The 57,282-nt window shown below is 56.0% G+C and carries 53 protein-coding genes (2 of these 53 running past the window's edge); 31 read left to right on the top strand and 22 right to left on the bottom strand.

The window, feature by feature from the left end; all coding sequences use genetic code 11:
• Window positions 1–531 carry the 5' portion of an exonuclease subunit SbcD gene (gene sbcD, locus HMPREF3143_RS01635; protein WP_039023723.1) on the bottom strand. Its footprint begins 675 nt before the window's first position, so 531 of the gene's 1,206 nt are visible here — the first part of the coding sequence; it begins with the start codon at window positions 529–531; its stop codon lies off the left edge, out of view.
• Between the two features lie 187 nt (window positions 532–718).
• Between sbcD and phoB the strand changes: the two genes are divergently transcribed.
• The 7 genes from phoB to HMPREF3143_RS01600 all read left to right on the top strand — a co-directional run bounded on the left by phoB (window position 719) and on the right by HMPREF3143_RS01600 (window position 11,979).
• Window positions 719–1,408, top strand: a complete 690-nt coding sequence (gene phoB / locus HMPREF3143_RS01630; protein ID WP_008503265.1) for a phosphate response regulator transcription factor PhoB — start codon at window positions 719–721, stop codon at window positions 1,406–1,408.
• 21 nt (window positions 1,409–1,429) lie between these two features.
• Entirely contained in the window at window positions 1,430–2,725 is a 1,296-nt protein-coding gene (gene phoR / locus HMPREF3143_RS01625) for a phosphate regulon sensor histidine kinase PhoR (RefSeq protein ID WP_008503264.1), read from the top strand.
• A 409-nt stretch (window positions 2,726–3,134) separates the two neighbouring features.
• Entirely contained in the window at window positions 3,135–4,454 is a 1,320-nt protein-coding gene (brnQ, locus tag HMPREF3143_RS01620) for a branched-chain amino acid transporter carrier protein BrnQ (RefSeq protein WP_008503262.1), read from the top strand.
• Between the two features lie 81 nt (window positions 4,455–4,535).
• Complete coding sequence (gene proY / locus HMPREF3143_RS01615) at window positions 4,536–5,909, top strand: proline-specific permease ProY (RefSeq protein WP_032656531.1); 1,374 nt, start codon at window positions 4,536–4,538, stop codon at window positions 5,907–5,909.
• Window positions 5,910–6,071: 162 nt separating this feature from the next.
• Window positions 6,072–7,889: a maltodextrin glucosidase gene (malZ, locus tag HMPREF3143_RS01610; RefSeq protein WP_032656533.1), complete on the top strand. Its 1,818-nt coding sequence runs from the start codon at window positions 6,072–6,074 to the stop codon at window positions 7,887–7,889.
• 86 nt (window positions 7,890–7,975) lie between these two features.
• Window positions 7,976–10,597 (top strand): DUF2339 domain-containing protein, encoded by a 2,622-nt coding sequence (locus tag HMPREF3143_RS01605; protein ID WP_070531519.1) that lies wholly within the window; start codon window positions 7,976–7,978, stop codon window positions 10,595–10,597.
• The gene (locus tag HMPREF3143_RS01600) at window positions 10,594–11,979 is read left to right on the top strand and encodes a DUF3999 domain-containing protein (protein WP_070531515.1); all 1,386 of its coding nucleotides are present in this window, start codon (window positions 10,594–10,596) and stop codon (window positions 11,977–11,979) included. The genes HMPREF3143_RS01605 and HMPREF3143_RS01600 overlap by 4 nt, the downstream gene beginning before the upstream one ends.
• A gap of 43 nt (window positions 11,980–12,022) precedes the next feature.
• On the opposite strand, the gene HMPREF3143_RS01595 is transcribed toward HMPREF3143_RS01600, so the two are convergent.
• Window positions 12,023–12,625, bottom strand: a complete 603-nt coding sequence (locus HMPREF3143_RS01595) for a peroxiredoxin (protein WP_008503347.1) — start codon at window positions 12,623–12,625, stop codon at window positions 12,023–12,025.
• Window positions 12,626–12,752: 127 nt separating this feature from the next.
• Window positions 12,753–13,334 carry an ACP phosphodiesterase gene (gene acpH / locus HMPREF3143_RS01590; RefSeq protein WP_021241667.1) on the bottom strand — a complete coding sequence of 194 codons (582 nt, stop codon included), beginning with the start codon at window positions 13,332–13,334 and terminating at the stop codon, window positions 12,753–12,755.
• 91 nt (window positions 13,335–13,425) lie between these two features.
• Here acpH and queA point away from each other — a divergent pair, with 91 nt between their 5' ends.
• From queA to HMPREF3143_RS01555, 7 genes are all read left to right on the top strand, one after another.
• Entirely contained in the window at window positions 13,426–14,496 is a 1,071-nt protein-coding gene (queA, locus tag HMPREF3143_RS01585; protein WP_070531511.1) for a tRNA preQ1(34) S-adenosylmethionine ribosyltransferase-isomerase QueA, read from the top strand.
• Window positions 14,497–14,549: 53 nt separating this feature from the next.
• Complete coding sequence (gene tgt / locus HMPREF3143_RS01580; RefSeq protein WP_003859110.1) at window positions 14,550–15,677, top strand: tRNA guanosine(34) transglycosylase Tgt; 1,128 nt, start codon at window positions 14,550–14,552, stop codon at window positions 15,675–15,677.
• 22 nt (window positions 15,678–15,699) lie between these two features.
• Window positions 15,700–16,032, top strand: coding sequence for a preprotein translocase subunit YajC (gene yajC, locus HMPREF3143_RS01575; protein ID WP_000007630.1), 333 nt, complete (start codon window positions 15,700–15,702; stop codon window positions 16,030–16,032).
• Between the two features lie 27 nt (window positions 16,033–16,059).
• On the top strand, window positions 16,060–17,907 hold the full coding sequence (gene secD / locus HMPREF3143_RS01570; RefSeq protein WP_021241665.1) for a protein translocase subunit SecD: 1,848 nt from the start codon (window positions 16,060–16,062) through the stop codon (window positions 17,905–17,907).
• A gap of 10 nt (window positions 17,908–17,917) precedes the next feature.
• Window positions 17,918–18,889 carry a protein translocase subunit SecF gene (gene secF / locus HMPREF3143_RS01565; RefSeq protein ID WP_008503342.1) on the top strand — a complete coding sequence of 324 codons (972 nt, stop codon included), beginning with the start codon at window positions 17,918–17,920 and terminating at the stop codon, window positions 18,887–18,889.
• A gap of 142 nt (window positions 18,890–19,031) precedes the next feature.
• Window positions 19,032–19,397, top strand: coding sequence for a VOC family protein (locus HMPREF3143_RS01560; protein ID WP_008503341.1), 366 nt, complete (start codon window positions 19,032–19,034; stop codon window positions 19,395–19,397).
• Between the two features lie 14 nt (window positions 19,398–19,411).
• A complete protein-coding gene (locus tag HMPREF3143_RS01555) occupies window positions 19,412–20,092 on the top strand; it encodes a helix-turn-helix transcriptional regulator (protein ID WP_023616119.1) in 681 nt (226 codons plus the stop codon).
• A gap of 87 nt (window positions 20,093–20,179) precedes the next feature.
• Here the strand turns inward: HMPREF3143_RS01555 and HMPREF3143_RS01550 are convergent, their stop codons facing one another.
• Window positions 20,180–21,064, bottom strand: coding sequence for a nucleoside-specific channel-forming protein Tsx (locus HMPREF3143_RS01550; RefSeq protein WP_031275068.1), 885 nt, complete (start codon window positions 21,062–21,064; stop codon window positions 20,180–20,182).
• Between the two features lie 270 nt (window positions 21,065–21,334).
• Window positions 21,335–21,874 (bottom strand): SadB/YajI family lipoprotein, encoded by a 540-nt coding sequence (locus tag HMPREF3143_RS01545; RefSeq protein WP_008503338.1) that lies wholly within the window; start codon window positions 21,872–21,874, stop codon window positions 21,335–21,337.
• Window positions 21,875–22,026: 152 nt separating this feature from the next.
• On the opposite strand from HMPREF3143_RS01545, the gene nrdR reads away from it, so the two are divergent.
• The 5 genes from nrdR to thiL all read left to right on the top strand — a co-directional run bounded on the left by nrdR (window position 22,027) and on the right by thiL (window position 25,632).
• Window positions 22,027–22,476 carry a transcriptional regulator NrdR gene (nrdR, locus tag HMPREF3143_RS01540; RefSeq protein ID WP_008503337.1) on the top strand — a complete coding sequence of 150 codons (450 nt, stop codon included), beginning with the start codon at window positions 22,027–22,029 and terminating at the stop codon, window positions 22,474–22,476.
• Window positions 22,477–22,480: 4 nt separating this feature from the next.
• Entirely contained in the window at window positions 22,481–23,584 is a 1,104-nt protein-coding gene (gene ribD / locus HMPREF3143_RS01535) for a bifunctional diaminohydroxyphosphoribosylaminopyrimidine deaminase/5-amino-6-(5-phosphoribosylamino)uracil reductase RibD (RefSeq protein WP_070531506.1), read from the top strand.
• Window positions 23,585–23,671: 87 nt separating this feature from the next.
• A complete protein-coding gene (gene ribE, locus HMPREF3143_RS01530) occupies window positions 23,672–24,142 on the top strand; it encodes a 6,7-dimethyl-8-ribityllumazine synthase (RefSeq protein WP_003859098.1) in 471 nt (156 codons plus the stop codon).
• Window positions 24,143–24,163: 21 nt separating this feature from the next.
• Complete coding sequence (nusB, locus tag HMPREF3143_RS01525; RefSeq protein ID WP_006809908.1) at window positions 24,164–24,583, top strand: transcription antitermination factor NusB; 420 nt, start codon at window positions 24,164–24,166, stop codon at window positions 24,581–24,583.
• A 77-nt stretch (window positions 24,584–24,660) separates the two neighbouring features.
• Entirely contained in the window at window positions 24,661–25,632 is a 972-nt protein-coding gene (thiL, locus tag HMPREF3143_RS01520; protein ID WP_069720229.1) for a thiamine-phosphate kinase, read from the top strand.
• A 61-nt stretch (window positions 25,633–25,693) separates the two neighbouring features.
• Here the strand turns inward: thiL and HMPREF3143_RS01515 are convergent, their stop codons facing one another.
• The 4 genes from HMPREF3143_RS01515 to xseB all read right to left on the bottom strand — a co-directional run bounded on the left by HMPREF3143_RS01515 (window position 25,694) and on the right by xseB (window position 29,762).
• The gene (locus tag HMPREF3143_RS01515; protein ID WP_023343484.1) at window positions 25,694–26,668 is read right to left on the bottom strand and encodes an aldo/keto reductase; all 975 of its coding nucleotides are present in this window, start codon (window positions 26,666–26,668) and stop codon (window positions 25,694–25,696) included.
• Between the two features lie 64 nt (window positions 26,669–26,732).
• A complete protein-coding gene (dxs, locus tag HMPREF3143_RS01510; RefSeq protein WP_070531503.1) occupies window positions 26,733–28,595 on the bottom strand; it encodes a 1-deoxy-D-xylulose-5-phosphate synthase in 1,863 nt (620 codons plus the stop codon).
• Window positions 28,596–28,619: 24 nt separating this feature from the next.
• A complete protein-coding gene (ispA, locus tag HMPREF3143_RS01505; protein ID WP_070531499.1) occupies window positions 28,620–29,519 on the bottom strand; it encodes a (2E,6E)-farnesyl diphosphate synthase in 900 nt (299 codons plus the stop codon).
• Window positions 29,520–29,762, bottom strand: a complete 243-nt coding sequence (xseB, locus tag HMPREF3143_RS01500; protein WP_008503331.1) for an exodeoxyribonuclease VII small subunit — start codon at window positions 29,760–29,762, stop codon at window positions 29,520–29,522.
• A 191-nt stretch (window positions 29,763–29,953) separates the two neighbouring features.
• Here xseB and thiI point away from each other — a divergent pair, with 191 nt between their 5' ends.
• Complete coding sequence (thiI, locus tag HMPREF3143_RS01495; RefSeq protein WP_021241661.1) at window positions 29,954–31,402, top strand: tRNA uracil 4-sulfurtransferase ThiI; 1,449 nt, start codon at window positions 29,954–29,956, stop codon at window positions 31,400–31,402.
• Between the two features lie 94 nt (window positions 31,403–31,496).
• Here thiI and yajL read toward each other — a convergent pair whose 3' ends face one another.
• Both yajL and panE read right to left on the bottom strand, forming a co-directional pair.
• Window positions 31,497–32,090: a protein deglycase YajL gene (yajL, locus tag HMPREF3143_RS01490; protein WP_070531496.1), complete on the bottom strand. Its 594-nt coding sequence runs from the start codon at window positions 32,088–32,090 to the stop codon at window positions 31,497–31,499.
• On the bottom strand, window positions 32,053–32,964 hold the full coding sequence (gene panE / locus HMPREF3143_RS01485; protein ID WP_070531493.1) for a 2-dehydropantoate 2-reductase: 912 nt from the start codon (window positions 32,962–32,964) through the stop codon (window positions 32,053–32,055). Before panE ends, yajL begins: the two co-directional genes overlap by 38 nt.
• Window positions 32,965–33,085: 121 nt before the next feature.
• On the opposite strand from panE, the gene HMPREF3143_RS01480 reads away from it, so the two are divergent.
• The gene (locus HMPREF3143_RS01480) at window positions 33,086–33,577 is read left to right on the top strand and encodes a YajQ family cyclic di-GMP-binding protein (RefSeq protein WP_008503327.1); all 492 of its coding nucleotides are present in this window, start codon (window positions 33,086–33,088) and stop codon (window positions 33,575–33,577) included.
• Between the two features lie 31 nt (window positions 33,578–33,608).
• Here HMPREF3143_RS01480 and HMPREF3143_RS01475 read toward each other — a convergent pair whose 3' ends face one another.
• The 8 genes from HMPREF3143_RS01475 to HMPREF3143_RS01440 form a co-directional block, all read right to left on the bottom strand.
• Window positions 33,609–34,970 (bottom strand): MFS transporter, encoded by a 1,362-nt coding sequence (locus HMPREF3143_RS01475; RefSeq protein WP_008503326.1) that lies wholly within the window; start codon window positions 34,968–34,970, stop codon window positions 33,609–33,611.
• Between the two features lie 149 nt (window positions 34,971–35,119).
• Window positions 35,120–36,007 (bottom strand): heme o synthase, encoded by an 888-nt coding sequence (gene cyoE, locus HMPREF3143_RS01470; protein ID WP_008503325.1) that lies wholly within the window; start codon window positions 36,005–36,007, stop codon window positions 35,120–35,122.
• An 11-nt stretch (window positions 36,008–36,018) separates the two neighbouring features.
• Window positions 36,019–36,345 (bottom strand): cytochrome o ubiquinol oxidase subunit IV, encoded by a 327-nt coding sequence (locus HMPREF3143_RS01465; RefSeq protein WP_006176899.1) that lies wholly within the window; start codon window positions 36,343–36,345, stop codon window positions 36,019–36,021.
• Complete coding sequence (locus HMPREF3143_RS01460) at window positions 36,345–36,959, bottom strand: cytochrome o ubiquinol oxidase subunit III (protein WP_008503324.1); 615 nt, start codon at window positions 36,957–36,959, stop codon at window positions 36,345–36,347. The genes HMPREF3143_RS01465 and HMPREF3143_RS01460 overlap by 1 nt, the downstream gene beginning before the upstream one ends.
• Window positions 36,949–38,940, bottom strand: a complete 1,992-nt coding sequence (gene cyoB / locus HMPREF3143_RS01455) for a cytochrome o ubiquinol oxidase subunit I (protein WP_008503323.1) — start codon at window positions 38,938–38,940, stop codon at window positions 36,949–36,951. The genes HMPREF3143_RS01460 and cyoB overlap by 11 nt, the downstream gene beginning before the upstream one ends.
• Before the next feature lie 16 nt (window positions 38,941–38,956).
• Window positions 38,957–39,904 carry a cytochrome o ubiquinol oxidase subunit II gene (cyoA, locus tag HMPREF3143_RS01450; protein WP_070531491.1) on the bottom strand — a complete coding sequence of 316 codons (948 nt, stop codon included), beginning with the start codon at window positions 39,902–39,904 and terminating at the stop codon, window positions 38,957–38,959.
• Between the two features lie 479 nt (window positions 39,905–40,383).
• Window positions 40,384–41,859, bottom strand: coding sequence for a muropeptide MFS transporter AmpG (ampG, locus tag HMPREF3143_RS01445; RefSeq protein ID WP_023343488.1), 1,476 nt, complete (start codon window positions 41,857–41,859; stop codon window positions 40,384–40,386).
• 46 nt (window positions 41,860–41,905) lie between these two features.
• On the bottom strand, window positions 41,906–42,484 hold the full coding sequence (locus HMPREF3143_RS01440) for a lipoprotein (protein ID WP_023310568.1): 579 nt from the start codon (window positions 42,482–42,484) through the stop codon (window positions 41,906–41,908).
• A gap of 305 nt (window positions 42,485–42,789) precedes the next feature.
• On the opposite strand from HMPREF3143_RS01440, the gene bolA reads away from it, so the two are divergent.
• From bolA to HMPREF3143_RS01395, 9 genes are all read left to right on the top strand, one after another.
• The gene (gene bolA / locus HMPREF3143_RS01435) at window positions 42,790–43,107 is read left to right on the top strand and encodes a transcriptional regulator BolA (RefSeq protein WP_021241655.1); all 318 of its coding nucleotides are present in this window, start codon (window positions 42,790–42,792) and stop codon (window positions 43,105–43,107) included.
• Window positions 43,108–43,437: 330 nt separating this feature from the next.
• Window positions 43,438–44,736, top strand: a complete 1,299-nt coding sequence (tig, locus tag HMPREF3143_RS01430; RefSeq protein ID WP_008503318.1) for a trigger factor — start codon at window positions 43,438–43,440, stop codon at window positions 44,734–44,736.
• Window positions 44,737–44,996: 260 nt separating this feature from the next.
• Window positions 44,997–45,620, top strand: a complete 624-nt coding sequence (gene clpP, locus HMPREF3143_RS01425) for an ATP-dependent Clp endopeptidase proteolytic subunit ClpP (RefSeq protein ID WP_008503317.1) — start codon at window positions 44,997–44,999, stop codon at window positions 45,618–45,620.
• A 126-nt stretch (window positions 45,621–45,746) separates the two neighbouring features.
• Window positions 45,747–47,021: an ATP-dependent protease ATP-binding subunit ClpX gene (gene clpX, locus HMPREF3143_RS01420; RefSeq protein WP_008503316.1), complete on the top strand. Its 1,275-nt coding sequence runs from the start codon at window positions 45,747–45,749 to the stop codon at window positions 47,019–47,021.
• Window positions 47,022–47,203: 182 nt separating this feature from the next.
• On the top strand, window positions 47,204–49,558 hold the full coding sequence (gene lon / locus HMPREF3143_RS01415; protein ID WP_008503315.1) for an endopeptidase La: 2,355 nt from the start codon (window positions 47,204–47,206) through the stop codon (window positions 49,556–49,558).
• A gap of 210 nt (window positions 49,559–49,768) precedes the next feature.
• Window positions 49,769–50,041, top strand: a complete 273-nt coding sequence (gene hupB / locus HMPREF3143_RS01410) for a nucleoid-associated protein HU-beta (RefSeq protein ID WP_002444653.1) — start codon at window positions 49,769–49,771, stop codon at window positions 50,039–50,041.
• Between the two features lie 212 nt (window positions 50,042–50,253).
• Window positions 50,254–52,125: a peptidylprolyl isomerase gene (gene ppiD / locus HMPREF3143_RS01405; RefSeq protein WP_070531488.1), complete on the top strand. Its 1,872-nt coding sequence runs from the start codon at window positions 50,254–50,256 to the stop codon at window positions 52,123–52,125.
• 148 nt (window positions 52,126–52,273) lie between these two features.
• The gene (locus HMPREF3143_RS01400; RefSeq protein ID WP_025912626.1) at window positions 52,274–52,654 is read left to right on the top strand and encodes a helix-hairpin-helix domain-containing protein; all 381 of its coding nucleotides are present in this window, start codon (window positions 52,274–52,276) and stop codon (window positions 52,652–52,654) included.
• A gap of 99 nt (window positions 52,655–52,753) precedes the next feature.
• Complete coding sequence (locus tag HMPREF3143_RS01395; protein WP_021241651.1) at window positions 52,754–53,152, top strand: YbgC/FadM family acyl-CoA thioesterase; 399 nt, start codon at window positions 52,754–52,756, stop codon at window positions 53,150–53,152.
• Window positions 53,153–53,213: 61 nt separating this feature from the next.
• On the opposite strand, the gene queC is transcribed toward HMPREF3143_RS01395, so the two are convergent.
• Both queC and HMPREF3143_RS01385 read right to left on the bottom strand, forming a co-directional pair.
• On the bottom strand, window positions 53,214–53,909 hold the full coding sequence (queC, locus tag HMPREF3143_RS01390; RefSeq protein ID WP_008503311.1) for a 7-cyano-7-deazaguanine synthase QueC: 696 nt from the start codon (window positions 53,907–53,909) through the stop codon (window positions 53,214–53,216).
• Between the two features lie 66 nt (window positions 53,910–53,975).
• A complete protein-coding gene (locus tag HMPREF3143_RS01385; RefSeq protein WP_070531486.1) occupies window positions 53,976–55,676 on the bottom strand; it encodes an SgrR family transcriptional regulator in 1,701 nt (566 codons plus the stop codon).
• 101 nt (window positions 55,677–55,777) lie between these two features.
• Here HMPREF3143_RS01385 and cof point away from each other — a divergent pair, with 101 nt between their 5' ends.
• Window positions 55,778–56,596: an HMP-PP phosphatase gene (gene cof, locus HMPREF3143_RS01380; protein ID WP_008503309.1), complete on the top strand. Its 819-nt coding sequence runs from the start codon at window positions 55,778–55,780 to the stop codon at window positions 56,594–56,596.
• A 40-nt stretch (window positions 56,597–56,636) separates the two neighbouring features.
• Here cof and HMPREF3143_RS01375 read toward each other — a convergent pair whose 3' ends face one another.
• On the bottom strand, window positions 56,637–57,282 hold the 3' portion of the coding sequence (locus HMPREF3143_RS01375; protein WP_008503308.1) for a PLP-dependent cysteine synthase family protein. 401 nt of this gene lie beyond the right edge of the window; only the last 646 of its 1,047 coding nucleotides appear in the window; its start codon lies off the right edge, out of view; the stop codon is at window positions 56,637–56,639.

The following is a 57,282-nucleotide window of genomic DNA, read 5'->3' as shown; positions in this document are numbered from 1 at the left end:
AATCGGCTGGTCACCGCGCAGGGCACAGGCTTCGGCGTGCTGCTGGCGGTAATAATCGGCGATCGCCTGTAACAAATGCTGCTGCTTTTCCGCGCCCGACAGCCCCGCCTGGCTTTGCACGATGTCGCGCGGACGCAAAAAGGGAATCGGACACAGTACCGCCCCGGGCGACCCGTCGCGCTTTTTCAGGATCTGCGGGGCGTGCCCGGCGCTGGCGACGACGGTGGTATTGAGAAACGCCAGGATGTCGCGGGATTCGTTAAGCGTCGCGACGGAATCATGGTTGCCGGCGACAATCACCAGATGACAGCCGGTTTGCTGCAGATTCACCACGAAGCGGTTGTACAGCTCACGGGCATAGCTCGGCGGCGAGCCGGTATCAAAAATATCTCCCGCCACGATAATCGCGTCCACCTCATGCGTCCGGGCCGTTTCCAGCAGCCAGTTCAGGAACGCTTCATGTTCAGCCGCACGGCTTTTGCTGTAAAAATTTTGACCCAGATGCCAGTCCGAGGTGTGAAGTATGCGCATAGCTGATCCGTGGCAAAAAAGAGAAAGCAGGATTATAAACGTTCAGAGAAGGGAAAATAACCGCTGTAATAAAACAACAGTTTGCCATTTATAGTGGTACTGTTTTTCATAAATCTGTCATAAATCTGACGCATAATGGCGCCGAATTACAAACTTGTAACGTAAATAAGATAAGACAGGGCAAAGTATGGCGAGACGTATTCTGGTCGTAGAAGATGAAGCTCCAATTCGTGAAATGGTGTGCTTCGTGCTCGAGCAAAACGGCTTCCAGCCGGTTGAAGCGGAAGATTATGACAGCGCAGTGAACCAGCTGAATGAACCCTGGCCCGATCTGATTCTGCTGGACTGGATGCTGCCCGGCGGCTCCGGACTGCAGTTTATCAAACACCTGAAGCGTGAAGCGCTGACCCGCGACATCCCGGTTGTGATGCTTACGGCGCGCGGAGAAGAAGAGGATCGTGTGCGCGGTCTGGAGACCGGCGCGGACGATTACATTACCAAACCGTTCTCCCCCAAAGAGCTGGTGGCCCGCATTAAAGCCGTGATGCGCCGTATTTCGCCGATGGCGGTGGAAGAGGTGATTGAGATGCAGGGGCTGAGCCTTGATCCGACTTCTCACCGCGTGATGACCGGTGAAAATCCCCTCGACATGGGGCCTACCGAATTTAAACTTCTGCACTTCTTTATGACCCACCCGGAACGCGTGTACAGCCGCGAGCAGTTGCTGAATAACGTCTGGGGAACTAACGTGTATGTCGAAGACCGGACGGTTGACGTACATATCCGCCGCCTGCGAAAAGCGCTGGAACTGAGCGGCCACGATCGCATGGTGCAGACGGTCCGCGGCACGGGTTATCGTTTTTCTACCCGTTTCTGAACAATGACAGGAGTGTGACGCGTGCTGGAACGTCTGTCATGGAAAAGGCTCGTCTTTGAACTGATCTTATGCTGTATTCCGGCCTTCATTCTGGGGGCCTTTCTTGGACATCTGCCGTGGTTTCTGCTGGCGTCGGTCACCGGGCTGCTGATCTGGCATTTCTGGAACCTGCTGCGCCTCTCCTGGTGGCTGTGGGTTGACCGAAGCATGACGCCGCCGCCCGGAAGCGGCAGCTGGGAGCCGCTGCTGTACGGTCTGCACCAGATGCAGATGCGAAATAAAAAGCGCCGCCGCGAGCTGGGAAGCCTGATTAAGCGTTTTCGCAGCGGTGCGGAGTCGCTACCGGATGCGGTCATTCTGACCACCGAAGAAGGGACGATCTTCTGGTGTAACGGCCTGGCGCAGCAGCTGCTGGGCCTGCGCTGGCCGGACGATAATGGCCAGAATATCCTCAACCTTCTGCGTTATCCTGAGTTTACGCTGTACCTGAAAAAGCGTGATTTTACCCGTCCGCACAATCTCAAGCTCAATAACGGTCGCCATCTGGAGATCCGCGTGATGCCCTACAGCGATAAGCAGTGGCTGATGGTGGCGCGCGATGTCACCCAGATGCACCAGCTGGAAGGGGCGCGCCGCAACTTCTTCGCCAACGTCAGTCACGAATTGCGTACCCCGCTGACCGTGCTGCAGGGCTACCTGGAGATGATGCAGGAGCAAACGCTGGAAGGTGCGCCGCGTGAAAAAGCGCTGCACACCATGCGCGAGCAAACGCACCGGATGGAAGGCCTGGTGAAGCAGCTGCTGACGCTCTCGAAGATTGAAGCAGCACCCACGCTCGCGCTGAATGACACCATTGATGTGCCAATGATGCTGCGGGTCGTGGAGCGTGAAGCGCAGACGTTAAGCCACAAAAAGCACCACCTGACCTTTGAGGTCGACAACACGCTAAAGGTGCTGGGCAGTGAAGATGAGCTGCGCAGCGCTATCTCCAACCTGGTGTATAACGCGGTAAACCATACGCCGGAAGGGACGGAGATCGTGGTGCGCTGGCAGCATACTCCAACGGGGGCCGAGTTTAGCGTGGAAGACAACGGGCCGGGGATCGCGCCGGAGCATATTCCGCGTCTGACCGAGCGCTTCTATCGCGTGGATAAAGCGCGATCGCGGCAGACGGGCGGAAGCGGCCTGGGGCTGGCGATTGTGAAACACGCGGTGAATCACCATGAAAGCCGTCTCGATATTCAGAGTACCCTGGGTAAAGGAACCCGCTTCAGCTTCGTGATCCCGGAACGATTAATTGCCAAAAAGATCGCCTGACGGCAGGCGTGTCATTTTACCTTTCCACGGGTCAGCCATCGCTGGCCCGTTTGCTTTGCAGTCAAGCGAAACGCGTGTGAATTTTATACGGCTGGCTGTTTTTTGTTCGCATGATTAGCCATGGGTTTTTCTTATAATTAGCGTATTGTGCTGGAGTGTATTTTCATGCTGGCATATTGTTCTGGTTTTACGATCCCACCTTGCCTTTAAACGTTATAAGCGTTTAAATTGCCCCCCAGATACTGTCAGACCGACTGTATTTGCGTGGTAAATCGAAAAACTATTCTTCTCCACGCCAGGACGGGAGCATATCCCGCTAAAATTGAGCAAATTTTCGGCTGTATCGTCCCGTCAGGGGCAGCGAAAATCTCAATGTTTTCAACACCACATCCACAGGCAGTAAGGTTTTATGACCCATCACTTAAAATCGCGTGACATCATCGCGCTGGGCTTTATGACATTTGCGCTGTTCGTTGGCGCAGGCAACATCATTTTCCCTCCAATGGTTGGCTTACAGGCGGGTGAACACGTCTGGACCGCCGCGTTTGGTTTCCTGATTACTGCCGTGGGTCTGCCGGTGCTGACCGTCATCGCGCTGGCGAAAGTCGGCGGCGGTGTGGATAGCCTCAGCACCCCGATTGGCAAAGTGGCGGGCGTTCTGCTGGCTACCGTCTGCTACCTGGCCGTGGGTCCGCTGTTTGCCACCCCGCGTACCGCGACCGTTTCCTTCGAAGTGGGTATTGCTCCGCTGACCGGTGACGGCGCGATGCCGCTGTTCATCTACAGCCTGATCTATTTCGCTATCGTGATTCTGGTTTCCCTCTATCCGGGCAAGCTGCTGGATACCGTGGGTAACTTCCTGGCTCCGCTGAAAATTGTGGCGCTGATTGTTCTGGCGGTGGCGGCTATCGTCTGGCCTGCAGGCCCGATTAGCGACGCGATGGACGCCTATAAAAACGCCGCGTTCTCTAACGGCTTTGTGAACGGCTACCTGACGATGGATACGCTGGGCGCGATGGTGTTTGGTATCGTTATCGTTAACGCCGCGCGTTCCCGCGGGGTGACCGAAGCGCGTCTGCTGACCCGCTACACCATCTGGGCTGGCCTGATGGCCGGTGTAGGCCTGACGCTGCTGTATCTGGCGCTGTTCCGCCTGGGCTCCGATAGCGCGATGCTGGTCGACCAGAACGCCAACGGTGCGGCTATCCTGCACGCCTACGTCCAGCACACCTTCGGTGGTGCAGGCAGTATGCTGCTGGCGGCGCTCATCTTCCTGGCCTGCCTGGTTACCGCGGTTGGCCTGACCTGCGCCTGTGCTGAGTTCTTTGCGCAGTACCTGCCGCTCTCTTACCGTACCCTGGTGTTTATCCTTGGTATCTTCTCCATGGCGGTATCCAACCTCGGTCTGAGCCACCTGATTCAGGTCTCTATTCCGGTACTGACGGCGATCTATCCGCCGTGCATCGTGCTGGTGGTGCTGAGCTTCACCCGCCCGTGGTGGAACAACTCCTCACGAATTATTGCGCCAGCCATGTTTATCAGCCTGATTTTTGGTATCCTTGACGGGATTAAAGCATCAGCGTTCGCTGAAATTCTGCCAGCCTGGACACAGCGTCTGCCGCTGTCCGAGCAGGGTCTGGCCTGGCTGATGCCTACCGTTGTTGCACTGGTTCTGGCGGTTATCTGGGATCGTGCTGCAGGGCGTCAGGTCGCATCGAACGCCCATTAATCAACGGCAACAAACTGTTTAACCACGGGGCTTAAGGCCCCGTGGTTTTTTGTTTTTTTCGTGTTGAATGGCAAGATTTAAATGGAAAGCACTAACAAACTTAAACGTGGATTGAGCACGCGCCACATCCGCTTTATGGCGCTGGGCTCTGCTATTGGCACCGGTCTTTTTTATGGCTCGGCAGATGCCATCAAAATGGCCGGTCCAAGCGTGCTGCTGGCGTACATCATCGGCGGCGTGGCGGCGTATATCATCATGCGCGCCCTCGGCGAAATGTCGGTTCATAACCCCTCCGCCAGCTCCTTCTCCCGCTACGCGCAGGAAAACCTCGGCCCGCTGGCCGGGTTTATCACCGGCTGGACCTACTGCTTCGAAATCCTGATTGTGGCAATAGCCGACGTAACGGCGTTTGGCATCTACATGGGCGTCTGGTTCCCGGCGGTGCCGCACTGGATCTGGGTGCTGAGCGTGGTGTTGCTCATTTGCGCCGTCAATCTGATGAGCGTGAAGGTGTTCGGCGAGCTGGAGTTCTGGTTCTCCTTCTTCAAGGTCGCCACCATTATCATCATGATTGTGGCCGGTTTCGGGATCATCATTTGGGGGATTGGCAACGGCGGGCAGCCGACCGGGATCCATAACCTCTGGAGCAACGGCGGCTTCTTCAGCAACGGCTGGCTCGGCATGGTGATGTCGCTGCAGATGGTGATGTTCGCCTACGGCGGTATCGAGATTATCGGTATTACTGCCGGGGAAGCGAAAGACCCGGAGAAATCCATTCCGCGCGCCATCAACTCGGTGCCGATGCGTATTCTGGTGTTTTATGTGGGTACGCTGTTTGTGATCATGTCCATCTACCCGTGGAATCAGGTGGGTACCAACGGTAGCCCGTTTGTCCTGACTTTCCAGCATATGGGCATTGCCTTTGCGGCTAGCATTCTGAACTTTGTGGTGCTGACCGCGTCGCTTTCGGCGATCAACAGTGACGTCTTTGGCGTGGGGCGTATGCTGCACGGCATGGCGGAGCAGGGCAGCGCGCCGAAGGTGTTCGCCAAAACCTCGCGCCGCGGCACGCCGTGGGTGACCGTTGTGGTGATGACCGTGGCGCTGCTGTTCTCGGTTTATCTGAACTACATCATGCCGGAGAACGTCTTCCTGGTGATTGCATCCCTGGCGACCTTCGCGACGGTGTGGGTGTGGATCATGATCCTGCTGTCGCAGATTGCCTTCCGCCGTCGCCTGTCGCCGGATGAGGCGAAAGCGCTGAAGTTCAAAGTACCGGGCGGGGTGGCGACGACCGTCGTCGGGCTGATCTTCCTGGTGTTTATCATTGGCCTGATTGGCTACCATCCGGATACCCGCATTTCGCTCTACGTGGGCTGCGCGTGGATCGTGCTGCTGCTGGTGGGCTGGGTGTTCAAATGCCGCCGCGACCGTCAGCTGGCGGAAGCGCAGTAACATCCTTTTCCCCTCTCCCTGTGGGAGAGGGTTAGGGTGAGGGCATCAGGCCGCACTGATGCCTCCTCCCCCGTCCTCCTCCCCCAATAAATCCCATCATGGTGAGCTATCCTTAACCACCCTGTGGCAAGGTGACGTCAATTTCATCAGAGGGGATTCGTGATGTTAAACGCCTGGCACCTTCCGGTTGCCCCATTTGTTAAGCAAAACAAAGACAACCTTGTGATTACGCTCTGGCTGGCGGGGGAAAACCAGCCCGATCGCGTGACGCTCCGCGCCGAAATCGATAACGAAGAGACCGGGTTGAAAATGCACAAGCTGCGCAGCCAGCCGCAGCCGGGTATTACCGCCTGGCGGGCGAATATCGATCTGAACAGCGGACAGCCGCGCCGCCGCTACAGCTTTAAGCTTTTGTGGAACAACCGCCAGCTGTGGTTTACCCCGCAGGGGTTTAGCCGTTTCCCGCCTGCACGGCTGGAGCAGTTTGCGGTCGATTATCCGGATAACGGCCCGCAGTGGGTTAACGATCAGGTCTTTTACCAGATTTTTCCGGACCGTTTTGCGCGCAGCGAAAAGCGCACTGCCGACCAGGATAAGATCTATTACCACCATGCCGCGGGCCACGACATTATCCTGAAAGCGTGGGATGAGCCGTTAACCGCGCAGGCGGGCGGCTCGACCTTCTACGGCGGCGATCTCGACGGTATCAGCGAAAAGCTGCCGTACCTGAAAAAACTGGGCGTGACGGCGCTGTACCTCAACCCGGTGTTTAAAGCCCCGAGCGTACACAAATACGATACCGAAGATTATCGCCACGTTGACGCGCAGTTTGGCGGCGACGAGGCGCTGCTGCGCTTGCGTAAGAATACGCAAAAAGAGGGGATGCGCCTGATCCTGGACGGCGTGTTCAACCACAGCGGCGATTCGCATGCGTGGTTTGATCGGCATAACCAGTCGATGGGCGGGGCATGTCATAACCCGGATTCGCCGCAGCGCGACTGGTACAGTTTTAACGAGGAGGGCCGCGCGCTGGACTGGCTGGGCTACCCGAGCCTGCCGAAGCTGGATTTCCAGTCGCCAACGCTCGTTAATGAAATCTACGGCGGCGAAGACAGCATCGTCCGACACTGGCTGAAGGCGCCGTGGAATATGGACGGCTGGCGTCTGGACGTGGTGCATATGCTCGGCGAAGCGGGCGGGGCGCGGAACAATCTTCAGCACGTCGCCGGCATAACGCGCTCGGCAAAAGCCGCACAGCCGGAAGCGTTCGTTTTTGGCGAGCACTTTGGTGACGCGCGCCAGTGGCTGCAGAATGATGCGGAAGATGCGGCGATGAACTATCGCGGCTTTACCTTCCCGCTGTGGGGATTCCTCGCCAACACCGATATCTCCTACGATCCAAATCATATCGACGCGGAAACCTGCATGGCGTGGATGGAGAACTACCGCGCCGGGCTGTCGCATCAGCAGCAGCTGCGGATGTTTAACCAGCTCGATAGCCACGATACCGCGCGTTTTAAATCCCTGCTGGGCAAGGATGTCGCGCGTCTGCCGCTGGCGGTGACCTGGCTCTTCACCTGGCCGGGCGTGCCGTGCATCTACTACGGAGACGAGGTGGGGCTGGACGGCAACAACGATCCGTTCTGCCGCAAAACCTTCCCGTGGGCACCAGAGAAACAGGACAAAGTGCTGTTCAGCCTGTATCAGCGGCTGGCGAAGCTGCGTAAGCAGAGTCTTGCCCTGCGCTACGGCGGCTGCCAGGTGGTATACGCTCATGATAACGTCGTGGTCTTTGCCCGCGTTTATAACCAGCAGCGCGTGCTGGTGGCGATTAACCGGGGCGAGGCCTGCGAAGTGGTGCTGGATGATTCACCGCTGCTGAATGTCGCTGCGTGGAAGAGCAAAGAGGGCAAGGCGACAATACAGGACGGCGTGCTGGCGCTGCCTGCAATATCCGCGACGATCTGGTTCGGCAGCTAATACGCTATTGTTTCCACCTTTTAAGATGGCGCAAATGCAACGATTTGTGTCAATCTTAACGGATCGTTTACGGTGAAGGTGGAAACATGGACGAGCTTTACATCCTTGGCTGTTTATTCCTGGTTTTTGCGCTGCTGGTTGCGCCCGTGCTTGCGGTTATCGGGTTTAACCGAAGTACGGCAGCGCGGCAGGAGATTGCCCGGCTGCGCCAGCGCATAGAGGCGCTTGAGCAGCGCGGCGTGCCTGAGAACGCGCCGGAACCGGTGCAGACCGCCGCGCCGGAGGCAATTACCGCGCCAGTGGTGGAGGACGCTCTCGCGCCTGTCGACCCCTGGCGACCCGATATTCCCGCAGCGGTGGCAGAACCCGCTTCTTCTCAGGCCCCGCCCCCTGCGGCAAAACAGCCTTCAGCCTTTGGCGGCATCCTGACGTCGCTGGCGCGCTGGTTCATGCAGGGCAATCCGCTGGCGAAGCTGGGCATTCTGCTGCTCTTCCTCGGCCTCTCTTTCCTGCTGCGCTATACCGTCGAACATTCCCTGTTCCCGCTTGAGCTGCGCCTCGTGGCAGCGGCGCTGTTTGCCGTTGTTCTGCTGGCGATTGGGTGGCGGCTGCGGCACAGGCAGCGCGTCTATGCGTTGATCCTCCAGGGCGGGGCGACCGGCGTGCTCTACCTGACGGTGTTTGGCGCCTTCCGTCTCTGGCAAATGCTGCCGATGACGCTGGCCTTTGCGCTGCTGGTGGTGATCTGCGCGGCGAGCGTCGGGCTGGCGGTGCTGCAGAAGGCCCTGAGCCTTGCCATGCTGGCGAGCCTCGGCGGCTACCTTGCGCCGCTGCTGTTGTCTACCGGGGGCGGCAGCTTTGTCGCGCTGTTCTCTTTCTATCTCCTGCTGTCCATCGGCATTCTTGCTATCAGCATCTGGCAGCACTGGCGCGAGCTGAACCTGCTCGGGCTGTTGTTCACGTTCGGCGTGGGCGGCCTGTGGGGGCTGAGTGATTACCAGCCTGAAGACTATTGGATCTGCCAGCTGTTCCTGATTGCCAATACGCTGATCTTCGGCGTGCTGAGCGTGGCGCTGTCGCTGCGGGCGCAGGAGAAAGGGAAGCAGATCGTTGACGGCGTGCTGCTGTTTGCCCCGCCGCTGATCGGCTTCGGGATGCAGTACGGCATGACCCGACACTGGGAATATGGCCCGGCGCTGAGCGCGCTGGGATACGGCGCATTTTATCTCACCCTCGCGTACCTCGCGCTGCGGCGCTATCCCTCCCTCGGACGGCCGCTGGTCATGGCAGCGCTGGCGATCGGCGGCGGGTTTGCCACGCTCGCCATTCCGCTGGCGCTGTCGGCGCGCTGGACGGCAATGGCCTGGGCGCTGGAGGGGCTGGGTATTCTCTGGCTGGGCGTGCAGCAGCACCAGCGGCGCATGAGCTATAGCGGGACGGCGCTGCTGGTGCTGGCCCTCGGCAGCGCGCTGTGGGCGCAAACGGACGGCGTTACGTCGCTGAGCCTGCTCCTTATCTTCGCCATCCTCAGCCTTTGCTGGCTGGCAGCGGCCTGGCTGTGGCGGACTCTTTTTCTGCCGGTCAGCTGGGCGCTGCTGGCAGGCGGGCTGCTGTTCTGGCTGGTAGCGCAGCTGGGTGCGTCGCAGCTTGTACTCACGAAAGAATTACCGGTTCTGGCGGGCGTGCTGGCGCTGACGGCGGCGTCAGCCTGGTGCTGGCGGCAGGTGGCCGCTCGTCTGGCGTGGCGAGAGCTGGACGCCAGCAAATGGCTGCTGTGGCCGGTTATGCTGCTGATGGTGGGGTATCAGATCTGGCATCAGCAGATCGTTGCCGCCGGCTGGTCAAACCTGGCCTGGTGCGTTGCACTTCCTGCCGCGCTGATGCTGCTGCGGCGCGATGGTGAAAGGGTTCTGCCGCGTATCGCGATGGGGCTACACCTGTCGCTGTGCTGGATGATTTTACTGGCGCTGGCCGCCGAGCTTTACTTGTTTGCCCGGTCTCTGCCGTGGGGCATGGCGGCCTGGGGCAGCGGATTAGCGATGGCCGCAGGCGGCGGGGTGATTATGGCGCTCTCTGCTGCGGTACGGCGTCGCGCGTGGCCGTTCCGGGAATGGCCTGCGCTCTATGCGTGTCTGGCACCGATCCCTGCCGTCGTGGCGCTGCTGGTATTGCTGGTGGTGACCAATTTCCAGGACGGCGTGGTCTATCGTCAAACCTGGCTCCCGCTGGTAAACCCGCTTGAGGAAGGCGCAGCGTTCGCGTTGCTGGGGCTGGTGGTCTTTTATCGGGCGGTGGATCGCTACTACCCGGCATTGCTTGCGCAAGCGCGTCCGTGGCCTGGCGTCGCGCTCATGGCGTTTGGCTTCTGGTGGCTGAACGGTGCGCTGATGCGCGCCCTGGCCTGGTACGGCGACGTGGCCTGGAATATGGCATCGCTGTGGGATTCGCGGCTTATCCAGACCAGCTTTGCCCTGTTCTGGATGCTGAGTGCGCTGGTGGTCATGATCCATGCCACCCGTCGGGCTTCCCGGCAGGAGTGGCTCTGCGGGGCCGCGCTGCTGGGTGTGGTGATGGTTAAGCTGATGCTGGTGGACAGCGCGGGCGGAGGCGGTCTGGCGCGCGCGGTGGCGTTTATCGGCGTGGCGATACTGGTGCTGATCGTGGGCTATTTCTCACCGCTACCGCCAAAAACAGGAGATAAAAAATGAAATGGATGAAAGCGGTAGCGTGTACCGCGCTGCTGGCGCTTTCCGGCCCGGCGTTCTGCGACGAGGTACCGGCGGAATCGCCACGGGACTACGCCTTTGGTCGTTCACTCGACACGTCCGTTCCTTCCCGGTGGTATCGAGTGATGCTGCCGCTTGCCGTCTATGAGCAGAGCACATCCGCGGATCTGCATGATGTTCGCGTCTTTAACCAGTCGGGTGAGCCGGTTCCCTTTAGCCTGATCGCCGCGACGCGCCCGCAGGCCACAGCGCAATCCACGGCGCTGCGCCTCTTTCCGCTGGATGCCTCGCCGCTCGCGGCTGCCTCAGACGCCGGTGACAGCGATAAGATCCGGCTCCGTTCCCGAAACGGCGTTGAGATTGTGCTGGAGGGGCAAAAAGCCGCCGCAGCCGGGCAACATTACCTGCTGAGCTTGCCGGAGCAGACGTCGGGTGAGCTGGCCATATCCCAGCTGCAGCTGCTCTGGAATACCCCGCAGACGCCGTGGCAGGGAACGGCGTCGGTCTATTACAGCGAGGATCTTAAGCGCTGGTATACCCTTCGCGAAGATATGCCGCTGCTGGACGTCGCCAGCGGCCAGGATCGCCTTAAGCTCGATCGGATCGATACCGACACGGTTTTATCTCCCGAGGCGAATCGCTATCTCATGGTGGTGCTGAATACGCAGAGCCAGGGGGTAACGTTGACCGGCGTAAACGCAATCAGCGCACCTGCGCAGGCGGCCCCGGAAGAGATCAATCTTGAGGGGAAAGGGGAGCAGCTATCGACAACCGAAGCGCAGTGGCGCTGGACGCGTCCGCAGCCGCTGAGCGCTGTCAGCATCTCGCTGAACGGCGATGGCGTCCTTCCCGTGGAGATCGCATGGCGGCGTACGGAAAAAGACACATGGCATCCCCTGAAAAAAGAGGTGATTTACCGCCTGGAGGGGAAAACATCCGGATCGGTTTCGCTTAACGGGGACCTGGTGCAGGCCGTGAAAATCACCACGCTGAATGCGCGTCTGCCAGAATACCTGCCGAGCGTCACGGGGCATCGCGACCGCTATGACCTGGTGTTCAACGCGCAGGGTAAAGCGCCGTACGTGCTCGCCTGGGGCAACGGCGCCGCAAAGCCTGCACAGGTGGAACCTGACATGCTGATCCCAGCCGATCTGCGCAAGACCTATGATATGGCGAACCTGCCGCAGGCCGATATTCTGGATGATGTCGCGTTGGGCGGTGAGGGGCGGCTAAACGCCACCTCTGCAGGCGAGCGGGCGAGCTGGATGAACGCCCTGCTGGTGTGGGGCGTGCTGATCGCGGGCGTGCTCCTGCTGACGGGCATGGCCTGGCGCATCTGGCGGGAAACGCAGCGCAAGGCATAAAAAAAGGCCCGCATAAGCGGGCCTTTCTCGTAAACCGTGCCGATTACAGGCTGGATACGTTCTCAGACAGGTATTTAGCTACGCCGTCTGGGGAAGCAGCCATACCTTCTTTACCTTTTTCCCACTGAGCCGGGCACACTTCGCCGTGCTCTTCGTGGAACTGCAGCGCGTCAACCATGCGCAGCATTTCGTCGATGTTACGACCCAGCGGCAGATCGTTCACAACCTGGTGACGAACGATGCCGTTTGCGTCGATCAGGAAGGAACCGCGCAGCGCAACGCCAGCGTCCGGATGTTCGATACCGTAAGCCTGCTGGATTTCGCGTTTGATGTCCGCAACCATTGCGTATTTCACCGCACCGATGCCGCCTTTGTCGACAGGGGTGTTACGCCATGCGTTGTGTACAAACTCAGAGTCGAAGGAGACGCCAACCACTTCTACGCCACGCTTCTGGAATTCTTCATAACGTTTGTCGAACGCGATCAGCTCAGACGGGCAAACGAAAGTGAAGTCCATTGGCCAGAAGAACAGAACGGTCGCTTTACCGTTGGTGTGCTGTTTGAAGTTGAAGTTTTCAACGATTTCACCGTTGCCCAGAACTGCTGCAGCTGTAAAATCCGGAGCCGGACGAGTTACCAGAACCATATGATTCTCCTGTAGATACTAAGGTTATTTGGAACGCAACGCGAGCCAGTATAGAGAGTGTTCATGGATAAGACAAAGAGGTGGTGACAATCGTTCCGCCAGCTTTTACCTATCAATACGAATTCTGTCAGAGCTGTTTGTTTTTCGCCTGCGCCATCATGCGCGGGTAAAACTGCCAGAAGCGGGTCTCCAGCGCATCGTAATGTTCATCCAGGTCATACCAGGAATCCCGCAGCGCATCCAGGCGCGGGCGACGGCTCGCCATCCCATTCAACACGTTCTGAATGAAATCCATCTCGCGATAGCGCTCCAGCCAGCGCTCTGACCACAGGTAGTTATTCAGATTCACAAAGCGCGGCGGCGAGTCGGGCAGAATGATCGACACCTGCTGATGGGCATAACGCACAAATTCCGGCAGGGGAAGCTCTGGCGAGAGCTGTGCCCAGTGGCGCGACAGGAAATGGTCCCACATCACATCAAGCGTGATCGGTGCGACGCGGCGCGTTTCCGGCCGAAACCACGCTTTGGCTTCCGTCACTTCCGGCAGCTTATCCGTTAGTACGTCGATGCGGCGGTGCATAAAAATCCCGTCGACAACCTCAGGGGCGTACGCTTCCGCGGGGTTGCCGCGTACGAAATCGGCCAGCAAATTGCCGGACAGGGAGCTGTCAGCGAGGTGAGCGAGATGCAGGTGAGCGAGAAAATTCATGCGTTTTATTTGTCCGGGGCGGCTAGTTGTTGCAGCAAAAGGGTGTGAGCACTAGACTATGCCGCCTGTTTTTAAGTCACGAGTATACGTCATGCGCGTCGCCGATTTCTCCTTTGAACTACCTGAATCCCTGATTGCTCACTATCCCATGCCTGAGCGCAGCAGCTGTCGTTTACTGTCACTGGATGGGCCAACGGGCGAGCTGACGCACGGTACTTTCACCGATTTGCTCGACAAGCTCAACCCTGGCGATCTGCTGGTCTTTAACAATACCCGCGTGATCCCGGCGCGCCTGTTCGGCCGTAAGGCCAGCGGCGGCAAGATTGAAGTGCTGGTCGAACGTATGCTCGATGATAAACGTATTCTGGCACATATTCGCGCATCCAAAGCGCCAAAGCCGGGCGCGGAGCTGCTGCTGGGCGATGACGAGAGCATCAAGGCGACCATGACCGCGCGCCACGACGCGCTGTTCGAGGTGGAGTTCAACGACGAACGCACGGTGCTCGATATTCTGAACGCCATCGGCCACATGCCGCTGCCGCCGTACATTGAGCGTCCTGACGAAGAGGCTGACCGCGAGCTGTACCAGACCGTCTACAGCCAGAAGCCTGGCGCGGTCGCGGCCCCGACGGCAGGCCTGCACTTTGATGAACCGCTGCTGGAAAAACTGCGCGCGAAAGGCATTGAGATGGCGTTTGTAACGCTGCACGTCGGGGCGGGAACCTTCCAGCCGGTGCGCGTGGACAGCATTGAAGACCACATCATGCACTCTGAGTATGCTGAAGTGCCGCAGGATGTCGTGGACGCGGTGCTGGCGGCGAAAGCGCGCGGTAGCCGCGTCGTGGCGGTCGGTACGACGTCTGTGCGCTCGCTGGAGAGCGCCGCGCAGGCCGCGAAAAGCGAGTTGATTGAGCCGTTCTTTGGCGATACGCAGATCTTTATCTACCCGGGTTACCAGTACAAAGTGATTGACGCGCTGGTGACCAACTTCCATCTGCCTGAATCGACGCTGATTATGCTGGTCTCCGCGTTCGCGGGGTATCAGCATACGATGAATGCCTACAAGTCTGTGGTAGAACAAAAATATCGCTTTTTTAGCTACGGGGACGCGATGTTTATCACGTACAATCCGCAGGCTTTGAATGAGCGTGTCGGGGAATAAGTCCGCGGCACCGTTTTACAACGTTGGACTGTTTTTCTGACGTCGGAGAAAAAATGAAATTTGAACTCGATACCACCGACGGTCGCGCGCGCCGCGGTCGCCTGGTGTTTGATCGCGGCGTGGTGGAAACCCCCGCGTTTATGCCTGTGGGCACGTACGGCACCGTAAAAGGGATGACGCCGGAAGAAGTTGAAGCCACTGGCGCGCAGATTATCCTCGGCAATACCTTCCACCTGTGGCTGCGTCCGGGTCAGGAGATTATGAAGCTCCACGGCGACCTGCACGACTTCATGCAGTGGAAAGGCCCTATCCTGACCGACTCCGGCGGTTTCCAGGTCTTCAGCCTGGGCGATATCCGCAAGATCACCGAGCAGGGCGTTCACTTCCGTAACCCGATCAACGGCGATCCGATTTTCCTCGATCCCGAAAAATCAATGGAGATTCAGTACGATCTCGGCTCTGACATCGTGATGATCTTCGACGAATGCACGCCGTATCCGGCCGACTGGGACTACGCCAAGCGTTCCATGGAGATGTCTCTGCGCTGGGCGAAGCGTAGCCGTGACCGTTTTGACTCCCTGCAGAACAAAAATGCGCTGTTCGGCATTATCCAGGGCAGCGTTTACGAAGATTTACGCGATATCTCTGTTAAAGGTCTGGTAGAGATAGGTTTTGATGGCTACGCTGTCGGCGGTTTGGCTGTGGGTGAGCCGAAGGAAGACATGCACCGCATTCTGGAGCACGTCTGCCCGCAAATCCCGGCGGATAAACCACGATACCTGATGGGCGTGGGCAAACCGGAAGATCTGGTTGAAGGCGTACGCCGCGGCATTGATATGTTCGACTGCGTCATGCCAACCCGCAACGCGCGTAACGGCCATCTGTTCGTTACCGATGGCGTGGTGAAAATCCGTAACGCGAAGCATAAGAGTGACACCAGCCCGCTCGATTCCGAGTGCGATTGCTATACCTGTCGCAATTATTCTCGCGCGTACCTGCATCATCTCGATCGTTGCAACGAGATTTTGGGCGCGCGTCTCAATACCATTCATAATCTTCGTTATTATCAGCGCTTAATGGCTGGTTTACGTAAGGCTATCGAAGAGGGTAAATTAGAGAGCTTCGTGACCGATTTCTACCAACGTCAGGGGCGGGATGTTCCACCGTTGAACGTTGATTAATTTTAATAATGAGGGAATTTGAATGAGCTTTTTTATTTCTGATGCGGTAGCAGCAACAGGCGCTCCAGCGCAGGGCAGCCCAATGTCTCTGATTCTGATGCTGGTTGTGTTCGGTCTGATCTTCTATTTCATGATCCTGCGCCCACAGCAGAAGCGCACCAAAGAGCACAAAAAGCTGATGGACTCCATCGCGAAAGGCGATGAAGTGCTGACCAACGGTGGTCTGGTCGGTCGCGTAACCAAAGTGGCTGAAAGTGGCTACATTGCAATCGCCCTGAACGACACCACTGAAGTGGTCATCAAACGTGACTTCGTAGCTGCCGTTCTGCCGAAAGGCACCATGAAGGCGCTGTAATCCCAACTTTTCCCAAAGGGAACTGCCGTGTTAAACCGTTATCCTTTGTGGAAGTACATCATGCTGGTCGTCGTGATTCTCGTCGGCCTGCTGTACGCGCTTCCCAACCTGTATGGTGAGGATCCGGCTGTTCAAATCACTGGCGCGCGCGGTGTCGCCGCCAGTGAGCAAACGCTGATCCAGGTCCAGAAAACGTTACAAGAAGAAAAAATTACCGCTAAGTCTGTGGCTCTGGAAGAGGGTGCAATTCTTGCTCGCTTCGACACCACCGACACGCAGCTCCGCGCACGTGAAGCGCTGATGGGCGTGCTGGGTGATAAATACGTCGTGGCGCTTAACCTTGCCCCTGCAACCCCGCGTTGGCTGGCTGCGATGAATGCAGAGCCAATGAAACTCGGTCTTGACCTGCGTGGCGGCGTTCACTTCCTGATGGAAGTGGATATGGATACCGCGCTCGGCAAGCTGCAGGAACAGAATATCGACAGCCTGCGCAGCGATCTGCGTGATAAAGGCATCGCTTACACCACCGTGCGTAAAGAAGATAACTACGGCATGAGCATCACGTTCCGCGACAGCGCGGCGCGCGATCAGGCTGTAGATTACCTGACCCAACGTCATCGTGACCTGGTGATCTCCTCGCAGGGCAGCAACCAGCTGCGCGCGGTGATGACCGATGCGCGCCTGAAAGAAGCGCGTGAATATGCCGTTCAGCAGAACATCAACATTCTGCGTAACCGTGTAAACCAACTGGGCGTGGCCGAGCCGCTGGTACAGCGTCAGGGTGCTGACCGTATCGTGGTTGAACTGCCGGGTATCCAGGACACCGCGCGTGCGAAAGAGATTCTCGGTGCGACCGCAACGCTGGAATTCCGTCTGGTGAATACCAACGTTGACCAGTCTGCTGCCGCTTCTGGCCGTATTCCGGGTGACTCCGAAGTGAAACAGACCCGCGAAGGTCAGCCGGTTGTGCTGTACAAACGCGTGATTCTGACCGGTGACCACATCACCGACTCCACGTCGAGCCAGGATGAATACAACCAGCCGCAGGTTAACATCTCGCTGGATAGCGCGGGTGGTAACATCATGTCTAACTTCACCAAGGACAACATCGGTAAACCGATGGCGACCCTGTTCGTGGAGTACAAAGACAGCGGTAAGAAAGATGCAAACGGCCGTGCTGTGCTGGTGAAAGAGGAAGAGGTGATTAACATCGCCAATATCCAGTCTCGTCTGGGTAACAGCTTCCGTATTACCGGTATTAACAACCCGAACGAAGCGCGTCAGCTCTCCCTGCTGCTGCGTGCCGGTGCGCTGATAGCGCCAATTCAGATTGTTGAAGAACGTACCATTGGTCCAACTCTGGGTATGCAAAACATCCAGCAGGGCCTGGAAGCGTGTCTGGCCGGTCTGGTGGTCTCTATCCTGTTCATGATCTTCTTCTATAAGAAGTTTGGTCTGATTGCGACCTCCGCGCTGATCGCGAACCTGGTGCTGATTATCGGCATCATGTCCCTGCTGCCGGGAGCGACGCTGACCATGCCGGGGATTGCGGGTATCGTTCTGACCCTTGCGGTGGCGGTCGACGCCAACGTACTGATTAACGAACGTATCAAAGAAGAGTTGAGCAACGGTCGCTCTGTTCAGCAGGCGATTGATGAAGGTTATAAAGGCGCGTTCAGCTCTATCTTCGATGCGAACGTAACAACACTGATTAAGGTTCTTATCCTGTATGCAGTGGGTACTGGCGCGATCAAAGGCTTTGCGATTACAACCGGTATCGGTGTCGCAACGTCAATGTTTACCGCTATTGTCGGCACCCGTGCCATCGTGAACCTGCTGTACGGCGGCAAGCGCGTCAAAAAGCTGTCTATCTGAGGAGTGCGTTGTGGCACAGGAATATACTGTTGAACAATTGAACCACGGCCGTAAAGTCTGGGACTTTATGCGCTGGGACTACTGGGCCTTCGGCATTTCAGGTTTCCTGCTGATTCTGTCCATCGTCATTATGGGCGTGAAAGGCTTTAACTGGGGTCTCGATTTTACCGGTGGTACGGTAATTGAAATCTCCCTGGAAAAACCGGTTGATATGGACCAGATGCGCGAATCGCTGCAGAAAGCGGGCTTTGAAGAGCCGCTGCTGCAGAACTTCGGCAGCAGCCGCGACATCATGGTGCGTATGCCGCCGGTGCACGATGCTAACGGCAGCCAGGAGCTGGGCAGTAAGGTTGTTAGCGTGATTAACGAAACAACCAGCCAGAACGCGGCGGTTAAGCGTATTGAGTTCGTCGGCCCAAGCGTGGGTGCTGACCTGGCGCAGACCGGTGCGATGGCGCTGCTGGTGGCGCTGATCTCCATCCTGGTGTACGTCGGTTTCCGCTTTGAGTGGCGACTGGCGGCCGGTGTGGTTATCGCTCTGGCGCACGACGTGGTGATCACCATGGGCATACTGTCGCTGTTCCACATTGAGATTGACCTGACGATTGTGGCATCCCTGATGTCCGTCATCGGTTACTCACTGAACGACAGTATCGTGGTATCTGACCGTATCCGTGAAAACTTCCGTAAGATCCGTCGCGGTACGCCGTACGAAATCTTTAACGTGTCGTTGACTCAGACGCTGCACCGTACCTTGATCACATCCGGTACCACCCTGATGGTGATCCTGATGCTGTTCCTGTTCGGTGGCCCGGTTCTGGAAGGCTTCTCGCTGACCATGTTGATTGGTGTCACCATCGGTACGGCGTCGTCTATCTACGTTGCGTCCGCCCTGGCGCTGAAACTCGGCATGAAGCGCGAGCACCTGCTCCAGCAGAAAGTCGAAAAAGAAGGGGCGGATCAGCCGTCCATTCTGCCGTAAGGCGACGTTTAGCGCGTTATCGAAATCCCGGTCTGTTGACCGGGATTTTTTTTATCTGCTCCTGACAAACACTCCTGACAGTATGCTGTCAGGAGCCCTGTCGTAGACTCCTTCTGAACCCAAACAACAGGCAGGAGGATGTATGAAAAGCGTCATTAACTGGTTTGAAATTCCGGTCTCGGATATGGATCGCGCCATCAAATTTTATGAGCCGGTGATGCAGCTTGCGCTGCGTCGCGAGAAAATGGACTGTGCGGAGCTGGCGGTTTTCCCGCATGAGGATCCCGCCACCGGAGGCGCCCTGGCAAAATTTGACGGCGTTACACCGTCTTTGCAGGGCGCTATTATTTACCTGCATACTGACAATCTGGCGGCAACGCTCGATCGCATCGCCTCTGCGGGCGGTGAGTGCGTGTTTGGCCCGCTGGAACTGCCGCATGGCATTGGCACTATCGCCTTGTTTACCGACAGCGAGGGTAACCGCGTCGGCCTCCATCAACCTGCCTGAGAGCGAACTAAGAGATGACCCGACGCGCTGACCGTTTGTTTCAGATTGTGCAGATCCTGCGGGGCAGGCGTCTGACAACGGCAGCGCATCTGGCGGACCGGCTTGGCGTGTCCGAGCGCACGGTCTACCGCGATATCCGCGACCTGTCGCTTTCCGGCGTGCCGGTGGAAGGTGAGGCGGGGAGCGGATATCGGCTCATGTCGGGCTTTGACCTGCCGCCGCTGATGCTGACAAATAAGGAGTCCGAGGCGCTGATTGTCGCCATTCGCCTGCTCAAAACCTGGGGCGGAGAATCGCTGTCGCGCGAGCTGGAGTCGGCTCAGGAAAAGGTGCTGGCGATTCTGCCCGAGGAGAGCCGTCGAAAGGCGGAGCAGACGCGGATCTACGCCCCGGATTTTTGCATGCAAAGCCACTCCCGCAGCGATTTTGACAGGATCCATCAGGCAATTTCCGCCCAGCAGGTGCTGGCGCTGCATTACCGTGATGAAGCAGGACAGCTGTCTAATCGTGAGGTTCAGCCGCTGGGGCTATTCTTCTGGGGAGAGCGCTGGCTGCTGGCGGCGTGGTGTGAACGGCGCGATGACTATCGCTGTTTCCGGCTCGACAGATGCCTCAATATTGTGGCTACGGAAAGGCGGTTTAGCGAAAGTGCGGACAGGTCTTTGGCGGATTTTTTGCGCAAGGTGAGGCAGTAAAAAGCCGGGTGGCGGCTACGCCTTACCCGGCTACATTTGGGTCGGAGGCCCGGTAAGCGTAGCGCCACCGGGCGAAACCCGCACTGATTAGAAGTTGTAACCTACAACCAGGTAACCACCCCAACCGGTAGAACGGACGCTGAAGTCGCCGTTGCCGAAGTTCAGGCTGGCGTCGTCGTTCCACTGACCACCGTTGTGCCAGTAACGTGCCACAACAGAGTAGTGCCAGTGATCGTAGTTCAGCGCCAGAATGTGGCTGGAGGCGATGGAGTTATTGGTACGTGCTTTCTTACCGTTCAGGTCACGGAAATCGTTGTCACCCAGGTCTGAACCCCAGTCAAAGTTGGTGAAGCCGATATAGCTCAGGTTACCGCCCCACAGTTGGGTAATAGGCACAAAGTATTTCACTTTGAAACGGTAGCCATCCCACTCGTTTTCGTTCGCGGCACCGTAGTTCTGCCACTGATACTTAGCGTACACGTTCAGAGACAGGCTCATTGGCAGACCGGTGTCGATGTCCGTACCCAGACCCATGTACCAGGTGCTTTGTTCCTGAGAATCGTTGCGGCCCATGTCGTAAATGTAGTTATTCGCGAAGTACCACTCTTTGAACGGCCCGAAGCTTAGGTCGGTGCCGGTCAGCTTATCGATAGAGAAGCGTGGTTCGATTTCCATAAACAGCGGAGAGCCGTTGTTCCAGATACCTTTCGCATCGGTGTTACCACCAAAGAATACTGGCAGATCGACGTAGCCGTAGAAATCAAACCAGTCTTTCTTGGCGAACGCTTCATATTCCAGGTAGGTATCGTTACGAATCTGAGGTCCGAAACGCGTGTGGTAGCTGCCGACCACGTTAACGCTCTGGTGCCACCAGTCGGAGAGGTATTGTGGTTTGTCGTTTTCCGCTGCGTTAACAGTGAAAGAAGAGGACAGTGCCAGCACGGCGCCAGCTGCGAGTAATGTTTTTTTCATAATCATGCCACTGATTGAAATTCCCTTCCGGGAGTGAAAAATGCGCGAATTGCGTTTCTAAATATTTCGTGTTTCTGCGGTGCCTATTATAGGAATCCCTGCTCACAAAAATATGTGTTGTTTCACATATCTCTCATACGCGTAATCGATTGCGTTCACGTTTGCGTACTTTAAACGGCCGGGATTGTAGCGGCAATCATTTATGTTGCCAATCCATACGAAATGTAAATGTTAGCGGAGTGACATTTCACTCCGCTAAAAAAGAGAGGATTACTGCGCGGCGGGTTGAATGTCGTGAATGCGGATAAAGCCTAACTGTTCCGGCGTAAGGCCGCTTAACTGAAGCGGAATATCCACATCACTGGGTGCTAAAACACTGGCCGGTGCGGTGAAGAGCTGATTCTTCACGTTCACCTCCTGGTAGTTCTCCGTGGTGCCCTGGATCTGGCCCCACTCGACGGTGCCGCTGAAGGCCGGAAGCGGATCGTTGGACTCTCCCTTGATGCGTAATGTTGCGCGAGTACCATCGGCATTCGCCGCCACATTCACCAGAGACATTTTTAGCGTGCCAATCTGGCTGTTCAGCAGGGCAGGCGTATTCGCCCCCGGCAGCAGGTACACCCCGCTGGTAGATTTCGCGTTCAGCGCGTTTTGCTGGGTGATCTTCACCGTTTCTTTGTTTAGCTTGTCCATCGCCGTATTGAGCGTATTGACGCTCTGTTTCATCTGACGGACTTCGGTTTGCTGTGCACAGGCGCTAAGGGTGAAGAGGCTCCCCACCAGCAATATTTTCAGGTAACGTCTTGTCATTGCGTTTATTTCCTTGAAATAACGGATCGTCCTAATGGTAGCCAGCATCATTGTGTCAGACATAGATCCTTTTTCTCAAAAAGCTCTTCCTTTGTTGTCAGGCCAGTTCAGGGTAAAATGAAAATCAGTTAACCAGATAACAGGGATACCGTATGCATTGCCCATTCTGCTCCGCTGTGGATACCAAAGTCATCGACTCTCGCCTTGTGGGCGAAGGGTCTTCAGTGCGCCGTCGTCGGCAGTGTCTGGTGTGTAACGAGCGTTTCACGACCTTTGAGGTGGCAGAGCTGGTCATGCCGCGCGTGGTTAAAAGTAACGACGTACGTGAGCCGTTTAACGAAGAGAAACTGCGCAGCGGAATGCTGAAGGCCCTTGAAAAGCGTCCCGTCAGCGCGGACGACGTGGAGATGGCGTTAAACCACATAAAATCTTACCTTCGTGGTTTGGGTGAGCGTGAAGTGCCCAGCAAGATGATTGGCAACCTGGTGATGGAGCAGCTGAAAAAGCTCGATAAGGTCGCCTATATCCGCTTCGCCTCGGTCTACCGCAGCTTCGAAGACATCAAAGAGTTTGGCGAAGAGATCGCCCGCTTACAGGATTAAGCTCATGCACGATGAGATGTACATGGCGCGAGCCATGAAGCTGGCGCAGCGCGGTCGTTTTACGACCCATCCCAACCCGAACGTCGGGTGCGTTATCGTTAAAGATGGCGAGATCGTGGGGGAGGGCTTTCACTATCGTGCTGGCGAGCCGCATGCTGAGGTTCATGCGCTGCGCATGGCCGGCGAGAAGGCGCGCGGTGCGACGGCCTACGTTACGCTGGAGCCCTGCAGCCATCACGGGCGTACGCCACCGTGCTGCGACGCGCTGATTGCCGCGGGGGTGTCGCGCGTGGTTGCATCGATGCAGGACCCGAATCCGCAGGTGGCGGGACGAGGTCTGTATCGTCTGCAGCAGGAAGGCATTGACGTCAGCCATGGCCTGATGATGCAGGACGCGGAAGCGCTCAACAAAGGTTTCCTGAAGCGCATGCGTACCGGGTTCCCGTATATCCAGCTTAAGCTGGGTGCCTCGCTGGACGGTCGTACGGCAATGGCAAACGGCGAGAGCCAGTGGATAACATCTCCGCAGGCAAGGCGCGATGTGCAACGTCTGCGCGCGCAAAGCCATGCTATCCTCACCAGCAGTGAAACCGTTCTGGCTGACGATCCGGCCATGACCGTGCGCTGGGACGAGCTGAATGCCGATACCCAGGCGCTTTATCCGCAGGAGAACCTGCGTCAGCCGCTGCGTATTGTCATTGATAGCCAGAACCGCGTGACGCCGGAGCACCGCATCGTCCAGCAGCCAGGGGAAACCTGGATTGCCTGCACGAAGGAAGACACGCGTGAATGGCCAGAAGGCGTGCGCAGCATCATAGTGCCGGAACATAACGGGCATCTGGATCTGGTGGTGCTGATGATGCTGCTCGGCAAGCAGCAGGTGAACAGCATCTGGGTCGAAGCGGGCCCGACGCTTGCCGGCGCGCTGCTTCAGGCGGGGCTGGTGGATGAGCTTCTCGTCTACGTTGCGCCTAAACTGTTGGGCAGTGACGCGCGCGGCCTGTTTGTGCTGCCCGGCCTTGAAAAACTGGCCGATGCACCACAACTCAAATTTAGCGAGATTCGTCCGGTAGGTCCGGATGTCTGCCTCCACTTAACGACAGCGTAATTGCTCCCGAAATAGGGAAGCAGTGCGCAAAGTATTATGATAAAATCCGCCCCCCTGCGGGGCCAAATGAACCCGTAAAGGAAGAGTATGAACATTATTGAAGCTGCTGTAGCTACCCCGGACGCTCGCGTCGCCATCACCATTGCGCGTTTCAACAACTTCATCAACGATAGCCTGCTGGAAGGTGCGGTTGACGCCCTGAAACGTATCGGCCAGGTTAAAGATGACAACATTACCGTTGTTTGGGTTCCAGGCGCTTACGAACTGCCACTGGCGGCGGGCGCGCTGGCGAAAACCGGTAAATATGACGCGGTGATTGCGCTGGGTACCGTTATTCGTGGCGGCACTGCGCACTTCGAATACGTTGCGGGCGGTGCAAGCAACGGTCTGGCACACGTTGCGCAGGATGCTGAAATTCCTGTCGCGTTCGGCGTGCTGACCACCGAAAGTATTGAACAAGCCATCGAACGTGCTGGCACCAAAGCCGGTAACAAAGGTGCAGAAGCTGCACTGACCGCACTTGAAATGATCAATGTATTGAAAGCCATCAAGGCCTGATTTTTTTGTAAGGGGAATTCCGTGAAACCTGCTGCTCGTCGCCGCGCCCGTGAATGTGCCGTCCAGGCACTTTACTCCTGGCAGTTGTCCCAGAACGACATCGCTGATGTTGAATACCAGTTCCTGTCAGAACAGGACGTGAAAGACGTTGACGTTCTGTACTTCCGTGAACTGCTGTCGGGAGTGGCGACTAATAGCGCGTATCTCGATGGTCTGATGAAACCTTACCTGTCCCGTCTGCTCGAAGAGCTGGGTCAGGTAGAAAAAGCAGTGTTGCGCATTGCGCTGTTTGAGCTGTCTAAACGTGATGATGTGCCGTACAAAGTGGCCATCAACGAAGCGATCGAACTGGCGAAAACCTTCGGCGCTGAAGACAGCCACAAGTTTGTAAACGGCGTACTTGATAAAGCAGCACCTGCGATCCGTCCCCACAAAAAGTGATCCGCAAACCGGAGTTCTGCATTGCCTGACGGGCAGTGCGGCTCCGGTTTTTTCTTTTATTTGCTGAGGCATAACGTATGGCATGCGGCGAATTCTCCCTGATTGCCCGTTATTTCGACCGTGTCAGAACCTCTCGTCTTGATGTTGAAACCGGCATCGGCGATGACTGTGCACTTCTCAATATTCCCGAAAAACAGACGCTGGCAATCAGCACCGACACCTTAGTGTGCGGACGTCATTTTTTACCGGATATCGATCCTGCCGATCTGGCGTATAAGGCGCTGGCGGTTAACGTCAGCGATCTGGCGGCGATGGGGGCCGATCCCGCGTGGTTAACCCTGGCGCTGACGCTGCCTGAGGTAGACGAAGCCTGGCTTGAAGCTTTCAGCGATGCGCTGTTTGAGCAGCTTAACTACTACGATATGCAGCTGATTGGCGGTGATACCACTGCCGGGCCGCTGTCGATGACGCTGGCGATCCATGGCTATGTACCGCTTGGTCGCGCGCTGAAGCGTTCGGGTGCAAAACCCGGCGACTGGATCTACGTGACCGGTACACCGGGCGACAGCGCCGCGGGCCTGGCGATTCTTCAGGATCGCTTAACCGTGAAGAACGCTGACGATGCGGCGTATCTGGTGAAACGCCATCTGCGCCCGACGCCGCGTATTCTGCACGGCCAGGCGCTGCGCGAGCGGGCAAGCTCGGCTATCGATCTCTCTGACGGGCTGATCTCAGATCTTGGCCATATTCTGAAGGCCAGCGGTGTCGGCGCGCGCGTTGACCTGGATCTGTTCCCGCTGTCAGAGGAACTGCTTCGTCATGTCGAACCTGAGCAGGCGCTGCGCTGGGCGCTGTCCGGTGGCGAAGATTATGAGCTGTGCTTTACCGTTCCGGAGCTGAACCGCGGAACGCTCGACGTGGCATTAGCGCACCTCGGCGCGAAATTCACCTGTATCGGGCAGATCATGCCGGAGAGTGAAGGGCTGAAGTTTGTGAAAGACGGTGAGCCGGTTACGCTGGACTGGAAAGGGTACGATCACTTCGCGTGATGTTGTGCGCTCTGTATTGCCGGGGGGCGGCTCCGCCTTACCCGGCCTACAAAAGAGGGGCTTATTTAAACCCCACCACCGGATGCTGCTGATACGGGGTCTCAAGCTCGGCAACCTGTTCGGGCGTCAGCGTGATATCTACCGCGTTTAACAGTTCGTCCAACTGCTCTTCCCGGGACGTGCCGATAATGGGGGCCGCGACGCCGCGTTTACCCAGCAGCCATGCCAGCGCTACCTGGGCGCGGGTTGCGCCGGTATCGTCGGCAATCCCGGCCAGACGTTCGGCAATCAGTGCATCGCTGGCCTCTGTTCCTTCATAGAGATTTTTTCCCACTTCATCCGAGACCAGACGGGCCGTAGTTTCGCCCCACGGACGGGTCAGGCGACCGCGCGCGAGCGGGCTCCACGGGATGACCGCCACGCCCTCCTGATGGCACAGCGGCAACATCTCACGCTCTTCTTCACGATAGATCAGATTGTAGTGATCCTGCATGGTGACAAAGCGCGCCCAGCCATGCTGCGCCTGCAGATCCAGCGCCTGAGCGAACTGCGACGCGTGCATCGACGATGCGCCGATGTAGCGTGCTTTACCGGCTTTGACGACGTCGTTGAGCGCCTCAAGCGTCTCCTCGATCGGCGTGTTGTAATCCCAGCGGTGAATTTGCAGCAGGTCGACGTAATCCATGTTCAGGCGCCTGAGGCTGTCGTCAATGGAACGCAGGATCTGCGCGCGAGAAAGGCCCTGCGGCAGGTCCCCCACCGGGTAGTAGACCTTGGTGGCAACGACGATGTCATCCCGACGGGCAAAATCGCGCAGGGCGCGGCCGACAATCTCCTCGCTGCTGCCGTCGGAGTAGCTGTTGGCGGTGTCAAAGAAGTTAATGCCGCCCTCGATGGCGCGTTTGATGATCGGACGGCTGCTCTCTTCCGGCAGCGTCCAGGCGTGGTTCCCCCGATCGGGCTCGCCAAAGGTCATGCATCCCAGACAAAGTCGGGAAACCTTAAGGTCCGTTTTTCCTAATGTTGTGTATTGCACGGTTCCGCTCCTGCTGTTTAAACAATACGTTTAAGCATAGCAGGAGCGGAAAAGGGGGGAGGGATCAGTCCAGCCAGGCGCGGATTTTAGCTTCGATACCGGCAGCGTCCAGGCCAATTGCCGCGCGGGCTTCGTCCTGGGTACCTTGCGGGATGAAATAGTCCGGCAGGCCGAGGTTCAGCACCGGAACGGCTTTACGGTTTGCCATCAGCACCTCGTTCACGCCGCTGCCCGCACCGCCCATAATCGCGTTCTCTTCCACCGTGACCAGCACGTCGTGCGCCTCCGCCATACTCAGGATCAGGGATTCGTCGAGCGGCTTCACAAAGCGCATATCCACGAGGGTGGCATTCAGCGTTTCAGCTACTTTAGCCGCCTCTGGCATCAGCGTGCCGAAGTTCAGGATCGCCACTTTCTCACCGCGACGTTTAACCAGACCTTTACCGATCGCCAGCTTCTCCAGCGGCTGCAGCTCAACGCCCACCGCATTGCCGCGCGGATAGCGAACGGCGCTTGGTCCATCCTGATAATGGTAGCCGGTAAACAGCATCTGACGACATTCGTTCTCGTCGCTTGGCGTCATGATCACCATATCCGGAATGCAGCGCAGGAACGACAGGTCAAACGCGCCCTGGTGCGTCTGGCCGTCGGCACCGACGATGCCCGCACGGTCAATGGCAAACAGCACCGGCAGCTTCTGGATCGCCACGTCGTGGATCACCTGATCGTAGGCGCGCTGCAGGAAGGTGGAATAGATAGCGACAACCGGTTTGTAGCCGCCGATCGCCAGGCCCGCTGCAAATGTCACCGCGTGCTGCTCGGCAATGGCCACGTCGAAATACTGGTCAGGGTATTTTTTAGAGAACTCTACCATGCCGGAGCCTTCGCGCATGGCCGGGGTGATCGCCATCAGCTTGTTGTCTTTTGCGGCGGTTTCGCACAGCCAGTCGCCGAAGATTTTTGAATAGCTCGGCATGCCGCCGCTGCTTTTCGGCAGACAGCCGCTGGACGGGTCAAATTTCGGTACCGCGTGGAAGGTAATCGGATCTTTTTCCGCCGGCTCGTAGCCACGCCCTTTTTTGGTCATGATGTGCAGGAACTGCGGGCCTTTCAGGTCGCGCATGTTCTTGAGCGTGGTGACCAGCCCCAGTACGTCGTGGCCGTCAACCGGGCCAATATAGTTAAAGCCCAGCTCCTCAAACAGGGTACCCGGCACGACCATGCCTTTGATGTGCTCTTCGGTACGCTTAAGCAGCTCTTTGATCGGCGGTACGCCGGAGAAGACTTTTTTACCGCCTTCACGCAGCGAGGAGTAAAGCTTGCCGGAGAGCAGCTGTGCCAGATGGTTGTTCAGCGCGCCAACGTTCTCGGAGATCGACATTTCGTTATCGTTGAGGATAACCAGCATGTCCGGCTTGATGTCGCCCGCATGGTTCATGGCTTCGAAGGCCATACCCGCGGTGATGGCACCATCGCCAATCACGCAGACGGTGCGGCGCTGCTTGTTCTCTTTCTCGGCGGCGACGGCAATACCGATGCCCGCAGAAATGGAGGTGGAGGAATGGCCGACGCTCAGCACGTCATACTCGCTCTCACCGCGCCACGGGAACGGATGCAGGCCACCTTTCTGACGAATAGTGCCAATTTTATCGCGACGTCCGGTCAGAATTTTGTGCGGATAGGCCTGGTGGCCCACGTCCCAGATGAGCTGATCGAACGGCGTGTTATAGACGTAGTGCAGCGCCACGGTCAGCTCTACCGTGCCAAGCCCGGAGGCGAAATGGCCGCTGGAGCGGCTTACGCTGTCGAGCAGGTAGCGACGCAGCTCGTCGCACAGCTTCGGCAGGCTCTCTTTCGGCAACAGACGTAACTCCTGGGTGGAGTCAACTAACGCCAGTGTCGGGTATTTGGCAATATCAAAACTCATCAAAGGCTCATCGAGATATATAGTTTATTTATCACGCTGGATTATATAGTCCGCTAGCGCTTCCAGTGCCGAGGTATCCAGCGATTGCGCAGCCAGTTCATTCAGTGACTGGCGGGCATCGTCAATCAGATCCCGGGCTTTACGTTGGGCTTGCTCAAGACCCAGCAGGGCGGGGTAGGTACTTTTGCCAAGCTGCTGGTCCGCACCCTGACGTTTACCCAATGTTGCAGTATCGCCCACCACATCCAGAATGTCATCCTGAACCTGGAATGCCAGACCGATACTTTCTGCGTATCTGTCCAGAACCGGCAGGGCTTTGCGCCCTTGCTCACCCGCGCTCAGCGCGCCCAGGCGAACGGCGGAACGAATCAATGCCCCGGTTTTATGGCGATGAATACGCTCCAGCTGTTCCAGATTAACCTGACGTCCTTCCGCTTCAAGATCCAGCGCCTGACCGCCGCACATGCCGGCCACGCCGCTGGCCATGGCCAGTTCGGAAATCATTGCCAGACGGTCACGGTCAGCCACTTCGGCCATTGGCGCGTCGCTCAGAATCGAGAACGCCAGCGTCTGCAGGGCATCACCCGCCAGAATGGCATTCGCCTCGCCAAACTTGATGTGGCAGGTGGGTTGACCCCGACGCAAATCGTCGTCGTCCATCGCCGGGAGATCGTCGTGGATCAGCGAGTAGGCATGGATGCACTCAACGGCGGCTGCCGGGGCGTCCAGCGTGTTATCGCTGATGCCAAACATGTTGCCGGTGGCGTACACCAGGAACGGGCGCAGGCGCTTTCCACCCAAGAGTGCGCCATAGTGCATGGCTTCAACCAGAGGAGTGTTCTGAAAAGGCTGTGGCGCAATAAATCGGCGCAGGGCGTCGTTGGCACGCACGACGCGCGCCTGAAGCTCGTTGGCAAAATCCATTTACTCGGCGTCCGGTGTGAAAGGCGTGGTTTTCGCGTCTTCGCTGTCGGAAAGCAGGATCTGCACGCGCTGCTCGGCCTGCTGCAGTTTGACCTGCCCCTGGCGCGCCAGCTGCACGCCGCGCTCGAATTCGTTGAGCGCCTCTTCCAGCGGGAGATCGCCGCTCTCAAGACGGGTAACGATTTGCTCCAGTTCACTCAGCGCAGTTTCGAAACTGGCCGGTGCGTCGTTCTTCTTCGGCATAGTGAATTGACTCTTATATTCTCAGCCCCGACATGGTAACGGACTCAGGGCAATTATCAAATAACGCGCAATGTGCACAGGAGCGGCGCGATGGTGGTATACTTGCGCGCCTGGATGCAGCCACGGGTGTGGGCTGCTGTACTCTTTTCCATTACAAGCCTTAATACGCTTGCCTAAGAAACATTGCCGCCATGAAGTTTATCATTAAATTGTTCCCTGAAATCACCATCAAAAGCCAATCTGTGCGTTTGCGCTTTATTAAAATTCTCACCGGGAACATTCGTAACGTTTTAAAGCACTACGACGAAACCCTCGCCGTGGTGCGCCACTGGGACCACGTTGAGGTCCGTGCGAAAGACGAAAACAAACGTCAGGATATTCGCGACGCGCTGACCCGTATTCCAGGTATCCACCATATCCTGGAAGTGGAAGATGTCCCGTTTAGCGATATGCACGACATCTTCGAGAAAGCGCTGGTCCAGTACCGCGACCAGATCGAAGGCAAAACCTTCTGCGTGCGCGTGAAGCGTCGCGGTAAGCACGAATTCAGCTCCATTGAAGTGGAACGTTACGTTGGCGGCGGTTTGAACCAGCACGTTGAGACGGCGCGCGTGCGTCTGACCAACCCGGACGTGACCGTTAATCTGGAGATCGAAAACGATCGCCTGCTGTTGGTGAAAGGCCGCTATGAAGGTATCGGCGGCTTCCCAATCGGGACTCAGGAAGATGTTCTGTCCCTGATCTCCGGCGGCTTCGACTCCGGCGTCTCCAGCTATATGCTGATGCGCCGCGGCTGCCGCGTACACTACTGCTTCTTCAACCTGGGCGGCGCGGCGCACGAAATCGGCGTTCGTCAGGTGGCGCATTACCTGTGGAACCGCTTCGGCAGCTCCCACCGCGTGCGTTTCGTGGCAATCAATTTCGAACCGGTGGTCGGCGAGATTCTGGAGAAAGTGGACGACGGCCAGATGGGCGTCATCCTGAAGCGCATGATGGTGCGCGCGGCATCCAAAGTGGCTGAACGCTACGGCGTGCAGGCGCTGGTCACCGGTGAAGCGCTGGGGCAGGTCTCCAGCCAGACGCTGACCAACCTGCGCCTGATCGACAACGTGTCTGATACCCTGATCCTGCGTCCGCTGATCTCCCATGATAAAGAGCACATCATCGATCTGGCGCGCGAAATCGGTACCGAAGATTTTGCCCGCACGATGCCGGAATACTGTGGCGTGATCTCAAAAAGCCCGACCGTCAAAGCGGTGAAGGCGAAGATCGAAGCGGAAGAAGAGAACTTCGATTTCAGCATTCTTGATAAAGTGGTGGAAGAAGCGTCCAACATTGATATCCGCGAGATCGCCCAGCAGACCGAGCAGGAAGTGGTAGAAGTGGAGACCGTGAGCGGTTTCGGCGCGAACGACGCGATTCTGGATATCCGCTCCATTGACGAGCAGGATGACAAGCCGCTGCAGGTTGACGGCGTCGAAGTGGTTTCTCTGCCGTTCTACAAGCTGAGCACAAAGTTTGGCGACCTCGACCAGAGCAAAACGTACCTGCTGTGGTGTGAGCGCGGGGTGATGAGTCGCCTGCAGGCGCTGTATCTGCGCGAGCAGGGCTTTGCCAATGTGAAGGTGTATCGTCCGTAGTTTCTCGCCCGGTGGCGCTTCGCTTACCGGGCCTACGGTACCGTGCATTTGTAGGCCGGGTAAGGCGTAGCCGCCACCCGGCTTTTTTTATGCACTACTCTTCATAGTAATTATAAATCCCCGCTGGCATCACCAGCGATGACGAGACTTCGTACGCCTTCTCGCGCCCGACCAGCAGGTCGATAATCTTTAAGCCAAAATCAATCGCGGTGCCCGGGCCCTGGCTGGTCAGCAGGTTGACGCGCGGATCCCAGACGACGCGTTTGTCCACCCATTGATCTTCCGGAATGGTGTCTTTCAGCCCCGGGAAGCCGGTCATGTTGCCAATGGGGAAGATATCGTGTGGAACCAGAACCGTTCCGGCGGCGGCACAAATGGCGGCAACGATACGTCCCGACAGATGAAACTGTCTGACGGTTTCGACTAACAGAGTGCTGTCGCGAAAATACTCCGCCCCTTTAAGGCCACCGGGCAGCACGATGATGTCGTAATCTCCGTCAGCCACCTGTACCAACGGTGCATCTGCAAGGATTTTCACCCCGCGTGAACAGGTGATTGCCAGATTACCGTCGCTGGCGACGCTGGCGGTGGTGACCTTAATGCCGCCGCGCACCATCAGATCAATGGTGGTGACCGCTTCCATCTCTTCGCTACCAGGGGCGAGGCAGATCAGTGCCGACGCGCTCATATTCACTCTCCTTACGTTTAACCAGGTCATACAGACGGGCGTTTTCCGGCACCGCGATGCCGTGCGCGCGGGCGCGTTTTAGCAGATATCCCGTAATGTAGTCGATCTCCGTGTGGCGTAATGCCCGAACATCCTGCAGCATCGAGGAGATGTTCTCAGCTGTACTCTCAATAACCTGCTCGGCATAACAGCGCAAATCGTCTGCTGAGGTATGCAAGCCTTCCCGCTCAACGACCGCCGCGACTTCTGCACAGAGGGACGCCACCTCCTGCGGATGGTTTTTCAGTTCACCGTTCGGGCAGTTCCACAGCGCCGTCAGCGGGTTGATCACACAGTTAACGGCCAGCTTGCGCCAGAGTTGAGGGCGAATGTGGTTATGCCAGGCCACGTCCGGGAGCACCTTCTGCAGCACATCGGCAAGATAGCTGTAGTCCCCATCCTGCGTTCTGGCAGGCCCGATGTGCGTCACGCCGCTGGCGACATGCACGATGATGTTGCCGTCGCGGCGCGCAGCGTGGGTGGTCGTTGCCATCAGCAGGGGCTGCGGAACGCTTTTCAGCTCATCCAGGGTTCCCATGCCGTTATGCAGCAGCAGTATGGGCGAAGTGGGGGGGAGCTGCGCGGCCAGCGTTTTTACCGCGTCTGAGACCTGCCACGCTTTAAGCGTCACCAGTAAAAGGTCGCTTTGCGCCAGGAAATCAGGATCGTTCGCGGTGAGGGATTCGTTAAAGATGCTTCCGTCTTCACCAATCAGGTTTACACTGCAATAAGGCTGGGGCACGCGCAGCCAGCCCTGAACCTCATGTCCGTGCTTGCACAGTGCGGTCAGCCACAGCTGACCAAGCGCTCCGCATCCGAGCACCGTAATTTTCATTGTTCCTCCTCACCTGCAACTGCGCCAGGTGTTACAGCTTAATTATACAGCTAAGCTTCTGTTGAGTTATGCCTCGTAGCGGGTATTATGCAACGCAACAAAAGTGAAGGGAGAAGAAAAGATGCCATCTTTCGATATTGTTTCCGAAGTTGATATCCAGGAAGTTCGCAACGGCGTTGAGAACGCAACCCGCGAAGTTGAGTCACGTTTCGATTTTCGTGGCGTTGAGGCGTCGTTTGAGCTGAACGACGCAAATAAGACCATTAAGGTGCTGAGCGAGTCTGATTTCCAGGTGAATCAGCTGCTCGACATTCTGCGCGCCAAGCTGTTGAAGCGCGGCATCGAAGGGACCTCCCTGGACGTGCCGGAAGAGTTCGTCCACAGCGGCAAAACGTGGTTTGTTGAAGCGAAGCTGAAGCAGGGCATCGAGAGCGCGGTGCAGAAGAAGATCGTGAAGCTCATCAAAGACAGCAAGCTGAAGGTGCAGGCGCAGATCCAGGGCGAGGAAATTCGCGTGACCGGTAAGTCCCGCGACGATCTGCAGTCCGTGATGGCGCTGGTGCGCGGCGGCGATCTGGGACAACCGTTCCAGTTTAAAAACTTCCGCGACTAATATAAAAAGCCCGGTTTACCCGGGCTTTTTTTCACGCTTTCAGCGCCTGCTCGACCTCAAAGCGGTTGGTCACCTTGCTGTCAATTTTGACGTAAGCGCTGCGCTCTTCGGGAACAATCAGCACCTCCGTGACCCCTTCTTTTGCTTCCAGACGCTGTTTCAGCGCGTCGCTAATCTCCACATCATCCGGGATTTCTACGCGCAGGCTGCTCACGTAGCGCGGCTCTTTCATGGTGCCGGCAACCAGCAGCCAGACTGTCGCCAGCAGCGCGCCCGCGAGAAACACGGTTTGTGAATCAAACAGGCCGTCGACCCAGCCGCCAAGCGAGCCGCCGATCGCCACGCCGAGGAACTGGCTGGTGGAGTAAATACCCATCGCCGTGCCTTTGTAACCGGCGGGGGACTCTTTGCTGATCAGCGACGGCAGCAGGGCTTCCATCAGGTTAAACGCCAGGAAGAACAGCTGTACCCCGGCAATCAGCTCCCAGAAGTGCGGGCCGGCGCCCCAGAGCACGATCTCGGCAATCAGCAGGAGCGCCACGCAGCCCACGAAGACGCGCTTCATTTTGCGCTTCACTTCGGCGTAGATGATGAACGGCACGACGGAGACAAACGAAATCAACATCGTGACCAGATAGATTTTCCAGTGCTCAGCCGCCGGGAAACCCGCTGCGGCAAGCTGGCCGGGAAGGGCGACAAAGGTCGACATCAGCAGAATGTGCAGGCACATAATGCCAAAATTCAGCTTAAGCAGGCGCGGCTCGACAATCACTTTGCTGAAGCAGCCTTTTACCATGCCGGATTCACGGTTCAGAACGTGGTTTTTGCTGTCCGGCACCACCCACAGGGTTAAGGCAATGCCGAGGGTCGCCAGCACGGCAATCATCCAGAACAGGGCGTGCAGGCCGAGCGCATGGGTGATTATCGGGCCCAGCACCATCGCAATCGCAAACGTCACGCCAAAGCTGACGCCGATAAAGGCCATGGCTTTGGTGCGGTTCTGCTCGCGGGTTAAGTCTGACAGCAGCGCCATCACCGCGGCGGCAATCGCGCCGGAGCCCTGCAGGGCGCGGCCAAGAATAATCCCCCAGATGGAGTGGGAGAGGGCGGCAATGACGCTTCCGAGCACAAAGACCAGCAGCCCGCCGACAATCAGCGGTTTGCGGCCCACCCGGTCAGAGAGCAGGCCAAACGGGATCTGGAACACCGCCTGCGCCAGACCATAAATGCCAATGGCGAGGCCAATCAGCGCCTCGCTGGCCCCCTGCAGCGCCATACCGTACGTGGTCAGAACAGGCAGGACCATAAACATGCCAAGCATCCGTAGCGAGAAGACAGTCCCTAAGCCCCAGGTCGCGCGTAGCTCGCCTGGCGTCATTTTATAATCGTTCATTACCACCTCAGTTCAAAAGCAGGCCATAGTGTAGTGCGGGGAAGGGGCGGGGTAAATAAAGGGTTATTTAACAAATATTACATGCGTTATTAATAGATTCGGCGAATAAAAAAGGGTGCCGAAGCACCCCTTTATTTACCTGTTGTGGCTTACCAGACGTAAGTCAGCAGGTTATGTGAATCTGGCACCATGAAGTCCACGGACATCATCACGGACAGCGAGGTGATGGCCACAATCGAGAACACAAACAGCTTGCGCGCCCAGACTTTGTCATCTTCCACTTTGTAACCGCGCAGCGCCATGCCGAGCCACCAGACGCTCACCGCAGCCGCTACCGCCAGATATTTGTATCCAGCGTAACCACCCAGAGAGAGCATCAGCGTTGCCACGGCAAAGGCGATGATGTACAGCGTGATGTGGTTCTTGGCAACGGAGATGCCCTTCACGACCGGCAGAACCGGGATGTTCGCTGCCTGATAATCCTTAAAGCGGAAAATTGCGATGGCATAGGAGTGCGGCATCTGCCACAGGCTAAAGATAGCCAGCAGGATCAGCGCACCGCTGTCGAACTCGTTCGTGACCGCGCAGTAGCCAATCACCGGCGGCGCAGCGCCGGAGAGAGAACCAATCAGCGTGCCGTAGACGGAGTGACGTTTCATATACAGGCTATAGATGCCCACATACACCACGAACCCCATCACCCCCAGCCAGCAGGCCAGCGGGTTAGCACCAAACCACAGCAGCATAAAGCCAGCAATACCCAGCAAGGTGGCGTACACCAGCGAGACGGAAGGGGCGATCAGGCCTTTCACCAGCACCCGATTTTTGGTCCTTTCCATCTTCTTGTCGATATCCATGTCGATGTAGTTGTTAAATACACAACCGGACGCAACAACCAGTGACACACCGACCAGCGTGTAGATAAAGAGGGCGTAATCAATGCTGCCCTTAGAGGCCAGCAGGAACCCTCCGATCACGGAGATCAGGTTGCCAAAGATGATGCCTGGTTTCGTTACTTGCAGGTATTGCTTAAACATACTCGCCGCTCTTAGTGAACCATCATGTTGTAGTTGAGGTTCCACATAATCCAGATGGAACCGACTACCAGGATAGCGATGATAATCACGGTAAAGATAAAGGCGGTCATGTTCCAGCCTTCATCGGACTTGGTGTTCATGTGCAGGAAGCAAACCAGATGCACCAGAATCTGAATCACCGCGGTCACCAGGATTGCTCCCAGGATAACCGGCTTAGACGCAGAACCGCTCATCACCATCCAGAACGGGATCACCGTCAGGATGATCGACAGGATGAAACCTGTCATGTAGGTTTTTACGCTGCCGTGGGAAGCGCCATGATCGTTAGAATGACTCATTACATCGCCCCCATCAGATAGACAACAGAGAACACACAGATCCACACCACGTCCAGGAAGTGCCAGAACAGGCTCAGGCACAGGATACGGGTACGGTTAGTACTGGTCAGGCCGCGACGGGAGATCTGGAACATCAGTACTGCCATCCAGATCAAACCGGAGGTCACGTGCAGACCGTGGGTGCCAACCAGCGCGAAGAACGCGGACAGGAAGCCACTGCGATCCGGGCCGAAGCCTTCCATGATCAGGTGATGGAATTCATAGATTTCCATCCCGATAAATCCAGCACCAAACAACCAGGTCAACGCCAGCCAGGAGACAACCTGGCTCTTGTTGTTTTTGTACATGGCGATAGCCGCCATGCCGTAGGTGATGGAGCTGAATAACAGCAGTGCGGTTTCAACCAGAACGAACGGCAGTTCAAAGATGTCCTTGCCGGTCGGGCCGCCCGCTGTGCCGTTCACCAGAACGGCATAGGTCGCGAACAGACAGCAGAACAGAATGCAGTCGCTCATCAGGTAGATCCAGAAACCGAAGACTTTGGTCGGTCCTGTATCGTGGTGCGCATGTTCATGCGCGTGGGCAGTTGAGTGCGCCAGAGTATCAGTTGCCATTTTTCAGCCCCGCTTTAGAAATCTCGTCGAAATGCTGATTTTCCAGCTTTTCAACTTCACGGACTGGTACGTAGTAGTCCACGTCCTCGTCAAAGCTCTTCACAATCCAGCTGATTACGATGCCAGCAAAGCCAACAATCGCCATCCACCAGATGTGCCAGATCATTGCGAAACCAAATACCGTTGCGAAGGCGGCAATCACGATGCCCGCACCGCTGTTTTTCGGCATATGGATCTCTTCGTAATGAGCAGGTTGCTTGTACGCTTCACCTTTTTCTTTCATTTCCCAGAATGCGTCACGTTCATGAACCTGAGGCACGATGGCAAAGTTATAGAAAGGCGGTGGAGAAGAGGTCGCCCACTCCAGCGTACGGCCACCCCATGGGTCACCGGTCAGGTCACGGTTCTGGTCGCGGTCGCGAATAGACACGTAGAACTGAATCAGCTGAGACGCGATACCACAGGCAATCAGCACGGCACCGCCCGCTGCAACCATCAGCATTGGGTGGAACTGCGGATCAATCTGCTGGCTCAGACGACGGGTCATACCCATGAAGCCCAGCACGTACAGCGGCATAAAGGCGACGAAGAAGCCGATGATCCAGAACCAGAACGCGCGTTTACCCCATTTTTCGTTCAGCGTGAAGCCGAACGCTTTTGGCCACCAGTAGGTTACGCCAGCGAAGCAGCCGAAGACCACGCCACCGATGATAACGTTATGGAAGTGCGCAATCAGGAACAGACTGTTGTGCAGAACGAAGTCAGCACCCGGTACCGCCAGCAGTACGCCGGTCATCCCACCTACGGAGAAGGTCACGATGAAGCCGATGGTCCACAGCATTGCTGAGTGGAACACGATACGGCCCTGATACATGGTGAACAGCCAGTTGAAGATCTTCACCCCGGTCGGGATGGCGATAATCATGGTGGTAATACCGAAGAAGGCGTTTACGTTCGCGCCCGCACCCATGGTGAAGAAGTGGTGCAGCCAAACGATGAACGACAGAACGGTAATACACACGGTTGCCCACACCAGAGAGGTGTAACCAAACAGACGTTTACGCGAGAAGGTTGCCGCGATTTCGGAGAACACACCGAATACAGGCAGAACCAGGATGTAAACTTCCGGGTGACCCCATGCCCAAATCAGGTTGATGTACATCATCATGTTGCCACCCATATCGTTCGTGAAGAAATGGGTGCCCAGGTAGCGGTCCAGGGTCAGCAGCGCGATGGTAACAGTCAGAATTGGGAAGGACGCAATAATCAGGATGTTGGCGCACAGAGATGCCCAGGTAAATACCGGCATCTTGAACATGGTCATGCCAGGGGCACGCATCTTGATAATGGTCACGAAGAAGTTGATACCGGTCAGGGTCGTACCGACACCGGAGAGCTGAAGCGCCCAAATCCAGTAGTCGACGCCAACGCCCGGGCTGTACTCAATTCCTGACAGCGGTGGGTAAGCCAGCCACCCGGTCTGCGCGAATTCGCCCACGCCCAGTGACAGGTTAACCAGAATAACGCCGACAACGGTGAACCAGAAGCTCAGGTTGTTCAGGAACGGGAACGCAACGTCGCGCGCGCCGATTTGCAGCGGAACGACCACGTTCATCAGACCGATAACCAGCGGCATCGCCACGAAGAAGATCATGATAACGCCGTGGGCGGTAAAGATCTGATCGTAGTGGTGCGGTGGCAGGAAGCCGGCTTCACCCGCAGACGCGAGCGCCTGCTGGCTACGCATCATGATCGCATCCGCAAAGCCACGAATTAACATGACGATACCGACGATGCAGTACATGATACCGAGTTTTTTGTGGTCAACCGAAGTCAGCCACTCATTCCACAGGTAGCTCCACTTACCGAAGTAAGTGATCAGGCCAACTAAGGCCGCGCCACCGATGATAATTGCAGCCACCGTAACCATGATAATCGGTTCATGGTAGGGCACTGCATCCAGTGTCAATTTTCCGAACATTTTCTTCCTCGGCCCCTTAGTGAGCGGTTTCCGCGTGGCTCATGTCCATGCCTTCCATACCTTCGTGCGCGCTGTGCTCGCCTTCTGGCTGGGTCATGTCCATGCTCTTGCCGTGATCCATAAATTTGCCAATAACGTCTTTGAACAAATCAGGCTTCACGTTAGAGAAGTACTCCACCTTGTTGTATTCGCTAGGTGCAGCCACTTTTTCGAACGCCGCCATGTCAGACATGGTGTTTGGAGACTGTTTCGCTTTTTCAATCCACTGGTCGAAAGCGGCACGGTCTGGCGTTGCAATAGCTTTGAACTTCATACCTGAGAAGCCCGGGCCGCTATAGCTGGCGGAGATACCATCGTAGGTGCCTGCTTCATTCGCGATCAGATGCAGGTTCGTCTGCATACCGGCCATCGCGTAAATCTGGCTACCCAGACGCGGGATGAAGAAGGAGTTCATTACGGAGTTGGAGGTCACTTTGAACTGAACCGGAGTGTTCGCCGGGAAGGCGATTTCATTCACGGTAGCAATGCCCTGCTCTGGATAGATGAAGAACCATTTCCAGTCCATGGAGACCACTTCAATGGTAATCGGTTTTTCATCGTGAACCAGCGGCTTGCTTGGCTCAAGTGCGTGAGTGGTTTTCCAGGTCAGTACGGCAAGGAACAGGATGATCAGGATAGGTACCGTCCAGACCACAGCTTCCACTTTGTTGGAGTGTGACCAGTTCGGGCTATACTTCGCATCTTTATTGCTCGCACGATACTTCCAGGCGAAACCAACAGCCATCAAAATGGCTGGAATAACCACAATCAACATCAGGCCAAAAGCCGTCAATATCAGTGAACGTTGTTCCAGTCCAATCTGTCCTTTGGGGTCTAGTAGTGCAGAATCACAGCCACTGAGTAATACAGTGCCTGCGAATAATGACAACCATCCCAAACTTTTATTGTATTTCCTGAGTCTCATTTAACGACCTCAATTCCACGGGAGTCTGGTGGCGTTTAAAGTGTGCGGGCATTTTACGGGAAGGTTACATTACTGTAAACATCATTAGGCCTGTGTCAGGAAGGTGTTACCGGGTTCTGCCGCACGTGTCACAAGTGTTGCAAATTATGTCGGTTTTTATGACCGAAGCCGCATGAGATGGGCTTTATAACGAAAGGACCCCCAAGCATACCCTAAAAGGGACAATTGGTATAACCATTGTTAAAAATAAACAAAAAATTAACAATTAATTATCAATAAAAAGACATCTAAAAAACGAAAAATCAAACTATCGCATGCTGAATCGTTTAATGAAAAATAGCGTTTTGGAACCAGAGCCAATAATTTCCAAATCCTATCCCGCACAAAACAACAAATATTTTTTTTAGTCGATGGTGGCTATTTCACCGTTATAATTTCGGTTGGTGATTACAACGGGAAATAACCTTTCGCATTTTTCTTCAGGTCAGCTGCGTTTTACGCAACGCCATGAAATCGAGCAGACCGCCCGTCAGGATCCCAACGATGGCCAGCAGGGCTCCGGCGTCCAGCAGAAGGGCCTCAAACGGGAGCGCCAGTGGTGTGCTGGCATTAATAATGAGCACGATAAGCCAGAGTGCCAGCGCAACGCAGCCCATCATTAACAGACGTAACGCAAAACGGTAGGCGCGGTGATATTCCGTTCGTGGCATAAAGTGTTCGGTCCGCTGGGTATATTCCAGCGTCTGGCGACAGACCAGCAACAATAAAATCCCCGGCACGGCAGCCACGACGGAGAAAAGATAAAACGTTGGCCAACCGTGGGCTTCCACAAACCAGCCGGCAATCGGACCTACGTAAACGCGGCCAACGGCAGAGAGCGCCGAGAGCAGCGCGAACTGCGTGGCGGAAAATGATTTGTTGCACAGGGTCATCAGCAGGGCGACAAAGGCTGCTGTCCCCATACCGCCGCAGAGATTTTCGAAGAACACCGCAGCGGCCATGCTGATCATATGTTTGTCGGTAATCGACAGCAGCCAGTAGCCCGCGTTAGAGGCGCCCTGAAGAATGCCGAAGATCAGCAGTGCGCGGAACAGCGTCAGGCGCTGCATCAGCACGCCACCGTAAAGTGCCCCGACAATGGTCGCAAACAGCCCCAGCGTTTTATTCACTACCCCCACTTCACCAGCGTCAAAACCGACACCGCGGATCAGGAAGGTGGTGGTCAGGCTCATGGCAAAGGCGTCGCCAAGCTTATAAAGGACGATCAGCAGCAGGATCAGCCAGGCGTTGTTGCGGCCAAAGAAGTCGCGCAGCGGTTCCGCCACGGCCTGCTCCAGCGAGCGGGGAACCGGAATAACGTCGCTCGGTTCTGGGGCAAAGAGCGTGGCGATAATGCAGGGGATAAGCAGGGCGGCCATCAGCCAGTACATGCCCTGCCAGCCGAGGTAACGGTCGGCCAGCCACAGCGCCAGCCCGCCGGAGACCAGCATCCCGAGGCGATAGCCCAGCACGCTGATGGCCGCACCGGCACCGCGTTCTTCCGCAGGTAACACGTCCGTCTTCCAGGCGTCGAACACGATATCCTGAGAAGCGGAACAGAAGGCAATGACCACCGCAAGCGCGGCCATCCAGCGCAGCTGCGTGGTGGGCTCAAGAAACCCCATCGCCGCGATGGCCAGCAGCAGCAGGACCTGCGTCATCACCAGCCAGCCGCGGCGACGCCCGAGGAACGGCGGCGTATAGCGATCCATCACCGGCGACCACAGGAACTTGAAGACATAGGCCTGACCGACAAGCGAGAAGAAACCAATGGTTTTGAGATCGATGTTCTCGACCGTCATCCACGCCTGAAGCGTGCCGGAGGTGAGCGCGAGGGGTAAACCCGAGGCAAAGCCGAGGATCAGCAGAATCGCTGATTTCGGTTGCTGGAAAATGCGTAAGTAATGGCTGGACATGTTCTTATAAGACTGACCCGGTGTTACACCGGGTCAGTGAGCAGGATTAACGTGCGTTCTGCTTGATAAAGTCGTGGATGCTGGTGTCCTGCGCCATATCGGCGATGGTATCGGTCAGCACGCTGTTAACGGCGTTAGCAATGTTCTGGTTGGATGCCTGGAACGCACCTTCAACAGAGTAGCTCGCGCGGTAGTTTTTGGTCATCTTGTTGCCATTCTTCGCGGTGGCAATGATGGCGATATCCGCTTTGGTGGCGATGTTGTAGCGCACGTTGCCCTGTGACACGTCAGCGTACAGGTTGTTGACGATGATCTGCAGATCAACCGCACCGCTTGGGCCGATCATATAGCCGCGAGCGGTCATTTGTTTCTCCAGCACTTCCTGCAGCAGGAAGCGCAGGTCACGGGACGCGGTGAGCGTCACCTGCTGGTTATCGCGGGTCACTTTTGCCAGCGCCTGATCCTGACGCTGATCGGCACCGTTAATGCTCACGGTGACGCCCATCAGGCTTGGGTCCTGCTGAGGCAGGGTGATTTTTGGTGAGACATCAATGGTGGTAGGCGGGGTAGCACAGCCTGCCAGCATAAAAAGGGCTACCAATGGAAAGAAGAGTTTTTTTAACATTTTTAAGTTCTCACGAATCGTAAGCATAATAGAGAGAAAAATTGCCGCCATCATAACATCGCCAACGGTCAGGGGAAGTGGTCAACGCATGTAAATTCATCGTCTTGTCTGAAAACTGACCAGCTCACTCATTTTCTCCTTTCACGGATGATAAAAGGTATGAGCCTCACAGTTAACTTCATTCGTTTGAATGAGAAAATCGGACGAAAGCTAAATATTTGTTGTCAATGTGTAATGGAAACGGTAAAAGCGGCTAATATTTAAAGGGATGGGTGACATCCTGGCGTTGTCGGAGGAGTAATTTCATGATGATACGTGAGCATATAGAAGATAAATTAAGGGCAGCGTTCAACCCTGTGTTCCTCGAAGTCGTCGACGAAAGCTATCGTCATAACGTACCGGCAGGTTCTGAAAGCCACTTTAAAGTGGTTCTGGTTAGCGATCGCTTCACGGGAGAACGTTTCCTGAACCGACATCGCTTGATCTACAGCACATTGACGGAAGAGCTCTCCACGACCGTGCATGCGCTGGCACTGCATACCTACACCATTAAGGAATGGGAAGGCTTGCAGGATACGGTTTTCGCATCGCCGCCCTGTCGCGGTGCAGGCACTATCGCCTGATAAATCGGATTTGCAACGGCTGGAGCTTTTCCAGTATGTTGCTTACAGATTTCCTCAAAACGGCCTTCGGGCCGTTTTGTTTTGTCTGAGTTTTGAGCGGATGGTGCGATTTTAAGGCTAAAAATAGCCTTAAAGTGTGAAAAAAGCCGCAGCAACATGCCCCAACCGTTCTCGACTCACCTAAGTGATGCCGCTATAATGCCGCGTCTTATTGAATGTCTTCGGGATGATTCTGGCGACAGGGAATGTGAATCTGCACTAAGAGAGCATCCCGGTATAACAGACAGATTCAGAGTTGACCGAGCACTGTGATTTTTTTGAGGTAACAAGATGCAAGTTTCAGTTGAAACCACTCAAGGCCTTGGCCGCCGTGTAACGATTACTATCGCTGCTGACAGCATCGAAACTGCTGTGAAAAGCGAGCTGGTCAACGTAGCAAAAAAAGTACGTATTGACGGCTTCCGTAAGGGCAAAGTACCAATGAATGTTGTTGCTCAGCGTTATGGCGCTTCCGTGCGTCAGGATGTGCTGGGTGAACTGATGAGCCGCAACTTTATCGATGCGATCATCAAAGAAAAAATCAATCCGGCCGGTGCGCCAAACTACGTTCCAGGCGAATACAAACTGGGCGAAGACTTCACCTACTCCGTAGAGTTTGAAGTGTATCCGGAAGTTGAGCTGAAAGGTCTGGAATCTATCGAAGTTGAAAAACCGATTGTCTCCGTGACTGACGAAGACGTTGACGGCATGCTGGACACCCTGCGTAAGCAGCAGGCGAACTGGAAAGAGAAAGAAGGCGCTGTTGACGCGGAAGACCGCGTAACCATCGACTTCACCGGTTCTGTAGACGGCGAAGAGTTCGAAGGCGGCAAAGCGTCTGACTTCGTACTGGCAATGGGCCAGGGTCGTATGATCCCAGGCTTCGAAGACGGTATCAAAGGCCACAAGGCTGGCGAAGAGTTCACCATCGACGTGACCTTCCCGGAAGAGTACCACGCTGAAAACCTGAAAGGTAAAGCAGCGAAGTTCGTCATCAACCTGAAGAAAGTGGAAGAGCGCGAACTGCCAGAACTGACTGAAGAGTTCATCAAACGTTTCGGCGTGGAAGACGGTTCTGTTGCTGGCCTGCGTACCGAAGTGCGTAAAAACATGGAGCGCGAGCTGAACGGTGCTGTGCGTAACCGCGTGAAGTCTCAGGCGATCGAAGGTCTGGTGAAAGCCAACGAAATCGACGTTCCTGCTGCACTGATCGACAGCGAAATCGACGTTCTGCGCCGTCAGGCTGCACAGCGTTTCGGTGGCAACCAGCAGCAAGCGATGGAACTGCCGCGCGAGCTGTTCGAAGAGCAGGCAAAACGCCGCGTTGTGGTTGGCCTGCTGCTGGGCGAAGTGATTCGTACCCACGAGCTGAAAGCTGACGAAGAGCGTGTGAAAGGCCTGATCGAAGAGATGGCTTCTGCATACGAAGATCCATCAGAAGTGATCGAGTTCTACGGTAAGAACAAAGAGCTGATGGACAACATGCGCAACGTTGCCCTGGAAGAGCAGGCGGTTGAAGCGGTACTGGCGAAAGCGAAAGTGACCGAAAAAGCGACCTCTTTCAACGAACTGATGAACCAGCAGGCGTAATTTCGCCCCAACGGTTTAAAGTTTGAACAGAAAACCCGTTGCCTTGCGGCAGCGGGTTTTTTTTATCGCAGCCAGAGCCCAGGAAGAGTGCTAAAACGCCCTTTCGGTGTTAGCGTAACAACAAAAGGTTGTTATGCTTGAAATAGGGCACTGTGAACCCCATAAGTACGTAATCATGATGAATGAGACTGGCTGATAATCCGTCCGTAAGGTTACAATCAGTACAGCAGGTGTTTTCAATTTTGATCCAGGAGACGGAAATGTCATACAGTGGCGAACGAGATAACTTTGCACCCCATATGGCTCTGGTGCCAATGGTTATTGAACAGACCTCACGTGGTGAGCGTTCTTTTGATATCTATTCCCGTCTGCTCAAGGAACGCGTTATCTTTCTGACCGGCCAGGTGGAAGACCACATGGCTAACCTGATCGTGGCGCAGATGCTGTTTCTGGAAGCGGAAAACCCGGAAAAAGACATTTACCTGTACATTAACTCCCCGGGTGGCGTGATTACCGCAGGGATGTCCATTTATGACACCATGCAATTCATCAAACCGGATGTCAGCACGATCTGTATGGGTCAGGCCGCATCTATGGGCGCGTTCCTGTTAACCGCAGGGGCGAAGGGTAAGCGATTCTGCTTGCCGAATTCCCGCGTGATGATTCACCAGCCGCTGGGCGGTTACCAGGGGCAGGCGACGGATATCGAAATCCACGCCCGCGAAATCCTGAAAGTAAAAGCGCGCATGAATGAACTTATGGCGCAGCATACGGGTCAACCTCTCGAGCAGATCGAGCGCGATACCGAGCGCGATCGCTTCCTCTCTGCTTCAGAGGCAGTTGAGTACGGCTTAGTCGACTCCGTGTTGACCCATCGTAATTGATGCCCGCGACGCGAGTGTGCCGCTATACTAAGGTAGGGCGGCACGCTGCTTGATGCAGCTTGCGTCTTAGAATGGCATTTGCGTCGTCATGTGCGGCACAAAGAACTTAAAAAGAGGTTTGGACTCATGACAGATAAACGCAAAGATGGTTCGGGCAAACTGCTGTACTGCTCTTTTTGCGGCAAAAGCCAGCATGAAGTGCGTAAACTGATTGCCGGGCCGTCCGTGTATATCTGCGACGAATGCGTCGATTTATGTAACGACATCATTCGCGAAGAGATTAAAGAAGTCGCACCGCACCGTGAGCGCAGCGCGCTGCCAACGCCGCATGAAATTCGTCATCACCTTGACGACTACGTCATCGGCCAGGAGCAGGCCAAGAAAGTGCTGGCGGTAGCGGTCTATAACCACTACAAACGCCTGCGTAACGGCGATACCAGCAATGGCGTGGAACTGGGTAAAAGTAACATTCTGCTGATCGGCCCAACCGGTTCCGGTAAAACGCTGCTGGCTGAAACCCTGGCGCGTCTGCTTGATGTTCCGTTCACCATGGCGGATGCCACCACCCTGACCGAAGCCGGTTACGTGGGTGAGGACGTCGAAAACATCATCCAAAAACTGCTGCAGAAGTGCGATTACGACGTACAGAAAGCCCAGCGCGGGATTGTTTACATCGATGAGATCGACAAGATCTCCCGTAAATCCGACAACCCGTCCATCACTCGTGACGTATCGGGTGAAGGCGTACAGCAGGCACTGCTGAAGCTGATCGAAGGTACGGTTGCTGCCGTTCCGCCACAGGGTGGTCGTAAACATCCGCAGCAGGAGTTCCTGCAGGTTGATACCTCCAAGATCCTGTTCATCTGTGGCGGTGCCTTTGCTGGCCTGGATAAAGTTATCTCTCACCGTGTCGAAACCGGCTCCGGCATTGGTTTTGGCGCAACGGTGAAATCCACATCCGAAAAACCGAACGAAGGCGAGCTCCTGGCACAGGTTGAACCAGAAGATCTGATCAAATTCGGCCTGATCCCTGAATTCATCGGTCGTCTGCCGGTTGTGGCTACGCTGAATGAGCTGAGTGAAGAGGCGCTGATCCAGATCCTGAAAGAGCCGAAAAATGCGCTGACCAAGCAGTATCAGGCGCTGTTCAATCTGGAAGGGGTTGATCTGGAATTCCGCGACGAAGCGCTGGATGCGATTGCCAAAAAAGCAATGAGCCGCAAAACCGGCGCGCGTGGCCTGCGTTCTATCGTTGAAGCGGCACTGCTCGACACCATGTACGATCTGCCGTCGATGGAAGACGTTGAGAAAGTGGTGATTGACGAGTCGGTCATCAGCGGTCAAACCAAACCGCTGCTGATTTACGGCAAACCGGAAGCCCAGCAGGCATCTGGCGAATAATTCACCAAATCATACAAGCAATTAATCAAAAAGGGGGGATTTTATCTCCCCTTTACTTTTTCCGTATTCATAGCGTTGAATGTGTGGGAAACATCCCCATATACTGGATACATGTTAATGGTTATGTGAAGCACAGTGACATGACCAGCTTACCTGGCGGACACTAACTAAGAGAGAGCTCTATGAATCCTGAGCGTTCTGAACGCATTGAAATCCCCGTATTGCCGTTGCGCGATGTGGTGGTTTATCCGCACATGGTCATACCCTTATTTGTAGGGCGGGAAAAATCTATCCGTTGCCTCGAAGCCGCTATGGATCATGATAAAAAAATCATGCTGGTGGCGCAGAAAGAAGCATCGACGGATGAGCCGGGTGTAAACGATCTTTTCACCGTCGGGACCGTGGCCTCTATTTTGCAGATGCTGAAGCTGCCTGACGGCACCGTGAAGGTGCTGGTAGAAGGCCTGCAGCGTGCGCGTATTACCACTCTGTCAGACGACGGCGAACACTTCTCTGCGAAGGCAGAGTACCTTGATTCGCCTGAACTTGATGAGCGCGAACAGGAAGTGCTGGTTCGCACCGCGATTAGCCAGTTTGAAGGCTATATCAAGCTGAACAAGAAAATCCCACCAGAAGTGCTGACATCGCTGAACAGCATCGACGATCCTGCACGTCTGGCGGACACCATCGCTGCCCATATGCCGCTGAAGCTGGCTGACAAACAGTCCGTGCTGGAAATGTCCGACGTTAACGAACGTCTGGAATACCTGATGGCGATGATGGAGTCCGAAATCGATCTGCTGCAGGTTGAGAAGCGTATTCGCAACCGCGTGAAAAAGCAGATGGAGAAATCTCAGCGTGAGTACTATCTGAATGAGCAAATGAAGGCCATTCAGAAAGAGCTGGGCGAGATGGACGATGCGCCGGACGAAAACGAAGCGCTGAAGCGTAAGATCGACGCGGCGAAGATGCCGAAAGAGGCGAAAGAGAAAGCCGAAGCAGAACTGCAGAAGCTGAAAATGATGTCTCCGATGTCGGCTGAAGCGACCGTCGTACGCGGCTACATTGAGTGGATGGTACAGGTTCCTTGGAACGCCCGCAGCAAGGTCAAAAAAGACCTGCGTCAGGCGCAGGAGATCCTGGATACCGACCACTACGGCCTGGAACGCGTGAAAGACCGCATTCTTGAGTACCTCGCGGTACAGAGCCGTGTAAACAAAATTAAAGGCCCGATTCTGTGCCTGGTAGGACCGCCGGGGGTGGGTAAAACCTCTCTGGGCCAGTCCATCGCAAAAGCGACCGGACGTAAGTATATCCGTATGGCGCTGGGCGGCGTACGCGATGAAGCGGAAATCCGCGGTCACCGCCGTACCTACATCGGTTCTATGCCGGGTAAACTGATCCAGAAGATGGCGAAAGTGGGCGTTAAAAACCCGCTGTTCCTGCTCGATGAGATCGACAAAATGTCGTCGGACATGCGTGGTGACCCTGCGTCTGCGCTGCTGGAAGTACTTGATCCAGAACAGAACGTGGCGTTCAGCGATCACTACCTGGAAGTGGACTACGACCTGAGCGACGTGATGTTCGTGGCGACGTCGAACTCCATGAATATTCCAGCGCCGCTGCTGGACCGTATGGAAGTGATCCGTCTCTCCGGCTATACCGAAGACGAGAAGCTGAACATCGCGAAACAGCACCTGCTGCCGAAACAGATTGAGCGTAACGCGCTGAAAGCCAACGAGCTGACCGTCGAGGACAGCGCGATTATTGGCATCATCCGCTACTATACCCGTGAAGCGGGCGTGCGTAGCCTTGAGCGTGAAATCTCTAAACTGTGCCGTAAGGCGGTGAAACAGCTGTTGCTGGATAAGAGCCTGAAACACATCACGATTAATGGTGATAACCTGCATGCCTATCTCGGCGTTCAGCGCTTCGACTATGGTCGCGCGGATAACGAAAACCGCGTTGGCCAGGTGACCGGTCTGGCATGGACGGAAGTGGGCGGCGATCTGCTGACCATCGAAACCGCCTGTGTACCGGGTAAAGGCAAGCTGACCTATACCGGCTCGCTGGGTGAAGTGATGCAGGAGTCTATTCAGGCGGCGCTGACCGTGGTGCGCGCGCGCGCGGAGAAACTGGGTATCAACCCGGATTTCTACGAAAAACGCGACATCCACGTACACGTACCTGAAGGGGCGACGCCGAAAGATGGTCCAAGCGCGGGTATTGCCATGTGTACCGCTCTGGTTTCTTGCCTGACAGGTAACCCGGTGCGTGCTGATGTGGCAATGACCGGTGAAATCACCCTGCGTGGTCAGGTTCTGCCAATCGGTGGCTTAAAAGAAAAACTGCTGGCGGCGCATCGTGGTGGGATCAAAACCGTATTGATCCCTTACGAAAACAAACGCGATCTGGAAGAGATTCCGGACAACGTGATTGCCGACCTGCAGATCCATCCTGTTAAGCGAATTGAGGAAGTACTTAGTCTCGCATTGCAGAATGAACCGTCCGGAATGCAGGTTGTAACCGCAAAATAGTGACCTCGCGCAAAGAGCGTCAATAAAAACAAGGCTGGTAAGTCATTTCGCACTTGCCAGCCTTTTTTTGTATAGCTAATTTAGATTGCTGATTAGGTCAGCCATCAACAACGGGTGTTGTAAGGTCATGGCAGGCCTGATATAACTGCTGCGCGGTCGCGTTGTGAAGGATTCAGGCGCGATATAAATTATAAAGAGAGGAAGAGAACAGTGAATAAATCTCAACTGATTGACAAAATTGCTGCTGGTGCTGATATTTCTAAAGCTGCAGCTGGACGTGCGTTAGATGCATTAATTGCTTCTGTTACTGAATCTCTGCAGGCTGGGGACGACGTTGCACTGGTAGGCTTCGGTACTTTTGCTGTTAAAGAGCGTGCTGCCCGTACTGGCCGCAACCCTCAGACCGGTAAAGAGATCACCATTGCTGCCGCTAAAGTGCCGGGTTTCCGTGCAGGTAAAGCGCTGAAAGACGCAGTAAACTGATTGCTTTCCCGTTTCAGGGAAGCCGGATAGTACAAGGGCGCATCTTTTGATGTGCCTTTTTTGTTTGTCCAGACCTGATTTGTGCGAGTTTATGCGAGTTGTGGGCTGACAATCGCCCCGTTTTCTTGTCACAATACGACTTTACGCGCGACGGGCAGGATTTTCCGTCAGCGTCAGGTAACCAGTCACCTACAGCGGAGTGTTGTTACACCATGATGGACAGCTTACGCACGGCTGCTAACAGTCTCGTGCTCAAGATTATTTTCGGTATCATTATCGTGTCGTTCATATTGACCGGCGTGAGCAGTTACCTTATTGGCGGTGGCGCGAACTATGCCGCAAAAGTGAATGGCCAGGAGATCAGCCGCGGCCAGTTCGAGAATGCTTTTGCCGGTGAACGTAACCGTATGCAGCAACAGCTGGGCGACCAATTCTCTGAACTGGCAGCAAACGAAGGGTATATGAAGACCCTGCGTCAGCAGACGCTGAACCGTCTTATCGACGAAGCGCTGCTGGATCAGTATGCCAAAAAACTCGGCCTTGGCATTAGCGATGAGCAGGTGAAAAAAGCCATCTTCTCCACGCAAGCCTTCCAGTCTAACGGTAAATTCGACAACGCGCGTTACAACAGCATCGTCAACCAGATGGGGATGACGGCCGATCAGTACGCGCAGGCGCTGCGTAACCAACTGACCACCCAGCAGCTCATCAATGCCGTTGTTGGCACCGATTTCATGCTCAAAGGCGAAACGGATGAACTGGCTGCGCTGGTGGCGCAGCAGCGCGTTGTACGTGAAGCGACCATTGATGTTAACGCCCTGGCGGCGAAACAGCAGGTGAGCGACGCTGACATTAACGCCTGGTACGAGCAGAACAAGAATACCTTTGTTTCTCCTGAACAGTTCCGCGTGAGCTACATCAAGCTGGATGCGGCTGCGCTGCAGGAAAGCGCGTCTGACGCGGAAATCCAGTCTTACTACGACCAGCATCAGGATCAGTTCACACAGCCGCAGCGTAACCGCTACAGCGTGATTCAGACCAAAACCGAGGCGGATGCCAAAGCGGTACTGGATGAGCTGAACAAAGGCGCTGATTTTGCGACCGTCGCGAAAGCGAAATCCACCGACATTATCTCTGCGAAAAACGGCGGCGATATTGGCTGGCTGGAAGACGCGACCACGCCGGACGAGCTGAAAAATGCGGGTCTGAAAGAGAAAGGCCAACTGTCTGGCGTCATTAAATCCTCCGTAGGTTTCCTGGTCGTGCGTCTGGACGACATCACCGCGGCGAAAACCAAGCCGCTGGTTGAGGTTCGTGACGATATCGCGGCAAAAGTGAAGCAGGAAAAAGCGCTGGATGCCTACTATGCGCTGCAGCAGAAAGTGAGTGATGCTGCCAGCAACGACAACGAATCTCTGGCGGGTGCCGAGCAGGCGGCTGGGGTGAAAGCGGTTGAGACGGGCTGGTTTGGTCGTGACAACCTGCCGGAAGAGCTGAACTTCAAACCGGTTTCTGATGCCATCTTCAACGGTGGTCTGGTTGGTGAGAACGGCACGCCGGGCAGTAACTCAGACATCATTACCGTCGATGGCGATCGTGCGTTTGTGTTGCGCGTCAGCGAGCACAAGCCAGAAGCGGTCAAACCGCTGGCGGAAGTGAAGGATCAGGTCGTCGCTCAGGTTAAGCACAACAAAGCGGAACAGCAGGCGAAACTGGATGCTGAGAAGATTCTGGCCGATCTGAAAGCGGGTAAACAGGACGCGCTGAAAGCGGCTGGCCTGAGCTTCGGTGAAGCGAAAACGCTGAGCCGTACCGGTCAGGACCCTATCAGCCAGGCCGCGTTTGGCCTGACTCTGCCGGCGAAAGACAAGCCAAGCTTCGGCACCACTACCGATATGCAGGGTAACGTCGTTCTGCTGGCGCTGGATGAAGTGAAAGCCGGCACTCTGCCAGACGCGCAGAAGAAGGCGATGGTCCAGGGGATTACCCAGAACAATGCCCAGATTGCCTTCGAAGCCATGATGAGCAACCTGCGTAAAGATGCCAAAATTAAGCTGGGCGATATCATTACTCAGCAGCAATAATTACGTATCTGCTCGCAGATTTTCGCAACGCTCTGCAATAACTAAAGGCCGCTTTCGCGGCCTTTTCCATTTCTGCACTCTGCTGTTTGTGCCTCTTTTATCGGGCGGCTATCGTGACGTGGCTGTCTACAAACAAGGAGATAACAGCATGAAATGTGGAATCAAAGCACTGTTTATTACGCTGGCTATTGCCACCACCGGGCTGAGCGCGGGCGCACTGGCGGCAACACCTGCCGCTAAACCACAGGCGGTACAGAGTAAGACCGACGCCGCAGCGCCGGGGCAGGGGCAAACCAAAGCGGCTGACGTTGGTAAAAACGTGGATGATGACGGTACGCGAGTCAGCATCAATTCGGCCTCTGCGGAAGAGCTGGCCCGCGTGATGAATGGCGTCGGGCTGAAAAAAGCGCAGGCCATCGTAAGCTATCGTGAAGAGTATGGTCCTTTCAAAACGGTCGACGACCTCAAGCAGGTTCCGGGCATGGGGAGCGCGCTGGTTGAGCGCAACCTCGCACACCTGACGTTGTAATCTCACAATTACTTGCACAGCGGCAAAATTTTGCCAGGATAAAGAGGTCATACCAGTTATGACCTCTCATCCTACAATAACAGTAAAGGCTATTGCGCTATGCAGACAAAAATAAAAGTACGCGGTTTTCACCTCGACGTTTACCAGCATGTGAACAATGCCCGCTACCTGGAGTTTCTTGAGGAAGCGCGCTGGGACGGGCTGGAAAACAGCGAAAGCTTTCAGTGGATGACCGCGCACAACATCGCGTTCGTGGTCGTCAATATCAATATCAACTACCGTCGCCCTGCCGTGTTGGGCGATGTGCTCACGGTGACCAGCCAGGTGCAGCAGATCAATGGCAAAAGCGGCGTGTTAAGCCAGGTGGTTACGCTCGATCCCGAAGGGCAGGTGGTGGCTGATGCGTTGATCACCTTTGTCTGTATCGATCTGAAAACGCAGAAAGCGCTGCCGCTGGAAGGGGAATTGCGCGAAAAGCTGGAACTGATGATCGTGTAACACAGGTTCAGGCTTACCCGTGCTGTCGACACCTGTTATGCGACAGCACGGTCAGGTCGCCCTATTTAAGCCCGGTTTTTTTCTGCATTGCGGCCATCACGCCGGCTTTATCGGCAAGATAGTGGTTCAGCCCGTTAGCGCGCAGATTACAGGCGGCGCACTGGCCGCAACCGTCGCCTTTAATGCCGTTGTAGCAGGTGAGGGTTTCGCTGCGAACCAGGTCCAGCTTGCCCCAGTAGTCGGCCAGCGCCCAGGTTTCGGCTTTATCCAGCCACATCAGCGGGGTTTCAAAGCGCGTCTCTTTCGCCATCCCCAGATTGACGGCGTGATTTAACGCCTTCACGAACTCATCACGACAGTCCGGGTAGCCGGAGAAGTCTGTTTCACACACGCCCGTGATCACCGCTTCGGCTTTTACCTGGTAGGCATAAATTGCCGTCAGGGTGAGGAACAGAATATTGCGGCCCGGCACGAAGGTATTCGGAATGCCGCTGGCATCGGGTTCGTAGTCCGGGACGGGAATACTGTCCCGGGTGAGGCTACTCACGGCCAGTTCATTTAACAGCGTAACGTCCAGCACCTTGTGCGCGCGTGCGCCCAGTTTCAGGGCCAGTTCACGGGCAACGTCGATCTCAGCGCGATGACGCTGACCATAATCGAAAGTGACACAGTGAACCTCATCGTACTGATGAAGAGCCTGGACCAGGCAGGTAGTAGAGTCTTGTCCTCCGCTGAACACGACGACGGCACGTTTCATAAATCATCTCGACTGTTACGGTAAAAACGTTATGTTACCGTCTGCCTGTGGTGGCGACCAGCTTCTTCACGATTTGGGGGCGGGCAGCCAGGCTTCGGTAAAATCAAACCAGCCGCGGGTGTTGAGGCGAATCCCATTCACGCCCGGCGGCGCGCTGATCTGATACTGATAATTAAAGAGCGGCGTCAGCACTGCATTTTCCATTAATCGGCTAAAAATGGCCTTCAGGCCCGCGTGCCGATCCCGAGCCTCGGCCTGAGTCTGTACCGCATCCAGCGTGGCTTGCAAATGGGCGTACGCCGGTGCGCTTAACACGTGTGGCCAAAGCGTATCGCAGCGCAGCCACTGCTCAAGCGTATACGCTGGCGCTTCGCCAATCAGCCTGTCGCCCATCATGATGTCTGCTTCGGCAAGCTGCTGGCATCCGTCCCACGTCTTGGCGTCATGAAAGATGACGGTCAGCTCACAACCCTGTAGCGCCAGGTACGTCTTCAACTGGCTGGCCATGGTGTGAAGCTCAACGGGAAGATGGTAAACCAGCGTCAGTGCTTCAGGCAGGGCAACATCGGTTAAATCAGTCCAGTCGGGGATTGTCCAGCCGGGAAGCAGTTCCCCGGTGGGGGTGATGAGCCCTTCGTTTAGCGGAAGCGTGTGGAGAAGCCTGGAGTGATGAATGATATTAATCAGCCGCTTTGCCTGGTTCTCACTCAGGCGTGCGCTCTGTTTTAGCGTGAGGTAACAGAACCCCAGGCTGGTGCTGCTGCTTACCAGCCGCAGACTTTCCAGCTCGTCGGCCTCACCAATCGCGATTTGCACCGGGTGACGGCAGCTGGTACCCAACCTGTGATCAAAAAGCTGGGGTGTGATCCAGTATTCGATGGCTTTGAGCAGCGGATGGCTCAGGTGGAACTGCTCATGGCTTTCAAGACGAACCAGGTCGGGTTCAAAGGCGACCAGCCGAAAGGGGCCGCTGCCAATCGTCGAATGGTCGGGATGCGCCAGACGGCTACAGTAGGTTGCCAGCCTGTGCGGCAGCCAGTAGTCCGGATGATGCAGCGTAAACGTCAGGCACTGCGGATGCGTTGTTTCGATACAGAGGACGCTCTGGAACAGGGTGCGCAGGGCGGGAAGCGTCAATAGCGCGGTCAGGCTTCGCTGGAGATGCGCCGTTTCAATTTTATCGCCGTTATGCCAGTGCAGCGTGGAGCGAATGTAGAAATGCCAGCGCAGGCCATCATCCGACACATCCCAGTGATGCGCCAGATCGCCCGTAGGCTCACTGCTGTTGCCGTGAAATCGCGTCAAACCTGAGAAGACTTGCCCTGCCAGATGCTGCTCTGCCCGACCGGGTAAAAAGCCCGGCTGAAGCGGCTCCAGTGAGCGGTAGTAGGGGATGCGCAGCGTCGGCGTGTCGTTTTGCCACTGCCCACCCAAAAACGGGTGCAGCAGCGCACGCAAATCTTCGGGAGCAAGCTGCGCCAGCTCGAGGGCGTTATGCTGCTGCCCGCTTTTTAGCGCTTCTTCCATCATCGTATTGCGCAGTGATTCCGGAGTGACGTGAAACGTCAGCGCACCGCGCCTTCCACGCCCGGACTGCGCGCGCCAGGTCAGCCAGCCCGCCTCCTGGGCCTGACGCAGCAGAGTACGGACATGTCGCTCGCTACAAAAGCAGCGGCTGGCAAGTTCATTTACGGTTACCTGCTGCGGCGCGCCAGCGGAAGGTTGCCACAGGCGTTGATACTGGTTAAGACGGTTAAGCTGGCGCATAAGAAACCCGGAACAATAATTTTCATCTATTCACTATTACTTCCGTATATCTCACACGATACTGATGCACAAGTTAACCGCATCACATTTCGGGAGTAATCATGGCTCGGCTCGCTGCATTTGATATGGACGGTACGCTGTTAATGCCGGATCACCGTTTAGGGGAGAAAACCCTTAACACGCTGAAGCGCCTGCACGAGCGTAATGTCACCCTGACGTTTGCCACCGGGCGTCATGTTCTGGAAATGCGCCATTTGCTGGGCGCGTTTGCCCTCGATGCCTTTCTGATCACCGGTAACGGGACGCGAATTCACTCTGTAGAAGGCGATGTGCTGTACCGACAGGATCTCAACCCGGAAGTGGCGGATATCGTGCTGCACAGTACCTGGGATACGCAGGCTAGCATCCACGTCTTTAACGATCGGGGCTGGTTTACCGGAAGCGACATCCCGGAATTATTGCACGCGCATGTGTATAGCGGTTTTAAATACCAGCTTATCGATCTGCGTCGGATCCCCGCCCATGCGGTGACCAAGATCTGCTTCTGCGGCGATCACGACGATCTCTGTCGCTTACGGATCCAACTGAATGAGGCGCTGGGCGACCGGGCGCACCTGACCTTCTCGGCGGTGGATTGCCTGGAAGTGCTGCCGGTGGGCTGCAACAAAGGTTCCGCTCTGGCGGTGCTGAGCGACCACCTGGGATTAACGCTGCAGGAGTGTATGGCGTTCGGTGACGCCATGAACGACCGCGAAATGCTGGGTAGCGTAGGTCGCGGTCTGATCATGGGGAATGCGATGGCGCAGCTGAAAGCAGAACTTCCCCATCTGCCGGTTATCGGTCACTGCCGTAATGAAGCAGTGTCCCATTTTTTGACGCATTGGCTGGACAATAACAACCTCCCATATTCCCCCGAATAGTGAGACCCTTCCAGCAAGCCAGACTTCGGTCTGGCTTTTTTTATTTCAGCAGTTGAGCAATCTGCGCCTTCCAGGGGGCGATATCACCGATGTTGGCCTGCACCCACTCCGCATTGTAGTAGGTCTCGAGATAACGCTCGCCGCTGTCGCACAGCAGCGTGACGATGGAACCGGTGCGTCCCGCTTCGCGCATACGTGCGGCAAGCTGCAGCGCGCCCCACATATTGGTGCCCGTCGAGGCGCCCACTTTGCGGCCCAGCTGCGTTTCCAGCCAGTGCGCCGTTGCCACGCTGGCGGCATCCGGCACGCGCATCATCTCGTCCACAACGTCGGGGATGAAAGAAGGCTCAACGCGCGGACGGCCAATCCCTTCAATTTTACTCCCCACCGGGCTGCGCAGACCGGCATCGCGGTTTTGCCAGTAGTCGAGGAACACGGAGTTCTGCGGGTCAACCACCATCAGCTGGGTATCGTAACCCTGACAGCGGATATAGCGTCCGATCGTGGCTGATGTACCGCCGGTACCGGCGCTCATCACAATGTAGGACGGAACCGGATGCGGTTCGTGGGTCATCTGGCGGAAAATACTGTCGGCAATGTTGTTATTCCCGCGCCAGTCCGTCGCGCGCTCGGCGAAGGTGAACTGGTCCATATAGTGGCCGTTCAGCTCACGAGCCAGCATTTCA

Origin of the sequence: Enterobacter sp. HMSC16D10, assembly GCF_001807145.1 — a bacterium.
Lineage (GTDB): Bacteria > Pseudomonadota > Gammaproteobacteria > Enterobacterales > Enterobacteriaceae > Enterobacter > Enterobacter roggenkampii.
Note: the sequence above shows the minus strand (reverse complement) of the source record. Positions and strands in the feature narration are given on the sequence as shown.

Coding starts and splice junctions, on each gene's coding strand:
- HMPREF3143_RS01550 (WP_031275068.1), bottom strand. CDS start 21,064: ATGAAAAAAACATTACTCGCAGCTGGCGCCGTGCTGGCACTGTCCTCT.
- cyoB (WP_008503323.1), bottom strand. CDS start 38,940: ATGTTCGGAAAATTGACACTGGATGCAGTGCCCTACCATGAACCGATT.
- HMPREF3143_RS01480 (WP_008503327.1), top strand. CDS start 33,086: ATGCCATCTTTCGATATTGTTTCCGAAGTTGATATCCAGGAAGTTCGC.
- HMPREF3143_RS01460 (WP_008503324.1), bottom strand. CDS start 36,959: ATGGCAACTGATACTCTGGCGCACTCAACTGCCCACGCGCATGAACAT.
- proY (WP_032656531.1), top strand. CDS start 4,536: ATGGAAAGCACTAACAAACTTAAACGTGGATTGAGCACGCGCCACATC.
- cyoE (WP_008503325.1), bottom strand. CDS start 36,007: ATGTTTAAGCAATACCTGCAAGTAACGAAACCAGGCATCATCTTTGGC.
- malZ (WP_032656533.1), top strand. CDS start 6,072: ATGTTAAACGCCTGGCACCTTCCGGTTGCCCCATTTGTTAAGCAAAAC.
- HMPREF3143_RS01605 (WP_070531519.1), top strand. CDS start 7,976: ATGGACGAGCTTTACATCCTTGGCTGTTTATTCCTGGTTTTTGCGCTG.
- HMPREF3143_RS01555 (WP_023616119.1), top strand. CDS start 19,412: ATGACCCGACGCGCTGACCGTTTGTTTCAGATTGTGCAGATCCTGCGG.
- tgt (WP_003859110.1), top strand. CDS start 14,550: ATGAAATTTGAACTCGATACCACCGACGGTCGCGCGCGCCGCGGTCGC.
- yajL (WP_070531496.1), bottom strand. CDS start 32,090: ATGAGCGCGTCGGCACTGATCTGCCTCGCCCCTGGTAGCGAAGAGATG.
- brnQ (WP_008503262.1), top strand. CDS start 3,135: ATGACCCATCACTTAAAATCGCGTGACATCATCGCGCTGGGCTTTATG.
- clpP (WP_008503317.1), top strand. CDS start 44,997: ATGTCATACAGTGGCGAACGAGATAACTTTGCACCCCATATGGCTCTG.
- yajC (WP_000007630.1), top strand. CDS start 15,700: ATGAGCTTTTTTATTTCTGATGCGGTAGCAGCAACAGGCGCTCCAGCG.
- clpX (WP_008503316.1), top strand. CDS start 45,747: ATGACAGATAAACGCAAAGATGGTTCGGGCAAACTGCTGTACTGCTCT.
- ribE (WP_003859098.1), top strand. CDS start 23,672: ATGAACATTATTGAAGCTGCTGTAGCTACCCCGGACGCTCGCGTCGCC.
- queA (WP_070531511.1), top strand. CDS start 13,426: ATGCGCGTCGCCGATTTCTCCTTTGAACTACCTGAATCCCTGATTGCT.
- HMPREF3143_RS01465 (WP_006176899.1), bottom strand. CDS start 36,345: ATGAGTCATTCTAACGATCATGGCGCTTCCCACGGCAGCGTAAAAACC.
- lon (WP_008503315.1), top strand. CDS start 47,204: ATGAATCCTGAGCGTTCTGAACGCATTGAAATCCCCGTATTGCCGTTG.
- HMPREF3143_RS01595 (WP_008503347.1), bottom strand. CDS start 12,625: ATGGTTCTGGTAACTCGTCCGGCTCCGGATTTTACAGCTGCAGCAGTT.
- thiI (WP_021241661.1), top strand. CDS start 29,954: ATGAAGTTTATCATTAAATTGTTCCCTGAAATCACCATCAAAAGCCAA.
- HMPREF3143_RS01385 (WP_070531486.1), bottom strand. CDS start 55,676: ATGCGCCAGCTTAACCGTCTTAACCAGTATCAACGCCTGTGGCAACCT.
- cof (WP_008503309.1), top strand. CDS start 55,778: ATGGCTCGGCTCGCTGCATTTGATATGGACGGTACGCTGTTAATGCCG.
- acpH (WP_021241667.1), bottom strand. CDS start 13,334: ATGAATTTTCTCGCTCACCTGCATCTCGCTCACCTCGCTGACAGCTCC.
- nrdR (WP_008503337.1), top strand. CDS start 22,027: ATGCATTGCCCATTCTGCTCCGCTGTGGATACCAAAGTCATCGACTCT.
- queC (WP_008503311.1), bottom strand. CDS start 53,909: ATGAAACGTGCCGTCGTCGTGTTCAGCGGAGGACAAGACTCTACTACC.
- HMPREF3143_RS01400 (WP_025912626.1), top strand. CDS start 52,274: ATGAAATGTGGAATCAAAGCACTGTTTATTACGCTGGCTATTGCCACC.
- ispA (WP_070531499.1), bottom strand. CDS start 29,519: ATGGATTTTGCCAACGAGCTTCAGGCGCGCGTCGTGCGTGCCAACGAC.
- ribD (WP_070531506.1), top strand. CDS start 22,481: ATGCACGATGAGATGTACATGGCGCGAGCCATGAAGCTGGCGCAGCGC.
- HMPREF3143_RS01475 (WP_008503326.1), bottom strand. CDS start 34,970: ATGAACGATTATAAAATGACGCCAGGCGAGCTACGCGCGACCTGGGGC.
- HMPREF3143_RS01395 (WP_021241651.1), top strand. CDS start 52,754: ATGCAGACAAAAATAAAAGTACGCGGTTTTCACCTCGACGTTTACCAG.
- cyoA (WP_070531491.1), bottom strand. CDS start 39,904: ATGAGACTCAGGAAATACAATAAAAGTTTGGGATGGTTGTCATTATTC.
- HMPREF3143_RS01545 (WP_008503338.1), bottom strand. CDS start 21,874: ATGACAAGACGTTACCTGAAAATATTGCTGGTGGGGAGCCTCTTCACC.
- xseB (WP_008503331.1), bottom strand. CDS start 29,762: ATGCCGAAGAAGAACGACGCACCGGCCAGTTTCGAAACTGCGCTGAGT.
- ppiD (WP_070531488.1), top strand. CDS start 50,254: ATGATGGACAGCTTACGCACGGCTGCTAACAGTCTCGTGCTCAAGATT.
- ampG (WP_023343488.1), bottom strand. CDS start 41,859: ATGTCCAGCCATTACTTACGCATTTTCCAGCAACCGAAATCAGCGATT.
- phoB (WP_008503265.1), top strand. CDS start 719: ATGGCGAGACGTATTCTGGTCGTAGAAGATGAAGCTCCAATTCGTGAA.
- panE (WP_070531493.1), bottom strand. CDS start 32,964: ATGAAAATTACGGTGCTCGGATGCGGAGCGCTTGGTCAGCTGTGGCTG.
- HMPREF3143_RS01560 (WP_008503341.1), top strand. CDS start 19,032: ATGAAAAGCGTCATTAACTGGTTTGAAATTCCGGTCTCGGATATGGAT.
- HMPREF3143_RS01440 (WP_023310568.1), bottom strand. CDS start 42,484: ATGTTAAAAAAACTCTTCTTTCCATTGGTAGCCCTTTTTATGCTGGCA.
- thiL (WP_069720229.1), top strand. CDS start 24,661: ATGGCATGCGGCGAATTCTCCCTGATTGCCCGTTATTTCGACCGTGTC.
- bolA (WP_021241655.1), top strand. CDS start 42,790: ATGATGATACGTGAGCATATAGAAGATAAATTAAGGGCAGCGTTCAAC.
- HMPREF3143_RS01600 (WP_070531515.1), top strand. CDS start 10,594: ATGAAATGGATGAAAGCGGTAGCGTGTACCGCGCTGCTGGCGCTTTCC.
- dxs (WP_070531503.1), bottom strand. CDS start 28,595: ATGAGTTTTGATATTGCCAAATACCCGACACTGGCGTTAGTTGACTCC.
- tig (WP_008503318.1), top strand. CDS start 43,438: ATGCAAGTTTCAGTTGAAACCACTCAAGGCCTTGGCCGCCGTGTAACG.